This window comes from Streptococcus penaeicida, assembly GCF_002887775.1.
Classification (GTDB): Bacteria; Bacillota; Bacilli; order Lactobacillales; family Streptococcaceae; genus Streptococcus; species Streptococcus penaeicida.
On sequence record NZ_LOCM01000021.1, the window covers coordinates 1 to 54,092 of the forward strand.

At 37.8% G+C, this 54,092-nt stretch carries 45 protein-coding genes, 7 pseudogenes and 1 riboswitch; of the genes and pseudogenes, 42 read left to right on the forward strand and 10 right to left on the reverse strand.

What is annotated here, in order from left to right:
* Positions 1-312 precede the first annotated feature (312 nt).
* The 11 genes from murD to ileS all read left to right on the forward strand — a co-directional run bounded on the left by murD (position 313) and on the right by ileS (position 13,121).
* Positions 313-1,671 (forward strand): UDP-N-acetylmuramoyl-L-alanine--D-glutamate ligase, encoded by a 1,359-nt coding sequence (gene murD, locus AT575_RS05300; RefSeq protein WP_102777472.1) that lies wholly within the window; start codon positions 313-315, stop codon positions 1,669-1,671.
* Positions 1,671-2,750, forward strand: a complete 1,080-nt coding sequence (locus tag AT575_RS05305) for a UDP-N-acetylglucosamine--N-acetylmuramyl-(pentapeptide) pyrophosphoryl-undecaprenol N-acetylglucosamine transferase (RefSeq protein ID WP_102777473.1) — start codon at positions 1,671-1,673, stop codon at positions 2,748-2,750. Before murD ends, AT575_RS05305 begins: the two co-directional genes overlap by 1 nt.
* Positions 2,751-3,911 carry a cell division protein FtsQ/DivIB gene (locus AT575_RS05310; protein ID WP_102777474.1) on the forward strand — a complete coding sequence of 387 codons (1,161 nt, stop codon included), beginning with the start codon at positions 2,751-2,753 and terminating at the stop codon, positions 3,909-3,911.
* 233 nt (positions 3,912-4,144) lie between these two features.
* Complete coding sequence (ftsA, locus tag AT575_RS05315) at positions 4,145-5,512, forward strand: cell division protein FtsA (RefSeq protein WP_102777475.1); 1,368 nt, start codon at positions 4,145-4,147, stop codon at positions 5,510-5,512.
* Between the two features lie 52 nt (positions 5,513-5,564).
* Positions 5,565-6,890, forward strand: coding sequence for a cell division protein FtsZ (gene ftsZ / locus AT575_RS05320; RefSeq protein ID WP_102777476.1), 1,326 nt, complete (start codon positions 5,565-5,567; stop codon positions 6,888-6,890).
* Between the two features lie 8 nt (positions 6,891-6,898).
* Complete coding sequence (locus tag AT575_RS05325; protein ID WP_102777477.1) at positions 6,899-7,570, forward strand: YggS family pyridoxal phosphate-dependent enzyme; 672 nt, start codon at positions 6,899-6,901, stop codon at positions 7,568-7,570.
* A 12-nt stretch (positions 7,571-7,582) separates the two neighbouring features.
* Positions 7,583-8,236, forward strand: a complete 654-nt coding sequence (locus tag AT575_RS05330; RefSeq protein ID WP_102777478.1) for a cell division protein SepF — start codon at positions 7,583-7,585, stop codon at positions 8,234-8,236.
* 2 nt (positions 8,237-8,238) lie between these two features.
* A complete protein-coding gene (locus tag AT575_RS05335; RefSeq protein WP_071792697.1) occupies positions 8,239-8,496 on the forward strand; it encodes a YggT family protein in 258 nt (85 codons plus the stop codon).
* A complete protein-coding gene (locus AT575_RS05340) occupies positions 8,493-9,281 on the forward strand; it encodes a YlmH family RNA-binding protein (protein ID WP_102777479.1) in 789 nt (262 codons plus the stop codon). The genes AT575_RS05335 and AT575_RS05340 overlap by 4 nt, the downstream gene beginning before the upstream one ends.
* A 9-nt stretch (positions 9,282-9,290) precedes the next feature.
* Positions 9,291-10,058 carry a DivIVA domain-containing protein gene (locus AT575_RS05345; RefSeq protein WP_102777480.1) on the forward strand — a complete coding sequence of 256 codons (768 nt, stop codon included), beginning with the start codon at positions 9,291-9,293 and terminating at the stop codon, positions 10,056-10,058.
* Between the two features lie 261 nt (positions 10,059-10,319).
* Positions 10,320-13,121: an isoleucine--tRNA ligase gene (gene ileS / locus AT575_RS05350; RefSeq protein ID WP_102777481.1), complete on the forward strand. Its 2,802-nt coding sequence runs from the start codon at positions 10,320-10,322 to the stop codon at positions 13,119-13,121.
* A 72-nt stretch (positions 13,122-13,193) separates the two neighbouring features.
* On the opposite strand, the gene AT575_RS05355 is transcribed toward ileS, so the two are convergent.
* The 4 genes from AT575_RS05355 to AT575_RS05370 are packed head-to-tail and all read right to left on the reverse strand — an operon-like array spanning position 13,194 to position 18,269.
* The gene (locus AT575_RS05355; protein ID WP_102777482.1) at positions 13,194-13,871 is read right to left on the reverse strand and encodes a helix-turn-helix transcriptional regulator; all 678 of its coding nucleotides are present in this window, start codon (positions 13,869-13,871) and stop codon (positions 13,194-13,196) included.
* A gap of 25 nt (positions 13,872-13,896) precedes the next feature.
* Entirely contained in the window at positions 13,897-15,333 is a 1,437-nt protein-coding gene (locus AT575_RS05360) for an aminoacyl-histidine dipeptidase (RefSeq protein ID WP_102777483.1), read from the reverse strand.
* A gap of 28 nt (positions 15,334-15,361) precedes the next feature.
* Positions 15,362-16,573, reverse strand: a complete 1,212-nt coding sequence (locus tag AT575_RS05365) for a M20 metallopeptidase family protein (RefSeq protein ID WP_245871475.1) — start codon at positions 16,571-16,573, stop codon at positions 15,362-15,364.
* A complete protein-coding gene (locus AT575_RS05370) occupies positions 16,563-18,269 on the reverse strand; it encodes a M3 family oligoendopeptidase (protein ID WP_102777485.1) in 1,707 nt (568 codons plus the stop codon). The genes AT575_RS05365 and AT575_RS05370 overlap by 11 nt, the downstream gene beginning before the upstream one ends.
* A gap of 294 nt (positions 18,270-18,563) precedes the next feature.
* Here AT575_RS05370 and AT575_RS05375 point away from each other — a divergent pair.
* Positions 18,564-20,017 (forward strand): annotated as a pseudogene (locus AT575_RS05375) (YfcC family protein).
* A gap of 134 nt (positions 20,018-20,151) precedes the next feature.
* On the opposite strand, the gene AT575_RS05380 reads toward AT575_RS05375, so the two are convergent.
* From AT575_RS05380 to AT575_RS05390, 3 genes are all read right to left on the reverse strand, one after another.
* Positions 20,152-20,454: a DUF1827 family protein gene (locus AT575_RS05380; RefSeq protein ID WP_102777486.1), complete on the reverse strand. Its 303-nt coding sequence runs from the start codon at positions 20,452-20,454 to the stop codon at positions 20,152-20,154.
* A gap of 36 nt (positions 20,455-20,490) precedes the next feature.
* Complete coding sequence (locus tag AT575_RS05385; protein ID WP_102777487.1) at positions 20,491-20,937, reverse strand: NUDIX hydrolase; 447 nt, start codon at positions 20,935-20,937, stop codon at positions 20,491-20,493.
* Between the two features lie 122 nt (positions 20,938-21,059).
* Entirely contained in the window at positions 21,060-23,348 is a 2,289-nt protein-coding gene (locus AT575_RS05390; protein WP_102777488.1) for an ATP-dependent Clp protease ATP-binding subunit, read from the reverse strand.
* Positions 23,349-23,628: 280 nt separating this feature from the next.
* Here AT575_RS05390 and AT575_RS05395 point away from each other — a divergent pair, with 280 nt between their 5' ends.
* The 18 genes and pseudogenes from AT575_RS05395 to AT575_RS10555 all read left to right on the forward strand — a co-directional run bounded on the left by AT575_RS05395 (position 23,629) and on the right by AT575_RS10555 (position 38,228).
* Positions 23,629-23,859, forward strand: coding sequence for a DUF1797 family protein (locus AT575_RS05395; RefSeq protein ID WP_071792713.1), 231 nt, complete (start codon positions 23,629-23,631; stop codon positions 23,857-23,859).
* Between the two features lie 156 nt (positions 23,860-24,015).
* Positions 24,016-24,699, forward strand: coding sequence for an amino acid ABC transporter permease (locus AT575_RS05400; RefSeq protein ID WP_102777489.1), 684 nt, complete (start codon positions 24,016-24,018; stop codon positions 24,697-24,699).
* Positions 24,699-25,432, forward strand: a pseudogene (locus tag AT575_RS05405) (amino acid ABC transporter ATP-binding protein). The gene AT575_RS05400 and the pseudogene AT575_RS05405 overlap by 1 nt, the downstream one beginning before the upstream one ends.
* A gap of 113 nt (positions 25,433-25,545) precedes the next feature.
* Entirely contained in the window at positions 25,546-26,400 is an 855-nt protein-coding gene (locus AT575_RS05410) for a bifunctional methylenetetrahydrofolate dehydrogenase/methenyltetrahydrofolate cyclohydrolase (RefSeq protein WP_102777490.1), read from the forward strand.
* On the forward strand, positions 26,397-27,239 hold the full coding sequence (locus tag AT575_RS05415; RefSeq protein ID WP_102777491.1) for an NAD(P)H-hydrate dehydratase: 843 nt from the start codon (positions 26,397-26,399) through the stop codon (positions 27,237-27,239). The genes AT575_RS05410 and AT575_RS05415 overlap by 4 nt, the downstream gene beginning before the upstream one ends.
* A gap of 119 nt (positions 27,240-27,358) precedes the next feature.
* Positions 27,359-28,697, forward strand: a pseudogene (gene xseA, locus AT575_RS05420) (exodeoxyribonuclease VII large subunit).
* A complete protein-coding gene (locus AT575_RS05425) occupies positions 28,675-28,890 on the forward strand; it encodes an exodeoxyribonuclease VII small subunit (RefSeq protein WP_102777492.1) in 216 nt (71 codons plus the stop codon). The pseudogene xseA and the gene AT575_RS05425 overlap by 23 nt, the downstream one beginning before the upstream one ends.
* Entirely contained in the window at positions 28,890-29,759 is an 870-nt protein-coding gene (locus AT575_RS05430) for a polyprenyl synthetase family protein (protein WP_102777493.1), read from the forward strand. Before AT575_RS05425 ends, AT575_RS05430 begins: the two co-directional genes overlap by 1 nt.
* The gene (locus tag AT575_RS05435; protein WP_102777494.1) at positions 29,752-30,579 is read left to right on the forward strand and encodes a TlyA family RNA methyltransferase; all 828 of its coding nucleotides are present in this window, start codon (positions 29,752-29,754) and stop codon (positions 30,577-30,579) included. Before AT575_RS05430 ends, AT575_RS05435 begins: the two co-directional genes overlap by 8 nt.
* Positions 30,566-31,036 (forward strand): arginine repressor, encoded by a 471-nt coding sequence (locus AT575_RS05440; protein ID WP_102777495.1) that lies wholly within the window; start codon positions 30,566-30,568, stop codon positions 31,034-31,036. Before AT575_RS05435 ends, AT575_RS05440 begins: the two co-directional genes overlap by 14 nt.
* An 18-nt stretch (positions 31,037-31,054) precedes the next feature.
* Positions 31,055-32,716: a DNA repair protein RecN gene (gene recN, locus AT575_RS05445; protein WP_102777496.1), complete on the forward strand. Its 1,662-nt coding sequence runs from the start codon at positions 31,055-31,057 to the stop codon at positions 32,714-32,716.
* A 130-nt stretch (positions 32,717-32,846) separates the two neighbouring features.
* Positions 32,847-33,686, forward strand: a complete 840-nt coding sequence (locus tag AT575_RS05450) for a DegV family protein (RefSeq protein ID WP_102777497.1) — start codon at positions 32,847-32,849, stop codon at positions 33,684-33,686.
* Positions 33,679-34,520 (forward strand): annotated as a pseudogene (locus AT575_RS05455) (SGNH/GDSL hydrolase family protein). Before AT575_RS05450 ends, AT575_RS05455 begins: the two are co-directional and overlap by 8 nt.
* Entirely contained in the window at positions 34,498-35,085 is a 588-nt protein-coding gene (locus AT575_RS05460) for a YpmS family protein (protein ID WP_102777498.1), read from the forward strand. Before AT575_RS05455 ends, AT575_RS05460 begins: the two are co-directional and overlap by 23 nt.
* Positions 35,086-35,182: 97 nt before the next feature.
* Complete coding sequence (locus AT575_RS05465) at positions 35,183-35,458, forward strand: HU family DNA-binding protein (RefSeq protein ID WP_071792735.1); 276 nt, start codon at positions 35,183-35,185, stop codon at positions 35,456-35,458.
* Between the two features lie 280 nt (positions 35,459-35,738).
* Positions 35,739-37,592, forward strand: coding sequence for a heavy metal translocating P-type ATPase (locus AT575_RS05470; protein WP_102777499.1), 1,854 nt, complete (start codon positions 35,739-35,741; stop codon positions 37,590-37,592).
* Positions 37,593-37,664: 72 nt separating this feature from the next.
* Positions 37,665-37,904 carry a hypothetical protein gene (locus AT575_RS05475; protein ID WP_102777500.1) on the forward strand — a complete coding sequence of 80 codons (240 nt, stop codon included), beginning with the start codon at positions 37,665-37,667 and terminating at the stop codon, positions 37,902-37,904.
* A gap of 63 nt (positions 37,905-37,967) precedes the next feature.
* Positions 37,968-38,228 (forward strand): hypothetical protein, encoded by a 261-nt coding sequence (locus tag AT575_RS10555; protein WP_129587066.1) that lies wholly within the window; start codon positions 37,968-37,970, stop codon positions 38,226-38,228.
* 383 nt (positions 38,229-38,611) lie between these two features.
* Here the strand turns inward: AT575_RS10555 and AT575_RS05480 are convergent, their stop codons facing one another.
* Both AT575_RS05480 and AT575_RS05485 read right to left on the reverse strand, forming a co-directional pair.
* On the reverse strand, positions 38,612-38,923 hold the full coding sequence (locus AT575_RS05480; protein WP_102777501.1) for a hypothetical protein: 312 nt from the start codon (positions 38,921-38,923) through the stop codon (positions 38,612-38,614).
* A 132-nt stretch (positions 38,924-39,055) separates the two neighbouring features.
* Positions 39,056-39,991 (reverse strand): dihydroorotate oxidase, encoded by a 936-nt coding sequence (locus tag AT575_RS05485; protein ID WP_102777502.1) that lies wholly within the window; start codon positions 39,989-39,991, stop codon positions 39,056-39,058.
* 236 nt (positions 39,992-40,227) lie between these two features.
* Between AT575_RS05485 and AT575_RS05490 the strand changes: the two genes are divergently transcribed.
* From AT575_RS05490 to AT575_RS05520, 7 genes and pseudogenes are all read left to right on the forward strand, one after another.
* Positions 40,228-40,923: a phosphoglycerate mutase gene (locus AT575_RS05490; protein WP_102777503.1), complete on the forward strand. Its 696-nt coding sequence runs from the start codon at positions 40,228-40,230 to the stop codon at positions 40,921-40,923.
* Positions 40,924-41,147: 224 nt separating this feature from the next.
* Entirely contained in the window at positions 41,148-41,666 is a 519-nt protein-coding gene (locus AT575_RS05495; protein ID WP_102777504.1) for a transcription repressor NadR, read from the forward strand.
* Between the two features lie 70 nt (positions 41,667-41,736).
* On the forward strand, positions 41,737-42,279 hold the full coding sequence (locus tag AT575_RS05500) for a hypothetical protein (RefSeq protein WP_102777505.1): 543 nt from the start codon (positions 41,737-41,739) through the stop codon (positions 42,277-42,279).
* A 93-nt stretch (positions 42,280-42,372) separates the two neighbouring features.
* Positions 42,373-43,143, forward strand: a complete 771-nt coding sequence (locus AT575_RS05505; RefSeq protein WP_102777506.1) for a formate/nitrite transporter family protein — start codon at positions 42,373-42,375, stop codon at positions 43,141-43,143.
* 26 nt (positions 43,144-43,169) lie between these two features.
* Positions 43,170-45,308, forward strand: coding sequence for a penicillin-binding protein PBP2B (gene pbp2b / locus AT575_RS05510; protein ID WP_102777507.1), 2,139 nt, complete (start codon positions 43,170-43,172; stop codon positions 45,306-45,308).
* A gap of 10 nt (positions 45,309-45,318) precedes the next feature.
* Positions 45,319-45,914, forward strand: a pseudogene (gene recR, locus AT575_RS05515) (recombination mediator RecR).
* 582 nt (positions 45,915-46,496) lie between these two features.
* Positions 46,497-47,542: pseudogene (locus AT575_RS05520) on the forward strand (D-alanine--D-alanine ligase).
* Positions 47,543-47,583: 41 nt separating this feature from the next.
* Here the strand turns inward: AT575_RS05520 and AT575_RS05525 are convergent.
* Positions 47,584-48,141, reverse strand: coding sequence for a folate family ECF transporter S component (locus AT575_RS05525; RefSeq protein ID WP_065361242.1), 558 nt, complete (start codon positions 48,139-48,141; stop codon positions 47,584-47,586).
* 40 nt (positions 48,142-48,181) lie between these two features.
* A riboswitch (THF riboswitch) is annotated at positions 48,182-48,272 on the reverse strand.
* 132 nt (positions 48,273-48,404) lie between these two features.
* Here AT575_RS05525 and AT575_RS05530 point away from each other — a divergent pair.
* The 5 genes and pseudogenes from AT575_RS05530 to AT575_RS05550 all read left to right on the forward strand — a co-directional run bounded on the left by AT575_RS05530 (position 48,405) and on the right by AT575_RS05550 (position 53,962).
* Complete coding sequence (locus tag AT575_RS05530) at positions 48,405-49,766, forward strand: UDP-N-acetylmuramoyl-tripeptide--D-alanyl-D-alanine ligase (RefSeq protein WP_102777508.1); 1,362 nt, start codon at positions 48,405-48,407, stop codon at positions 49,764-49,766.
* A 97-nt stretch (positions 49,767-49,863) separates the two neighbouring features.
* Positions 49,864-50,555 (forward strand): annotated as a pseudogene (locus AT575_RS05535) (TMEM164-related integral membrane acyltransferase).
* A gap of 168 nt (positions 50,556-50,723) precedes the next feature.
* Positions 50,724-52,238 (forward strand): peptide chain release factor 3, encoded by a 1,515-nt coding sequence (locus AT575_RS05540; protein ID WP_102777509.1) that lies wholly within the window; start codon positions 50,724-50,726, stop codon positions 52,236-52,238.
* Positions 52,239-52,427: 189 nt separating this feature from the next.
* Positions 52,428-53,072: a DUF6287 domain-containing protein gene (locus tag AT575_RS05545; protein ID WP_102777510.1), complete on the forward strand. Its 645-nt coding sequence runs from the start codon at positions 52,428-52,430 to the stop codon at positions 53,070-53,072.
* Between the two features lie 53 nt (positions 53,073-53,125).
* Positions 53,126-53,962 (forward strand): hypothetical protein, encoded by an 837-nt coding sequence (locus tag AT575_RS05550; RefSeq protein WP_102777511.1) that lies wholly within the window; start codon positions 53,126-53,128, stop codon positions 53,960-53,962.
* Positions 53,963-54,092: the final 130 nt, after the last annotated feature.

Below are 54,092 nucleotides of genomic sequence, written 5' to 3' on the forward strand. Positions count from 1 at the left end.
TCCAAGAATGTTTGTGATAAAATCAAATTGTTCCATATGATACCTTTCTAATGATGGTTTAGTCGCTTTTCATTATAGATCATATGGGACTTTTTTGGTGTGAAAAATTTCAATAACGAAAAAGACCTATAATCTCTTTTGAGGATTTACCCACTACAGAAATTATAGAGCCGCTTTTGAAAGGCTGGTCTTTTGACATTTCTGGCTTTTCATCTGGAAAATTGCTTTTGCTTGTATCTGGTCTTAACCTTGAAAAAGCTAGAAAATAAAGGTAAAATAAGATGGTATTAGAATGGATGGCGTGTGTACAAAATGAAAAAAATTACAAATTTTGAAAATAAAAAAGTCTTAATTCTCGGTTTAGCTCGTTCTGGGGAAGCGGCAGCCCGGCTACTAGCTCAATTAGGCGCACTAGTTACTGTTAATGACGGTAAAGTATTTGAAGAAAATCCTGCCGCGCAGGCCTTACTGGAAGATGGTATTAAGGTTATTTGTGGTAGTCATCCTTTGGAACTCTTGGACGAAGATTTTGAAGTGATGGTGAAAAACCCAGGTATCCCATACACCAATCCAATGGTGGAAAAAGCATTGGCAAAAGGAATTCCAGTTTTAACAGAAGTCGAATTGGCTTATTTGGTCTCAGAAGTACCAATTGTAGCTATTACTGGTTCAAATGGTAAAACGACAACTACAACCATGATTGCTGATTTATTAAATCATGCCGGCCAATCAGCTTTACTATCTGGAAATATTGGTTTTCCTGCGTCTGAAGTTGTTCAAAAAGCTAGCGAAAATGACCGGTTAATTATGGAGTTGTCTTCCTTCCAATTGATGGGTGTGGACCAATTCCATCCTCATATTGCCATTATTACAAACTTGATGCCGACTCATGTTGATTATCATGGTAGTTTTGAAGCTTATGTGGAGGCTAAGTGGAATCTTCAAAATCGGATGACGCAGGAAGACTGTTTGATTTTGAATGCTAACCAAGTGATTTCTCATGAATTAGCAGCAAGAACCAAGGCCAAAGTTCTCTTCATCTCGACTGAGAAAGAAGTGGATGGAGCTTATTTAGCTGATGGTAAACTCTTTTATCAAGGTGACTATATTATGGATGCGGATGCCATTGGTGTACCTGGTCTCCACAATGTTGAAAATGCTTTGGCGACAATCATTGTAGCTAAATTATCAGGTGTTGAAAATGCTGTCATTGCTGAAAGTTTAGCGCACTTTGGTGGGGTTAAACACCGCTTGCAAAATGCTGGAAATATTAATGGTGTGACCTTCTATAATGATAGTAAATCTACCAATATTTTAGCTTGCCAAAAAGCCCTATCAGGATTTGATAATGAAAAAGTAATCTTAATTGCTGGCGGTTTAGATCGTGGTAATACTTTTGATGACCTAGTTCCTGACCTTAAAGGGTTGAAAAAAATGATTCTTTTGGGAGAATCTGCCCCTAAAATGAAAGAAGCAGCTGAGATGGCTCAAGTGCCTTCAATAGATGCTAAAGATATAGCTGACGCGACCAGAATTGCTTTTTCAGAGGCATGTCAAGGTGATATCATTCTTTTAAGTCCAGCCAATGCAAGTTGGGATATGTATCCTAACTTTGAAATTCGTGGGGACGAATTCTTGAAAACAATCTCAGAACTTAAAGGAGATGCCTAATGGCTAAAAAGATTATTTTCACTGGTGGTGGAACAGTCGGTCATGTAACCTTAAATCTGATCTTAATGCCACAATTTATCAAAGAGGGTTGGCAAGTCCATTACATCGGTGATAAACATGGTATTGAATACCAAGAAATTCAAAAGTCAGGACTAGATGTAACCTTTCATGGTATCAAAACGGGTAAATTAAGACGTTATTTTTCTTGGCAAAACCTTTTAGATGTTTTTAAAGTTGGCATTGGTTTATTGCAATCAATGGTCATTATTGCACGTATTAGACCTAAAGCCCTCTTTTCAAAAGGTGGATTTGTTTCAGTACCACCAGTTATTGCAGCAAGCCTATTACGTCTACCAGTTTTTGTTCATGAATCCGATTTATCTATGGGTCTAGCTAATAAAATTGCTTCTAAATTTGCGACAACCATGTATACAACTTTTGAACCGGAAACGCACCTCAAAAAAGCTAAACACATAGGTGCAGTTACTAAAGTGAGCAGTGACTCTTTAACGTCTTCAAATCCTCAAGTGCAAGAGATTGTTGAACAATTCAATCCGGATTTAAAAACACTTTTGTTTATCGGTGGATCAGCAGGGGCTAAGGTTTTCAACAATTTTATTAGTCAAACACCTGGATTGACAGAAAAATTTAATGTTATAAATATCAGCGGTGACCCTAGCTTAAACAGTTTGGAAAAAAATCTTTTCCGTATTGATTATGTGACAGAACTCTACCAACCTTTGATGAATTTAGCAGATGTGGTTATCACTAGAGGTGGGTCTAATACCATTTTTGAACTTTTGGCTATGCAAAAATTGCATGTCATTGTACCGCTAGGTAAAGAAGCTAGTCGTGGTGATCAATTGGAAAATGCAAAGTATTTTGTTGACCATGGCTATTCTCAAGAACTTATGGAAAATGAATTAACTTTAGATAGCCTTAGTCAAAAAGTTTCCAACTTATTGGTAAACCAAGATGAATATAAGTCAGCTATGGCTAGTGCACGTGAATTAACGTCACCAGATATTTTCTATAAACAATTAAGAGCTGATATGAGCTCGAAAATTAAGGAAAATTAAATGGCAAAAAAGAAAAAAAATAGCCCTGACAAAGAGCCAGTTGTTTTAACAGAATGGCAAAAGAGAAACATTGAGTTTCTGGAAAAGAAAAAAATTCAGGCTGAAGAAGAAAAAAAGCTTAAAGAAAAGTTGATGATTGAGAAAAAGGCTCAACTTCAACTGGATGAACCGACTGAAGAAGTAGAAGAGAAAAAAATTTCTAAAATACTCATTAAAAAAGAAAAGCAGCCTAAGGAGAAAAGAGAAAAAACAAAAAGACAAAAAGCTCTGATAAAAGCTCTCCCAGTCTTGTTGGTCAGTCTCTTAATTATGGGGACATCAATCTTTTTCTTGACACCCTATAGTAAAATGAAAACCTTTGATTCAAAAGGAAATAGTCACAGTAGTTTGGTGGAATTGGTTAATCAGAGTAAGATTAAACCTTCTGAGTACTTTTTATCGGTCCTGTTTTCTAGACAAAAACATATCGATGCCATTAAAGCTAGCAACCCTTGGGTTAAAGACTTATCCATTCAATATGAATTACCAAATCATTTTATATTTAATGTTAAAGAGTATCGCATTATTGCTTATGCTGAAGAAAAGAATGGCTTTCAACCTATTTTGGAGAATGGGCGTCGGGTAACAATTGTTAATAAGAATCAGTTACCAAAAAACTTTTTAATTATTAATTTAAAAAATGAAAATGATATTCAATACTTAGTTAAAGTCTTAGCGAAATTGCCAAGAAAATTGGTGAAGGATGTTAAATCAGTATCGCTTGCAAATTCAAAGTCAACACCAGATCTCTTATCAATTGAAATGCAAGACGGCAATACTATTCGGGTTCCCCAGTCTCAATTGATGGAGAAGATGCCATACTATCTTAAGTTGAAAAAGAATTTAAAGGACAAAGCTATTGTCGATATGGAAGTTGGTATTTATTCAACAACAAGTGATATTGAAGCTGCGGAGGCCAAAGTTAAAGAGGAGCAAGTAAATAAAGCAGCTAAAAAGAAGGAGACAACAAATTCTTCTAGTAACATTCCGTCAACCGATCTAGCGCAATCAAGTGAGGCTCAGTCAGACCCAAATCAACAATCGGGTCAAGTCGATCCAAACCAGCAGCAAAGTCAAACAGAAAGCTCAAGTCAGGCAGAAGATCAAGTTCCTGCTCAATAATAAAAAATATTTTCAAAAATATTATAAAAATTGCTTTCAAAAATAGATTTTTTTGATAAAAACGGATTGCTTTTTGCTCATAATTAAATTGACAAAAAAGATTAAGTTTATATAACAAAATGCGTAAAATGGTAACATTTTACGTTTTTTTATGGTATAATATCCACTGAATAATTCTGTTTTTAGCAGTATTTAGAATAGTAAAAGTTTGGAAAGATAGTGAGGTCAAGTGAATGGCTAGAAATGGCTTTTTTACTGGTTTAGATATAGGAACTAGCTCAATTAAAGTTTTAGTAGCGGAGTTTATTTCAGGTGAAATGAACGTCATTGGAGTTAGTAACGTCCCTAGTACCGGCGTAAGAGATGGCATAATAATTGATATTGAAGCAGCAGCTGCTGCAATAAAAACCGCAGTGGAGCAAGCTGAAGAAAAAGCAGGTATGACTATTGATAAAATCAATGTTGGCTTACCAGCAAATCTTCTTCAAATTGAACCAACTCAAGGAATGATTCCAGTTCCTAGCGAGTCTAAAGAAATTAAGGACGAGGATGTTGATAGTGTTGTTAAGTCAGCGCTAACCAAAAGCATCACACCTGAACGTGAAGTCATTTCTTTAGTTCCAGAAGAGTTTATTGTAGATGGTTTCCAAGGCATTCGTGATCCTCGTGGCATGATGGGGATTCGTTTAGAAATGCGCGGTTTGATTTACACTGGACCAAGTACAATCTTACATAACCTTCGTAAAACAGTTGAACGTGCGGGGATTACCGTAGAAAATATCATCATCACTCCATTAGCGATGGCTCGTTCAGTTCTTAATGAAGGTGAACGTGAATTTGGTGCAACAGTTATTGACATGGGTGGCGGTCAAACAACAGTAGCTTCTATGCGTGCTCAAGAATTGCAATACACTAACATTTATACTGAAGGTGGCGATTACATCACCAAAGATATTTCAAAAGTCTTGAAAACATCGATGTCAATTGCGGAAGCTTTGAAATTTAACTTTGGTCAAGCCAACGTTAATGAAGCTAGCCCAACAGAAACTGTAAATGTTGATGTGGTTGGTAGTGATGAGCCAGTTGAAGTTTCAGAACGTTATTTATCTGAAATTATTTCAGCCCGTATTCGTCACATTTTAGATCGCGTTAAACAAGATTTAGATCGTGGTCGCCTATTAGACTTACCTGGTGGTATTGTTCTTATTGGTGGTGGCTCAATTGTTCCTGGAGTTGTTGAGATTGCTCAAGAAATCTTTGGGACAACTGTCAAACTCCATGTTCCAAATCAAGTTGGTATTCGCAATCCAATGTTTGCTAATGTGATTAGCTTGGTAGAGTATGTTGGTAAAATGTCAGAAGTTGACGTTCTCGCTCAAGGTGCTGTTAACGGTGAAGAAATGCTTCGTCGCAAACCAATTGATTTTGGTGGTCACGATTCATATGTTCCTCAGTACAATGAACCTAGAAATCAGCAAGCTGCTAATTATAACAGCAATCAACAAGCAAATCCTGTCGATTATACAAAACAAGCGCCAGCTGAATCAAAACCTGGTATAGGGGAACGTGTTCGTGGTATCTTCGGAAGTATGTTTGACTAAAATTTTTTAAAAATAAAACTAGACAAAAGATAGTAAAAAAGTGAGGAATAAAATGGCATTTTCATTCGATACAGGATCAATTCAAGGTGCAATCATTAAAGTAATCGGTGTCGGCGGTGGTGGCGGTAATGCTATCAATCGTATGATTGAAGAAGGTGTTGCTGGTGTTGAATTCATCGCAGCTAATACTGATATTCAAGCTTTAAGTTCATCTAAAGCGGAAACAGTCATTCAATTAGGCCCTAAATTAACTCGTGGTCTCGGTGCTGGAGGTCAACCTGAAGTTGGTCGTAAAGCTGCTGAAGAAAGTGAAGAAACGTTAACTGAAGCTATTACTGGTGCTGATATGGTCTTTATCACTGCTGGTATGGGTGGTGGTTCTGGTACTGGAGCTGCTCCAGTTATCGCTCGCATCGCTAAAAGCTTAGGTGCTTTGACAGTTGCAGTAGTTACTCGTCCATTTGGTTTCGAAGGAAACAAACGTGGTAACTTTGCGATTGATGGTATTCAAGAATTACGTGAGCAAGTTGATACACTTTTAATCATTTCAAATAATAACCTTCTTGAAATTGTTGATAAGAAAACACCATTGTTAGAAGCACTAAGTGAAGCTGATAATGTCTTGAGACAAGGTGTTCAAGGGATTACTGACCTTATCACTAACCCAGGTTTAATCAATCTTGACTTTGCTGATGTGAAAACAGTTATGGCAAATAAAGGTAATGCATTGATGGGTATTGGTATTGGTTCAGGTGAAGAACGTATCATCGAAGCTGCTCGTAAAGCAATTTACTCACCATTGTTAGAAACAACAATTGATGGTGCTGAAGATGTCATCGTTAACGTTACTGGTGGTCTCGATATGACACTTACTGAAGCTGAAGAAGCTTCTGAAATTGTCGGTCAAGCTGCAGGTAATGGCGTTAATATCTGGTTGGGTACTTCAATTGATGACTCAATGAAAGATGAAATTCGTGTAACTGTTGTTGCGACTGGTGTTCGTCAAGATAAAGCTGAACAAGTTGCTGGTTTCCGTAGCCAACCTCGTACTTTCAATAATGGTTCTGCTCAACAAGCTGGTGCTCAATACGCAAGTGAACAGACACACCAAGCAGTTCAACCAAATTTTGAGCGTCAATCAAACTTTGACTTTGACATGGCAGAAACACGCGAAATGCCAAGAGCTCAAGTGAAATCACAAAAAGTAAGCTCTAACCAAAATCAAGGCTCTGCCTTTGGTAATTGGGACTTACGACGTGACAACATTGAACGTCCAACTGAGAGTGAATTAGACAAACAATTAAATATGTCAACTTTCTCAGCAAATGAATCAGATGATGACGAATTAGAAACACCACCATTCTTTAAAAATCGTTAAGAAACACAATGACTATTAAAAAGAATAAAGATGTAATCTTTGAAGAACTCCATAAAAGCTTAGAAGCTGCAGGTCGTTTTGGAAATTCTGTTACTGTGATTGGTGTTACCAAGTACGCAGATTTAGAAGCGACTAAGGAATTGATAGATGCTGGAATTTGTCATCTCGGTGAAAATCGAGTAGATAAATTCTTAGCTAAATATCATGCCTTACAAGATAAGGACATAACTTGGCATTTTATTGGTAGTGTCCAAAGACGAAAAGTTAAAGATTTTATTAATCAGATTGATTACTTTCATGCACTAGATTCGATTAATTTAGCAAAAGAAATTCAAAAAAGAGCTGAAAAGCCCATTAAATGTTTCCTTCAGCTAAATGTATCAGGTGAAGAAAGTAAACATGGCTTTTCACCAGATGAATTGGATGACATTATTCCACAGTTGGAAGAATTAGATATGTTACAACTAGTTGGCATAATGACAATGGCTCCATTAGGCGCAGATCCAGAAATACTTCACAACATCTTTAAAGAAACAAATCAGATAAGACAAAAACTGCAATCGCAAAACAGAAAGAATATGCCTTTTACTGAGTTAAGCATGGGAATGAGCAATGATTATCCAATCGCTGTTCAAAACGGTGCAACTTTTGTTCGTATTGGAACTTCTTTCTTTAAATAATGGAGATAAAAGATGGCATTTAAAGACGCAATTAATAAGATGGTATCTTATTTTGATACTGATGACGTCAGCGAAGTGGAAGATGATGCTCCAGTTCAAAGAACAGAGGAAGCTGTAGCACCAAAACCACAACAACAAGCGACACGTCCAAACCCACAAACTCAAGCAAGTCCACGTGCTAGCCAGCAAACTGCTAATCGTCCTGTTCAACCGGCACGTTCTTACAAGTCTGAACAACAAGTAGCACCAAGCTATCAAGCACAGCAAAGAACAAATGCACCAGAAACAATGGAACGTCGTAGTACCCAATATGGTTCACAAGCTGCCAGAAAACCTGAAAGACAAGTTGAAACAGCAGCGGTAACTGGTCAAACAACAATTGCCCTTAAATTTCCTAAGAAGTATGAGGATGCACAAGAGATTGTTGACTTGCTCATTGAAAACGAATGTGTCTTGATGGATTTCCAATATATGCTTGATGCACAAGCTAGACGTTGTTTGGATTTTATTGACGGAGCAAGTAAAGTCTTGTACGGCTCTTTACAAAAGGTCGGTTCTTCAATGTATTTGTTGACCCCTTCGAATGTATCTGTTAATATTGAAGAAATGAATATTCCTAATAGTAATCAAGACTTTGGTTATGATTTTGATATGAAGAGACGCTAAATATGATATTTCTATTAGTTATCGTCCTTAATCTCATTAAAGTATATTCATACCTTCTACTAGGTTATGCACTACTTTCTTGGTTTCCAGGTGCATATGATACTTGGTTGGGAAGATTGATTTGTCAATTGGTAGAACCTGTCATTCAACCTTTTAGAAAATTGCCTTTGCAATTTGCAGGGATTGACTTTACAGTTTTTGCAGTCATGATAGCACTCAACTTTTTAAGTAATTTTTTGATTAAATTAGTAATTGGATGACAAGTAAAGATATCAAACAACATTTTCACCCTAGTGAATCACCATTTATTGAAAAGATAAATGATATTATTAGTCGGGTTGAAAATAATTATACTTACTATCTTACTGATTTTCTAGATCCAAGACAGATTGAAATAGTCAAAATATTGGTTGCTAGCAGTCAATTACAGGCCTTTTCGTCAAGTGATTATTTCCATACGGAATATGGTCGTATGATTATTGCACCAGATTATTATCAATTAGATGAATCAGATTTTGACTTAGCACTGGTTGAAATTGTTTATAATCCTAAATTCAATAAGATAAAACATTCGCAAATTCTTGGTGCTCTAATTCATGAATTAGGGATTAAAAGAAGCTTGCTTGGCGATATCCTTGTTGAGGAAGGTTATGCTCAGGTCTTAACCACAAAAGCTATGGTATCTTATCTTTTAAATCATATTAATAAGATTGCTAGAGCTAGTGTTAACCTAAAAGAAATACCAATAAGTCAGCTTATTAAGCCTACAGTAGATGAAATTCTATTGGATGTTACACTTTCTAGCCTTAGGCTTGATCGAGTGATTGCGACTGTCTTCAAGTTATCTCGAAGTCAGGCAATTAAATTAATTGAATCTGAAAAAGTAAAAGTTAATTATCGCATCATCGATAAGACTTCTGAAACACTTAATCTTGATGATTTGGTCAGTGTCAGGGGTTTTGGACGATTCAAGTTTATTTCAGATAATGGTCTTACCAAAAATGGAAAGTATAAATTGACGCTTAGCAAAACAATGCAAAAATAAGGAGAAATAATGGCACTTACAGCACTTGAAATTAAAGATAAAACATTTAAAACCAAATTACGTGGTTACAGCGAAGAAGAAGTAAATGAATTTTTAGATATTGTTGTTGATGATTATGAAGCTCTCGTTAAGAAGAATCGTGAGCAGGAAGCTAAAATCAAAACACTTGAAGAAAAATTATCTTATTTCGACGAAATGAAAGAATCATTGAGTCAATCTGTTATTCTTGCTCAAGAAACTGCAGAAAAAGTTAAAGCTTCAGCAAATGCGGAAGCAAGTAACTTGGTAAGTAAAGCTAACTATGATGCTCAACACTTGTTAGATGAATCTAAAGCAAAAGCTAACCAAATGTTACGTGATGCAACTGACGAAGCAAAACGTGTAGCAGTGGAAACTGAAGAATTAAAACGTCAAACACGTGTCTTCCACCAACGTTTAATTTCATCAATTGAATCACAATTGACTTTATCAAATTCTCCTGAATGGGATGAATTATTGCAACCAACAGCTGTTTATCTTCAAAATTCAGATGCTGCTTTTAAAGAAGTGGTAAAAGAAGTTCTTAATGAAGATGTGCCAGAAACTAATGACTCTGCTTCATTTGATGCGACACGTCAATTCACTCCAGAAGAAATGGCTGAATTGCAACGTCGTGTAGATGAAAGCAATAAAGAATTAGAATCTACAGAATTTGCATTGAATGGTAATGAGGAATCATCTGATTCAGGCATTAACCTTAACGAAACACAAACTTTTAAATTAAATATTGAAGATTAAGAAAAACACGACTGATTAATCCACAAATACAGCAAGCAGAAGATGATGAGAGTTCTGCATTCCCTAGATTAATCCGTTATCATTTTCAATCATTTCAACTGAAATCTTAGTAAGTTGAAAGGTCTAGCTCACCTTACGAGCCACGAGGGAATAGTGCAAGCACTATTCTGAATTAAGGTGGTACCACGAGCTTTCGTCCTTTTATAGACGAGGGCTTTTTATATTATCGCAGTGACGAGTTATGAGAAGGAGTCTCACATTATGAAATTAAAAGAAACATTAAATCTTGGCAAGACGGCTTTCCCAATGCGGGCAGGTCTTCCAACAAAAGAGCCACAATGGCAACAATCTTGGGAAGAAGCAGATATCTATAAAAAAAGACAAGCCTTAAACGAAGGTAAACCAGCTTTCCATTTACATGATGGCCCACCATATGCTAATGGGAATATCCACGTTGGTCATGCATTAAATAAAATTTCAAAAGATATCATCGTTCGTGCCAAATCAATGTCTGGTTACCAAGCACCATTTATTCCTGGTTGGGATACACACGGACTACCAATCGAACAGGTTTTAGCCAAAAAAGGTATCAAACGTAAAGAAATGGATTTAGCGGAATACTTGGAAATGTGTCGGAAGTATGCACTTTCTCAAGTTGATAAACAACGTGAAGATTTCAAACGTTTAGGTGTCTCAGCAGATTGGGAAAACCCATACGTCACTTTAATGCCTGAATACGAAGCTAATCAAATCCGTGTCTTTGGGGCTATGGCTGACAAGGGCTATATCTATCGTGGGGCTAAGCCAGTTTACTGGTCTTGGTCATCAGAATCAGCCCTTGCTGAAGCTGAGATTGAATACCATGATATTGATTCAACTTCTCTTTACTATGCGAATAAAGTGAAACACGGTAAAGGCATTCTTGATACAGATACCTATATCGTCGTCTGGACAACTACACCGTTTACAGTAACGGCTTCGCGTGGTTTGACAGTTGGTCCGGAAATGGATTACGTTGTTGTGAGACCTGCAGGTAAGAGTCAGAAGTACCTTGTTGCCGAAGGATTGCTAGATAGTCTAGCAGCTAAATTTGGTTGGCCAGAATTTGAGACAGTTGCAACCTATAAAGGTAAAGACCTTGAATTCATTGAAACTGAACATCCATGGGATACAGAAGTAACAGAATATGTTATCTTAGGTGATCATGTTACTCTTGATTCAGGTACAGGTATTGTCCATACAGCACCAGGTTTTGGTGAAGATGATTACAATGTCGGCATGCAATATAAACTTGAAGTAGCTGTTACCGTTGATGAACGTGGTATTATGATGGAAAATGCTGGACCAGATTTCCAAGGCAAGTTCTATGATAAAGTAATCCCAATTGTTCAAGAAAAACTTGGTGACTTGCTACTAGCCAGCGAAGTCATCAACCACTCATACCCATTTGACTGGCGTACTAAGAAACCAATTATCTGGCGTGCCGTTCCACAGTGGTTTGCCTCTGTTTCTCAATTCCGCCAAGAAATCTTAGATGAAATTGAAAAGACTACATTCCATCCTTCATGGGGTAAAACACGTCTCTACAATATGATTCGTGACCGTGGCGACTGGGTTATCTCACGTCAAAGGGCTTGGGGTGTTCCCTTACCAATCTTTTACGCAGAAGATGGCACAGCTATCATGACAAAAGAAGTGACTGACCATGTTGCTGATTTGTTCGAAAAAGAAGGTTCAATTATCTGGTGGAAAAAAGAAGCTAAAGACCTTTTACCAGAAGGATTTACTCATCCAGGTTCTCCAAATGGTGAATTCACAAAAGAAACTGATATCATGGATGTTTGGTTTGATTCAGGGTCATCATGGAATAGTGTTATGAATGCTCGTCCACACTTGAACTACCCTGCTGACCTTTATTTAGAAGGGTCTGACCAGTACCGTGGATGGTTTAATTCATCCTTAATCACATCAGTAGCTGTAAATGGTCAGGCACCTTATAAATCAGTATTATCTCAAGGATTTGTTCTTGATGGTAAAGGTGAAAAAATGTCTAAATCAAAAGGTAATACTATTTTACCAAGTGATGTGACAAAACAATATGGTGCTGAAATCTTACGTCTCTGGGTGACTTCAGTAGATACTGATAACGACGTTCGTGTTTCTATGGATATTTTAGGTCAAGTTTCTGAAACTTACCGTAAGATCCGTAATACTCTACGTTTCTTATTAGCAAACACCTCTGATTTCAATCCAAATTCAGATGCCATTGCTTATGAAAATCTACCAGCTGCTGACAAATACATGACCATCAAGTTCAACAAATTAGTAGAAACCTTCGACGAGTCATATAATAACTATGACTTTATGGCTATCTACAAAGCTGTTGTTAACTTTGTAACCGTTGATTTATCAGCCTTCTATTTAGATTATGCCAAGGATGTTGTCTATATCGAAGCTGCAAATAGCCCACAACGTCGTGCTATGCAAACCGTCTTCTATGATATCTTGGTTAAGATTACAAAACTTTTAACACCAATCTTGCCACATACAGCAGAAGAAATCTGGTCATATCTTGAATTTGAGGAAGAAGAATTTGTGCAATTGACTGAATTACCAGTTGCTGAGACTTTCAATGGTGAAAATGAGATTCTGGAAGCATGGGATGCCTTCATGACACTCCGAAACCAAGCTCAAAAAGCCCTGGAAGAAGCTCGTAATGCCAAAATTATTGGTAAGTCATTAGAAGCCCACTTGACAATCTATGCTAGTCCAGAAGTGAAAACACTCCTAAATGCATTGGATAGTGATATTGCTGTCTTGATGATCGTATCCCAATTAACAATTGCTGACTTAGAAGCTGCGCCTGCAGATGCTATGACCTTTGAGGGTCTAGCTTTCACAGTAGAACGAGCAGAAGGCGAAGTTTGTGAACGGTCACGTCGTATTGACCCAACAACAAGAATGCGTTCATATAATGCCTTTGTCTGCGATGCTAGTGCCAAAGTCATTGAAGAAAACTTCCCAGAAGCTGTTGCTGAGGGATTTGAAAGTAAAGAAAAATAAGCTCTTTGCTAAGTGTTAATCACTTATGAGAGACGACAAAACACCTTCACAAGATGATGTGAAGGTGTTTTTTTATGATGTTTCGCTTTCCGATTTAACGGCTTGTAAGTACTTGTAAATGGAAATTTCCGACATTTGAAAATCAAGGGCCACTTTAACAATACTTTCTTTAAAGTCAAAGAAGCCTTTTTGATAAAGTTGACGAACCACTTCAATTTTTTGTTTGCGTTTCAGTTCATGTCCGTGACGGTACTTACCATCTGTAATTTGGAAAATGATTTTCTCAATCATTTGCTCAGGTGACAAGTAGAAGTTTTCAACGATATCTTGACGAGAATCATTTGAGAATTGTAGATTGAGGACCTGATTGATTTTACTTAATCCCGTTTCAAATAGTTCTTTCATTTCCAGATTATCAGACTGATCGGTATTGGTGCAAACCATACCAATTAAGTTTTGATGATCATCTTTGATAAAGAATGATGACGAGTAGCAAAGCTTGTCGCTGAGCGTTTTTGTTTGATAATTGACAATAAAATCTTTTTCCAAATAGGTTTTGTTTTTATAAACATCTAGGACAAAATCGGTTGCAGGAGAGCCAATTTGGCGACCAGAAAAATTGTTTTTGATATAGACAACAGAATGTTCAAAACCTTTGGTCAAATCATGTAGAACAATTTCCGTTTTTGACCCCATGATGGCTCCGATAAAGTCAACAATAACAACATATTTTTCAATTTTTGGGTGCATAGTTCTCCTTACCTCTGGCATTTTTTTAACTCATACTTTCAAGTAAATTTAGGGTAAACTGCCAAATTCTTTCAGCTGAGGCAATATCTAATTTTTCATCTGCAGTATGAACGTCATATAAATTAGGACCATAACTAATCATATCACATTTTGGTAAAATTTTCTTCAACATTCCACATTCTAATCCAGCATGAATAGCATCATATGTTGCTTCTTCATTAAAGGTTTCTTGATGAACTTTTAAGCAGAGGTCCCTAAGTGGGCTATTTGGTTCGAAATGCCATCCAGAATAGAAGTCAGATTGCTCGAAACCACATCCAACAAATTGAGCAATGTAAGCCAATTTAGCAGAAAGATTAGTTAGATTTGATTCTACTGAAGAGCGTAGGGATGTGATTAATTGGAAATTATCTTCATTTTCAAGCATGATCGCATTGTTTAAAGAGGTTTGGACTAAGCCTTTGACGTCTGGTGACATGGTTTGGACACCATCAGGGAGTACCATGAAGAAAGCAATCAACTTTTCTGTCAGTGCTTTTGAATAGGCTTGTAATTCCTCTTCTTGTTCATCTGCAGAAAAGAACACGTTTAAGTCTGGATCAACACTTTCAAATTCAACTTTCAAATCTTTAAGCATTAGGTCAAAACTAGTTTGAGCTTTGTTTAAATCACTGACAATGACAGTAGCAGAAGCATTGTTAGGAATAACATTATCTTTGCTACCACCTTCTAAATGGACTATATGAAGATTTGTTTCAGCGGCCATTGCATTCAAAATTCTGAAAAGAACAATATTAGCATTAGCACGTTCTTTTATAATTTCTTGCCCAGAATGTCCACCTCTTAAGCCAGAGACTTCTAAATCCACTTTATAGCCTTTGACATTTTCTTTTTCTAATTGGAATGTAAAGGTATCGGTTTCACCACCAGCACAAGAGGTTAGGAAAATACCTTCTTCCTCAGAATCGATATTTAACAAGCGAGTGCCGGAAAGGAGGTTTGGATTCACGGCGCCCGCTCCACTCATATTAGTTTCTTCGTTTGTTGTGATGAGGCACTCTAATTTCGGGTGTCTGTAGTTGCCATCCAAAATAGCTAAGATTATGGCAACAGCTATGCCATTATCAGCCCCTAAAGTAGTCCCTTTAGCTTTTAAGAAACCATCTTCAACAAACATTTGGATAGGGTCTTTTTCAAAGTCATGGACGCTTTCTTTGGTTTTGACACAAACCATGTCCATATGGCCTTGGATAATAACTGGTTCTGCATTTTCATATCCTGCTGCAGCTGATTTTTTTATAATAATATTTAAGAGTTGGTCTTGGTGAACCTCTAAACCACGGTCTTTGGCAAAGTCCATTAAAAATTGTGAAACTTTTTCTTCATGGCCAGATTCTCGTGGGATTTGGTTTAATTCGTAGAACCAATGAAAGACATTTTTAGGTTCAATTGATAAAGTCATTTTATTTTCTCCTTTTTCTTTTTATTTCTTATGCTAGATAATCGAGAGCCAGTTTTACGAAGGCTTGAACACCTAAATGCAGTTTGCTTTCATCGATATCAAACTGTGGGTGGTGATGGCCATGGAATTTGCCGTCGATTTCTCTTGGGTTTGATAAGTAGAGGAAGGCTCCGGGAACTTTTTCTAAGTAAGAAGCAAAATCTTCTGAACTCATCAAAGGATACTCCAAATCAACTAAGGTCGAAGCTGGAAAAAGTTCAGCTAAACGACTTTTAGCAAAAGCTGTTGCCTTTTCATCATTAACCAAAGCTGGGTATTTATAATCATAGTCAACTTTGCAATCAACTGACATAGCTAAGCCGATTCCTTGGGCAATTTCTTCCATCCGTTTATGAACTTGGTGACGAACCTGATTATCAAAGGTTCTAACGGTACCTTCTAATTCAAAAGTATTGGGAATAATATTTTGATTAAAGCCACTTTGGACACGTGTGATGGAAAGAACACAAGGTTTCAGGGTGTTGATATTACGGCTTTTTATGGATTGTAAAGCTGTAATCAATTGACCACCAGCTACAATGGGATCTCTTGAATCTTCTGGATAGGCACCATGATTTCCTTTTCCAGTAATGGTAATCATAAAGCGATCCATAGAAGCCATCATTGGGCCTGGGCAGAATCCATTCTGTCCACTGGCCATTTTAGGATCAAGTTGTCCAATGTGGAAACCGAAGATACAGTCTACGTCTTCCAAAGCGCCTTCCTCAACCATTAATTTAGCACCACCGGGATATTCTTCCCCAGGTTGAAAAATGCATTTCACAGTCCCTGAGAAGGCCTGACGATTGGCCATTAGAATTTTAACCGCTGTTAAGAGCATAGCCGTATGACCATCATGTCCACAAGCGTGCATATTGTCATTTTTTGAGGAAAAAGGCAAGCCTGTTTCTTCTTTGATAGGCAGGGCATCCATATCCGCTCTGAGTGCGATTGTTTTGTCATTAGAAGCCTCTTTTAAACCTCTAATAGTGGCTACTATCCCATTACCTTGGATAAAATCAGCTTGATAAGGGACCCCCATCAAATCCAGTTGCCCCTTAACATAGGCAACTGTTTGAGGTAATTCAAGGGCTAATTCCGGAATCAAGTGAAGATCGCGACGAAGGGAAATAGTGTAATCCTTAAGATTAAGTGCTAATTCTTCAATGGTTTTTGGTGATAGACTCATATTATTGTACAAAGCTTTCTTCAGGAATGTTTTCTGAGTAGGTATCAATTTCAGACATGATATTTTCTAAGCAACCTTCTTTAAATGGAGAGTCTAGTTTAGCTGCTTTAACAATTTCTAAGAATGGAAGTGATCCACCAATACGGCAGATTTCTATGTAGTCATTGAAGGCTGATTTGTCTTCTTTGATAACCATTTTTAACCAGAATTGGTAAGCACAGATTTGGGCAAGAGTGTAATCGATGTAATAGAATGGTGAAACGAAAATATGTCTTTGGTTAAACCAGTAGCCACCTTCTTCATAGAATTGGATGCCATCATAGTCTTTCCATGGTAAGTACATTTTTTCAAGTTTACGCCAAGTTTGTCTTCTTTCTTCCGGTGTCATTTCTGGGTGTTCATACACTTCATGTTGGAAGTGGTCCACTAATGCACCGTATGGTAAGAATTTTACGCTATCTGCAAGGTGAGTATATTTGTGTTTTGTAGCATCTTTCCCAAAGAATTTTTCCATAGTAGGATAAGCCATGAATTCCATACTTGTTGAGTGAATTTCACAACTTTCGTAAGTTGGCCAAATTGATTCGTTATTTGTAATCCAACGAGAAGTGTAGATTTGGAATGCATGTCCAAATTCATGGGTCATCACTTCGACGTCCCATGCGGTTCCATTAAAGTTTGAGAAGACAAATGGTGATTGGAAATCTGGTAAGTATTGGCAATACCCACCACCTTGTTTACCAGGTTTGGTATCTAAGTCGAAGAGTTTTTTATCAACCATGAAGTCTATGAACGTAGCAGTTTCAGGTGATAAATCATGGTAGAAGTCAACAGCACTTGCTAATGTATCATCGTAAGTTCCTTGTGGTTTAGCATTGCCATCAATAAAGTTTAATGGGAGATCATAGCATTTGAAGCTATCAAGACCTAAGCGTTCTTGTTGGCGTTTGAAGATTTTTTGTCCAATTGGCACGGCGTATTTGACAATATCTTTGCGGTATTGTTCAACAGCTTGACGGTCAAAGTCAAGACGATTCATACGAAGGTAGCCAACTTCAACGAAGTCATTGAATCCTAGAGCTTTTGCGATTTGGTTACGCGTTTTAACAAGATCATCAAAGATACGATCAAGTTCAGGTTGTAAGGTTAATAGGAATTCTCCTGTAAAATGGCTAACATCTTTACGAATGTCACGATCAGGTGATTTTTCAAAAGCACTTAGTGAAACTAAATTATGACGTTCGCCTTTATAGTCTACTTCGGCACCAGCCATTAAACTGTTGTATTCAGATATCAGTTTATTTTCTTTTTGAAGCAGTGGGATAATTTCTGGTGTGAAGATTTTGAGTCCTTGTTCAGCTTTTAAAAAGAAAGTAATTGGCATTTTTTCTTCTAATTCTTTACGGAATGGAGATTTTAGGACTGCCCGATAGTAATTTGTAATCCATTCACTAATAATAGGAGATGTTTCATTCCAAAAATCAAATTCAGTTCTATAATACTCATCACGAGTGTCAATAGAATGGCGAATTCCAGCTAAATATTCTTGAGTAAGAATCGTATTTTGAATTTTCTGGAATTCCAAAATGCTAGCATAGGCTTGATCAGCAGATTCAGCTTCAGCAATTTCTTGAATGAGAGACTGAAGTTGCGTCTTGATGCTGTCAATATCTGGACGTTGATACTTAAATTCTGCAAAAGTTGTCATAATGCATCTCCTATAAAAAAAATTATATTTTTATCACTTAAAGTGTAACAGAGAAAATCCTAATTGTCTAGAGAAAAATTGATTTTATAATAACAACAATAAAATTTTTATAAAAAAAAATTATTTTTCATATTGCTTTAAAAAATATAAAATGTTATAATTTCTAATGTAAAGCGATTACATTAATGTATTTTTTCACTATTTCATTTAAGATTGGAGATTCTTATGACTCAAGAAGCTAAAGCAAAGAAAAAAAGAGGTTTTCCTTCTGCTTTTACAGTATTATTTATCATTATGTTGTTAGCAGCCGTTCTAACTTATGTTGTTCCTGCTGGTTCATTTGAACGTTTACTGTACACTCCTGAAACTCAAACCTTCACATTAACCGATGTAGATGGGGGTACTAAAGAAGTACCAGCAACACAAAAAACATTAGATAAATACCATATCACAGTGCCATTAGAAAACTTTAAAAATGGTTCTGTAAAAAAACCTGTTGCTATTCCAGACTCTTACAAAAAAATTAAACAACGTCCTCAAGGGTTATTAGCTGTATTGAGTGCTCCTGTAACTGGTTTAACTGGAAGTATTGATATCATTGGTTTTGTTCTTATCTTAGGTGGTAACATTGCTATTCTAAATGAAACTGGTGCTTTTGCTGCAGGAATTTCTTCATTATCTCGTAAAACAAAAGGTCATGAATTCTTTCTCATTGTTCTTGTTTCACTTTTAGTAACAGCTGGTGGAACAACATTTGGTATGGCAGAGGAATGTATCGCTTCTATCCAATTCTTATGCCAATCTTCCTAGCTGCTGGTTATGATGCTATTGTCGGTATTTCAGCACTCTTCCTAAGCTCAGCTATCGGAACAATGTTCTCTACAACAAACCCATTCTCAGTTGTTATCGCATCAAATGCAGCAGGCATTTCATTCTCAACTGGTCTTGGATTTAGACTTGTCTCATTATTTATCGCTGAACTCATTACATTATTGTACATTCATCGTTATGCTAAAAAAGTAAAGGCTGATCCAAGCAAATCAATTGTTGCGGACATGATGCCTGAGATTAAAGACCATTTCTTAAAAGACTACAACCCAGAATTGGAAATTCCATTTGACTGGCGTCGCATCTTAATGTTAACTATCTTTGCTGCAGGTTTCCCAGTTCTTATTTGGGGAGTTTCAGTTGGTGGATGGTGGTTCGAACAATTGACTACACTCTTCCTTGGAATTGGTTTAATCAATATGTTTTTATCAAACCTAGGTGAGAAAAAAGCAATCTCAGTCTTTATTGAAGGAGCAGCAAGCTTAGTCGGTGTTGGTCTTATTATCGCTGTAGCTCGCGGAACTAATATCATCATGGATGGCGGAGCAATCTCTGATACCATCTTGAACGCAGCATCAGGTTTAATCTCAAATGTTAACGGCGTTATGTTCTCATCTGTACAAATGATTTTGTTCTCATTCTTGGGAATTTTTATCCCATCTTCATCTGGTCTTGCAACACTTTCAATGCCAATCGTTGCACCACTTGCTGACGTGGTAAATGTTGGTCGTGAAGTAGTCGTTTCTGCTTATAACCAAGGTCAAGGATGGATGGCATTCATCGCACCAACTGGACTTATCATGGTAACTCTTGAATTAGTTGGTGTTACATATGACCGTTGGTTCAAATTTGTTTGGCCATTGATGGTAATTATTGGTGTCTTTGCCCTAGTAATGCTCGGTTTAATGGTAGTCCTTTAAGACAACATATAAAGCTAAAGGATACAAATTTTCAAAAATAAAGGGTCCCTATCTAAAGTAGGGATTTTTTTGTGATTTTTGATAAGCGATTCTAGATACTAGAAAAGCCACTCTTGTAAAGAGTGGCACTTTTTTTATTCTTTAATTTGGAATGACATTTCAATGAGATTATTGGTGTGAAGCGTTTTGGATTGACCTGGAACAATGTGTTCAGGATTAATTTTCCGCTTCAGAAAAAATTGACGGATAGCATCTAACTCTTCGTCTTTTATGGCACGGTATTTATTGGAAATCAATAGTTCATAGTGGGTTGCTGCTTTTGTAAAAATAACATCTGTATTCCCTGCAGAGTAGACCTCGACAAGTTGGGCATCTGTATTTCGTAGCTGATTCTGAACAAGTTCAGGATGGCTACTAGTTGTATTGATTAGTCTCATACTATCCTCCAAATTAAGATGAATTTATATTAACGATTAATGATGATGCTTTTGCCACTCAGTCACACCCCATTTGTGGCTACCTCTTTTAAGTTTATCAATGGCTTCTTCGACAGGGAACCAAGCTAATTGATTAAAGTCTTCCAAGGGTTTGTCCTCAATCTTGTATGAGGTTACTTCATAGAGGTATGCTGGGTTATAATAATAAGTGTCACGATGACGAGAGTAGAAGTACTCATCGGCTTGACCGTAGTAATAACCGATTTTTGCAGAAAAGCCAAGTTCTTCCATTAACTCCCGTTCTAAGGCAGCCATATGATCTTCACCTTCCTCGATTTCACCACCTGGTAGAAACCAAGCACCATTTGGAGCTTGGATCAAAATGATTTGGTTAGCTTCTTTATTTGGAATGATGGCATAGACGCCAAATCGAGACTGATAGTCTTGGTCATTCTTTATTTCGCCGAAAACTGGAACTGTCATAAGCCCCCTCCTTTAATCTATTATACTAAAAATTTGCTGAATAATCTTATAAAAATTTGTATTTTTTAGAAAAAAATCACATATAAGAATAAGAAAAGAGTGCTAATAGCACTCTTTGTAAACTATTCAATGACTTCCGTCACATTTTGTTTTTTCTCGGTTTTTTTAGCTGACTTGATGACAATTTTACCATTTGAGGACATCATGGCTTTTAAGTCTTTTTCTGTTGGGTTATCTAGATAGAAATCGGTGATAGCATCTTCGATGTGTTCCTGAATGGTACGTCTTAATGGACGAGCACCCATTTTTGGATCATAACCAAGATCAACCAATTTTTCTTTGACTTTTGCAGTGACATCAAGGTGGATATTATTATTAGCTAAGCGCTTATTGACATCATCCAACATTAAATCAACAATTTGAAGCAAGTTGTCTTTGCTTAAAGCTTGGAATTCGATAATGCCATCAAAACGGTTCATAAATTCGGGACTAAAGAAGTTGCTTAGTTCTCCTAGGACAGAATTAGTACGACCTTCCCTGGCAGCTCCGAAACCAACTGAAGCTTCAATTTTACCAGTTCCAGCATTTGAAGTCATGATAATAATGGTATCCTTGAAGCTTACAGTGCGACCTTGGCCGTCAGTTAAGCGACCATCATCCAGAACTTGTAAGAACATGTGCATGACATCAGGATGGGCTTTTTCCACCTCGTCTAAAAGTATTAGAGAGTAAGGATTTCGTCTTACTTTTTCGGTTAGCTGACCAGCTTCTTCATAACCAACATAGCCTGGAGGGGCACCAACTAATTTAGCAACAGCATGTTTCTCCATGTATTCGGACATATCAAAGCGAATCATGTTATCAGCTGAACCAAAGAGTTCAAGAGCTAATTGTTTAGATAATTCTGTCTTACCAACCCCAGTAGGACCAACAAAAAGGAAAGAACCAATTGGCCGGTTTGGGCTACCTAAACCAACACGATTTCTTCGGATTGCTTTAGCAATCTTATCAACAGCATCATCCTGACCAATAACATGGGCTTTTAAATCAGCAGCCAGATTCACCAATTGTGATTGTTCTTTTTCTTTTAAATCACCAACTGGAATGTTGGTTTTTTGCTCAACGATGGCTTCAATGGTTTTTTCAGTGATGATAGGAATATCTTGCTCATCCACTTTTTGCTTTTGCATTTCCTTATATTTGGCGATTTGGTCGCGAAAATAAGCTGCGCGTTCAAAATCTTCATCACGAGTGGCTTGCGCTTTTAAATTTTCAGCTTCTACAAGGCGTTGATCAATTTCTTTAGGGTCAACAAAGTTTAGGGTCAAGTTCATTTTTGAACCCGCTTCATCAAGTAAGTCAATCGCTTTGTCCGGTAAGAATCGATCTTGGATATAACGATTGGACAAGTTTGCGGCTGCCTCGATAGCATCCTGACTATATTTAACATGGTGATAGTCTTGGTATTTACCTTGGATCCCTTTTAGAATTGTGATGGTTTCTTCGACAGAAGGCTCATCCACCTTAACTGGCTGCATACGGCGTTCTAGTGCGGCATCTTTTTCAATAATACGGTACTCGTTAAGAGTAGTAGCACCAACCAATTGTAATTCACCACGTGCTAAGGCTGGTTTTAAGATATTGCCAGCATCCATGTTGCCATCACCAGCGCTACCGGCACCAACAATTTCATGGATTTCATCAATAAAGAGAATAACATCTTGACGATTGCGAATCTCTTCCATCAATTTTTGCATCCGCTCCTCAAATTGACCGCGGATACCAGTACCTTGGACCAAACTAACCACATCCAAACGGATAACTTGTTTATGTTGCAATTTATGAGGAACATCTCCGTCCACAATTTTTTGAGCAAGCCCTTCAACAACTGCTGTTTTACCAACACCTGGTTCTCCAATAAGAACGGGATTGTTCTTGGTGCGACGATTTAAAATTTCAATAACACGAACGATTTCGTCATCTCGACCGATAACAGGATCGATGTCGCCACGACGAGCGATTTCAGTAACATTAATACCAAATTCTTCTAGAAGTCCTGGTTCTCTTTGAGCAGGACGTGGATTTGAACCAGGTCTTGCGGCTTGTCCATTTTGGTGGTTATTTCCACCATTACCCCCACCTTGGCCTCCTGCCTGCGTTGGAGGCGTATTTGGTAATTGACCGAAGGCTCTAAAGTTATTAAGATCTCCGAAGAAATCATCAAAGAAGGGAGTTAGGGAATCTCTTTGTTCTTGAGATTTAGAATGCATGCCTCCTAAGATAGGGTTGTTTGCATCAGTTTTCATAATTTGATAGCAATTTTGACAAAGATCAATCTGTCTTTGTTTGCCATTCACATTTGTATATAAGTGAATAGACGCTTCATTTAATTTACAATTTTGACAAAGCATAAGTTACCTCCTAGGGCAAATAATAAAAAGGGAACCATTTAGTCAATAATGGTCAAACTTTATAGTCATATTATAGCACCCTTGATATGGAAATCAAGTAAAAAGTTCAAAAATTAGCACTTGCTAGTTAAGAGTGATAAATACAGTCTATCTAACCTCCTTCCAGTCACTTTACATGAAAATGAGTGTGAAAAAACAAATAAAAATGGTCCTTTTTGTGTTGGTTTACTTATTTTTATGTTAAAATATAGGGGATAATAAAACGAATAGGAGAAAAGAAATGGAATCACATTTAGTGAGAATCATTAATCGTCTTGAATTAATGGTCAATGATGGTGGAAATTTAAAAAGAAATTTTGAACGTGAAGGTGTAGTTGTTGCTGAAGTTTCATTTTCAAACGATCCTGACAATGGTCCTGTCTTCACATTACGTGATGTTGAAGCGCGTGAATCATATTCATTTGATAGCATTGATTTAATTGCTATGGAAATCTACGACTTATTATATTAATAATCCGTCCTTAAACTATTTTTAAAAAAGCTTACGTTCAGTGAGTTTTTTTGTTTTGCTTAAGAGTGAAAAAATGAAAATTGTTATTGTATTTTTATTCAGTTGATGTTATAATTATTTCTATTATTTTGTTTTAGAAATGATTAGGGGACATATATGGATTTTTCTTTTTTACCTAAATATTGGGCATATTTTAATGATGGTGTGCTTATCACCATCCTCATTTCAGTATGTGTCGTTTTTTTTGGAACCATTATTGGAGTTCTGTTGACCTTTATGAAACGTAGTAATAATAGAGTTTTTAAATGGTTAGCGAATTTTTATATTTGGATTTTCAGGGGTACTCCCATGGTTGTACAGATTATGATTGCCTTTGCCTGGATGCACTTTAATCAAATGCCAACCATTTCATTTGGTGTTTTGGATTTGGATTATTCCCGCTTGCTACCTGGTATTATTATAATATCGCTTAACAGCGGAGCATATGTCTCGGAAATTGTTCGAGCGGGGATTGAGGCTGTGCCCAAAGGGCAACTTGAAGCTTCTTACTCCTTGGGTATTGTCCCAAAAAATGCTATGCGCTATGTTATTTTGCCACAGGCTTTTAAAAACATTTTGCCGGCTCTTGGCAACGAATTTATCACTATTATCAAGGATAGTGCCTTGCTACAAACAATTGGGGTGATGGAGTTGTGGAATGGTGCTCAATCTGTTGTGGCTTCAACTTACTCACCTGTAACACCCTTGCTTTTTGCGGCTTTCTACTATTTGATGTTAACCACACTTTTGTCCTATTTATTGGGCTTATTAGAGAAGAAATTGGGACAAGGAGCAATGTAATGACAAAATCACTGATTGACATTAAAGGTTTATCCAAATCATTCGGCCAAAATCAGGTCTTAAAAGGGATTGATTTAAGTATTGCAGAAGGTGAAGTAGTGGTTATTATTGGCCCTTCTGGATCTGGAAAATCGACCTTGTTAAGATCACTGAACCTCTTAGAAGTACCGAGTCAAGGGACTATTCTTTTTGAAGGACTTGATATTACGGATAAAAAAAACAATATTTTTAAAATGCGGGAAAAAATGGGCATGGTTTTCCAACAATTTAATTTATTTCCCAATATGACAGTTCTAGACAATATCACCTTGTCACCTGTTAAAACAAAAGGCTTAAGCAAAGGGCAAGCTCAAGAGAAAGCTTATCAGCTCTTGGATAAGGTTGGCTTAAGAGATAAGGCAAAGGCTTATCCTGCAAGTCTTTCTGGTGGTCAGCAACAGAGGATTGCTATTGCAAGGGGCTTAGCATGGAGCCAGATGTCATGCTTTTTGATGAGCCAACTTCAGCTCTTGATCCGGAAATGGTAGGTGAAGTTCTGGCAGTTATGCAAGATTTGGCCAAATCAGGAATGACCATGGTGATTGTAACGCATGAAATGGGCTTTGCTAAGGAAGTAGCTGACCGGGTTATTTTTATGGACCAGGGACAAATTCTTGAAGAGGGGCATCCTAAGGCTATTTTTGAAAATCCTCAAGAGGTCAGAACTCAAGATTTTTTGAGTAAAATACTTTAAAAGGCTGTAAAGATTTTAGAAAATTAGACTAGAAGATAAGATTCAAATTAATGAGGACTTTGCTTCCTCGTTTTTTTGGTATAATAGACAAAAAGTAGTTAAGGGAGTAATAAATGGTAACAGTTATTGATGGTAAAGCTTTAGCACAAAAGATGCAGAGCCAATTAGCTGAAAAAGTGCAAAAATTGAAAGCAGAACACGGGATTGTTCCAGGCTTAGTTGTCATTTTGGTAGGTGATAATCCCGCAAGTCAAGTTTATGTGCGTAATAAAGAACGATCCGCTCTAGCTGCAGGCTTTAAAAGTGAGACGGTTCGTTTGTCAGAATCCATTTGCCAAGAAGAACTAATCACCATTATTGAGCAATACAATCAGGATCAATCTATCCATGGCATCTTGGTACAACTTCCCTTACCAAGCCATATCAATGATAAGAAAATCATCCTAGCCATTGATCCTAAAAAAGATGTCGATGGTTTCCACCCAATGAATACTGGCCACCTCTGGTCAGGACGCCCGCTGATGGTACCGTGTACACCAGCTGGAATTATGGAAATGTTTAGTGAGTATGGTATTGATTTAGAAGGCAAACATGCCGTCATCATTGGCCGATCAAACATTGTTGGGAAGCCAATGGCGCAATTGCTTTTGGATAAAAATGCAACGGTGACCCTTACGCATTCTCGCACCCGTCATCTGCCTCAAGTCACAAGCCAAGCAGACATCTTAATTGTTGCCATCGGTCAAGGTCACTTCGTGACAGCTGACTTCGTCAAAGAAGGAGCAGTGGTCATCGATGTCGGCATGAATCGCGATGACAATGGCAAACTGATTGGTGATGTGGAATATGACCAAGTGGCAGCTAAAGCTAGCTATATCACCCCAGTACCAGGAGGAGTTGGCCCGATGACCATTACCATGCTCTTAGAACAAACTTATCAAGCAGCCCTAAGAAGTGTTAGCAAATGATTCTGGAAGAAAGTATCCTGATCCAGGTCATTCAAAAACGCCCTCGTAAAAGTCATAAAGGCGATTACGGTCGTTTGCTACTGATTGGTGGTTTTTACCCTTATGCAGGTGCTATTATTATGGCCGCACAAGCAGCAGTAGCCAGTGGGGCTGGCCTGGTCACAGTGGCAAGCGAAAAAGAGACCATTAGTCCTCTCCACGCTCGCCTGCCAGAAGCTATGGCCTTAGACGTCGCAGACCAAAGTTTATTCTTACAGACCTTGAAAGCTGCCGATAGTGTCTTGTTAGGTCCTGGTCTTTCGGAGAATAGCAAAGCTGAGAGCCTATTTGATTTAGTCATGGAGCATCTGTCAGAAGAGCAAGTCCTCATTCTGGATGGCTCCGCAATTAACCTCATGGCCAAAAGAAAACCCAAGCTAAAAGTCGGTCAGAATCTAATCCTGACGCCCCATGAAAAAGAGTGGGAACGCCTATCAGGTTTGGCTATTAATGAGCAGACCGAAGCGACCAGCCAAGAGGCTTTGAAGCAGTTTCCACAGGCAACTATTTTAGTAGCTAAAAGTCATCAAACCAAATTAATTCAAGGGAAATCCATTTATCACCTTTCAGTTGGTGGTCCCTACCAAGCGACAGGCGGTATGGGAGACACTTTGGCTGGCATGATTGCTGGTTTTAGTGGCCAATTTCCGCAGGCCAGTCTTTTTGAAAAGGTTCAAGCTGCGACCTATTTACATGCTTATATTGCTGAACAAGAGGCAAAAGAAGCCTACGTGGTTTTGCCAAGTCGCATTAGTCAAGTCATCCCCAAATGGATGCAGACATTTGCTAAAAAATCCTAAATCTTATGGAGCCTAGGGCTCCTTTTTTTGTATCTAAGCCAAGCTTTTTAAGGGGAAAAATGGTATAATGGCTCTTGTATATACTGGTCTTTCTGACCAAAAATAAGGAAAGGAATCTGATGTCTGATTATTTAAGCGTTAGTCAACTAACCAAATATCTCAAATTAAAATTTGATCGGGATCTATTTAGAGCGGGTTTATTTAACAGGTCAGGTTTCGAATTTTCGAAAAAGACCTAGTCATCAATATTTTTCCTTAAAAGATGAAGGTTCTGTTATCCAAGCAACACTGTGGGCAGGAACCTACAAAAAATTAGGATTTGACTTGGAAGAAGGCATGAAAGTCAATGTCGTGGGTCGTGTTCAAATCTATCAGCCTTCTGGCTCTTACTCTATCATTATTGAAAAAATTGAGCCAGATGGCATTGGTGCTTTGGCGATTCAGTTTGAGCAATTAAAAGCAAAATTAACCCAAGCCGGATTTTTCAATGACAGTCATAAACAGGCATTGCCCCAATTTGTCAGTAAAATCGGTGTCATCACTAGTCCTAGTGGGGCCGTCATCAAAGATATCATCACAACAGTATCAAGACGTTTTCCTGGAGTTGAAATCCTTCTCTACCCTACTAAGGTCCAAGGGGCAGGCGCAGCTCAAGAAGTTGTTGCCAATATTCAAAGGGCCAATCAAAGAGACGACTTGGATTTGTTGATTGTCGGACGGGGCGGAGGTTCTATCGAGGACCTTTGGGCCTTTAACGAAGAAATCGTGGTCGAGGCAATCTTTGAGTCACGCCTCCCGATTATCTCTAGCGTTGGGCATGAGACAGATGTGACCTTGGCTGATTTTGTGGCCGATCGCCGAGCAGCCACACCAACAGCGGCAGCTGAACTAGCGACACCGGTCACTAAAAGCGATATTATCTCTTGGATCAGTGATCAGCAAAACAGGGCTTATCAGGCTAATCTCAGGCTGATTAAACAAAAATCAGACAACCTAAGAAAACTGTCACAATCAGTTATCTTTAGACAGCCAGACCGCCTATATGATGGCTACCTGCAAAAAATTGATCGCCTGCAGTCGCAACTACAGTACAGTATAAAGCAAACCATTGGGCAAGCACAGCAAGCAGAAATCCAAGCCCGACATGGTCTCCAATCACTTGATATGGTCACAAAAATCAACCGGTACCAAGAGAAAGTTACCTACATTGAGCAGTGGCTGAAAGTGGATATGCAAAAACGCTTTGATCAGCGCTTGGCGCGTTTTGAGAAAGCTCAAGATACCTTATTATCCTTAGATACCCAAAGAATTATCGCCCGAGGCTATAGTATCTTACGCAAAGAAAATAAAGTCCTTACCTCCATTAAGCAAACGCAAGCTGGCGATTTATTAGCCGTGGAATTGAAAGATGGACAATTAGAAGTAGAGGTTAAAAATGTCAAAGAAGCAAACATTTGAAGAAAGTTTACAAGAATTAGAAGCTATCGTCAGCAAACTTGAAAATGGTGATGTGCCCTTAGAAGAAGCCTTGACTGAATTTCAAAAAGGGATGATTTTATCAAAAGGCTTGCAAAAAACCTTACAAGAAGCTGAAAAAACCTTGGTTAAGGTCATGCAAAATGATGGTACAGAAGTTGAGATGGAAAACTAATGGATAAGTTAGCTAAGATTAACCAAACCATTGCTTCTTTTTACCGAAGCAAAGCTGCTGTTTCGACTGAGATGATTGAAGCTATCCTTTACTCAGTAGATGCTGGTGGCAAACGGATCAGACCCCTTTTCTTATTAGATGTCTTAGAAGCTTTTTCCATCCCTTTAGAGGAAAGTCATTTTGCGGTAGCAGCTGCTTTAGAAATGATTCATACAGGTAGTCTCATTCATGATGATTTACCTGCTATGGATAATGATGATTACCGTCGTGGTCGCCTCACCAACCATAAAAAATTTGATGAAGCCACAGCTATTTTAGCTGGCGACAGCCTTTTTTTGGATCCATTTGCTTTAGTGGCTGGAACTGATCTTCCTGCTCAAGTTAGAGTTGACTTGATTCAATGTCTCTCTGATTCTTCAGGGACTTTCGGCATGGTTGGCGGTCAAATGCTAGATATGAAAGCGGAAGGTCAAAAGTTGTCTTTAGACCAACTGCAAGCCATTCACCGCCATAAGACCGGCTGTTTACTGGCCTTCCCATTTTGGGCAGGAGCAAGAATTGCGGATGCCCAAGAAGAGGTTCAAGAAAAATTTCTTCAAGTTGGTCATTTGGTTGGTCATGCCTTTCAAGTTCGTGATGATATTCTGGATGTGACTGCTGATTTTGACCTTTTAGGGAAGACGCCGGAAAAAGATTTAGCGGCTGATAAAATGACTTATCCAAGTTTGCTTGGGCTTAATAAATCCTACCAGATTTTGAATCAGGATATTGATCAGAGTTTGGCGATTTTAGCTGAATTAGAAATGGCTCAAATCGTTAAAGCAGATGCCGTCAAGGATTTGATAGAAAGGTTGCGTCTTCATGCCTAAAGAAAGAGTTGATGTTTTGGCTTTTAAACAAGGCCTATTTGAGACTCGGGAACAAGCTAAACGTGGCGTTATGGCCGGCTTAGTTGTTGCTGTCTTAAATGGTCAACGCTATGATAAGCCAGGTGAAAAAATTGATGAGGACACTGAACTCAAACTTAAAGGTGACAAACTTAAATATGTGAGTCGTGGCGGTCTCAAATTAGAAAAAGCACTAGATGTCTTTGCCATTTCGGTTAAGGATCAGGTGACTATTGATATTGGTGCCTCAACTGGTGGTTTTACAGACGTCATGCTTCAGTCCGGTGCCAAATTAGTCTATGCTGTGGATGTGGGTACCAATCAATTGGTCTGGAAATTAAGACAAGATGACCGTGTGCGTAGTATGGAACAATATAATTTTCGTTATGCCCAATTAGAAGACTTCACAGAAGGCCAACCTCATTTTGCAAGTATCGATGTCTCTTTTATCTCTTTGAGTCTGATTTTGCCAGCTTTACATGCTATCTTAGCTGAACAAGGTCAAGTGGTTGCCTTAATTAAACCCCAATTTGAAGCTGGCCGTGAATTGGTTGGTAAAAATGGTATTGTCAAGGACAAGGCTGTCCATCAAAAAGTTATTGAGGATGTTATGGCCTTTGCCGAAAATTTCGGATTTATCATTAAAGGACTTGATTTTTCGCCAATCCAAGGTGGTCATGGTAACATTGAGTTCTTATTACATTTGCAAAAATCGGACACTTCTTTGCAATCTGAGGCAGTCGATATCCTAGCACTTGTTGACAAAGCACATAAGGAATTTAAGAAAAATGAAGAAAAATGAACGCTTGAATTTAATTAAGAAAATTGTTTTATCTCATGATATTGAAACTCAGCATGAATTGTTGGCGCTCTTAAGAGAACATGGGCTTGAGTTAACTCAAGCAACCATTTCACGTGATATGAATGAAATTGGGATTGTTAAAATCCCTTCAGGTTCTGGTCCCTACATCTACGGTTTATCGCAAGATTCTGGGAAAAAGATTAGCCAACGTCCCTTGTCTATACGTTCAACCATATTGTCTATTTCTGAAAAAAATCCAAGTTTAAAACAACACCTCTATTTAAAGGTGGTGCCAGGAAATGCTATGGTTATTAAACGCTACCTTTGTCAAGATTTTGCGGACCGACTTTTTGGTGTTATCGCCGACGATGATAGTATCTTGATTCTAACAAAGAGTGAAGCTGATGAGGATATCATTCGCGATGAAGTTTCAGAATGGATGAATCAAAAATCATAAAAAGAAAGGGTCAGCCATATGCTTTTAGAAATTTCCATCAAGAATTTTGCAATTATTGAAGAGATTTCCCTTAATTTTGAAAATGGCATGACTGTTTTGACAGGTGAAACGGGTGCCGGGAAATCCATCATTATCGACGCCATGAATATGATGTTGGGGGCTCGTGCTAGTCTGGATGTTATTCGCCATGGTGCTCAAAAGGCTGAAATTGAAGGTTTTTTCTCTATCGATCAAAAAGAAGAACTGGTTTCTGCCTTAGAAGCCAATGGCATTGCGGTGGAAGATGAACTTATTATACGCCGTGACCTCTTCGCAAATGGGCGGAGCGTCAGCCGGATTAACGGCCAAATGGTTAACTTATCAACTTTAAAGGAAGTTGGTCAATTCTTAGTGGACATCCACGGCCAACACGATCAGGAAGAATTAATGCGTCCAGCTCACCATTTAGCAATCTTGGATGCCTTTGGCGATTCCCATTTTCAAAAAACCAAAGAGTCTTATCAAAATACTTTTGACCGTTATAAAAACCTGCGCAAGGCAGTTCTTGAGAAGCAGAAGAATGCTCGTGAGCATAAGGAACGGATTGACATGCTAGCCTTTCAAATTGCCGAGATTGAGGCAGTTGATTTGCAGGCTGGTGAGGATGTCCGTCTGCATGCTGAACGTGACCGTTTGATGAATCATAAATTGATTGCTGATACTTTAACCAATGCAGCTGTCATGCTAGATAATGACGAACTATCAAGTCTAGCTAATATTCGCTCTAGTATGAATGATTTGTTGGCGCTTGAAAATTACGATCCTGACTATAAACAGATGGCCAGTAACATTTCGGAAGCCTATTATATTCTTGAAGATGTTAATAAGCAGCTAACAGATACAATTGATAATTTGGATTTTGATGCAGGTAGACTTTTGGAAGTTGAGAGCCGCTTGGATATTATTAATAGTTTAACTCGCAAATATGGGGGAACAGTCGACAATCTCTTGGACTATTATGCCAATATTGATAAGGAATACCAACTCCTAACTGGCAGTGAAAGCTCCAGCCAAGATTTAGAGGTCGAACTGAAAAAAGAAGAAAAGGCCTTGGTCGCTCAAGCAGCTGATTTGAGTCAGCAAAGGCACCAATTGGCTAGTCTTTTAGAAGCTGATATCAAAAAACAATTGCAAGACCTCTACATGGAAAAAGCTGACTTTAAAGTTCAGATGACGCCTTCCAAGTTTAATCGAAATGGTAATGAAGCTGTTGAATTTTATATCTCGACAAACCCAGGTGAAGGCTTTAAACCATTGGTGAAAGTTGCTTCTGGGGGAGAATTGTCACGCCTGATGTTGGCAATTAAAGCTTCCATCTCAAGTAAGGCAGATAAAACAAGCATTGTATTTGACGAGGTCGACACAGGGGTTTCAGGCAGAGTAGCCCATGCCATTGCGCAAAAAATTTATAAGATTGGTCAAAACAGCCAAGTTCTAGCGATATCCCATTTGCCGCAAGTCATTGCCATTGCCGACTACCAATTTTACATTTCTAAGGAAAGTAAAAATGATAGTACGGTCTCTAAAGCAAGACTTTTGGATAAAGCGGAAAGAATCGAAGAAATCGCTAAAATGATAGCAGGAACTGATATTACAGAAACGGCTCGTCAACAGGCCCGTGATTTGCTGGAAAATCATTAAGAAGAAATAAGTCAGAAAAAGATGATAATATCATCTTTTTCTTCTGTCTTTTAGTGTGAGAACTTTTGATTTATTGCCGAAACAGTGCTAAAATATAAGGATAATAGTTTCGTTTTAGATAGGAAAAAACATGGGAAAGATTAAAATTGTTACGGATTCATCAATAACCATTGAAAAAGAATTAATCGAACAATACGATATTACTGTCGTACCACTATCTGTTATGATTGATGGTAAATTATATTCAGACAATGATCTTAAAGAAGAAGGTCATTTCCTCTCACTTATGAAAGCTAGCAATCAACTCCCAAAAACCAGTCAGCCCCCAGTAGGTTTATTTGCCGACTACTATGAAAAATTAGTAGCTGACGGCGCTACTGATATTGTTGCTATTCACTTAAATCCGATTTTGTCTGGAACCATCGAAGCTTCTCGTCAGGGGGCTGAAATAGCTGGGGCACCTGTTCATGTTCTTGATTCATCATTTACTGACCAAGCTCTCAAATTTCAGGTTATTGCAGCAGCAAAATTGGCTCAAGAAGGGGCTTCTCTTGATGAAATACTTGCAAAAGTTGCTGAAGTCAAAGAAAAAACAAGCCTCTACATTGGCGTGTCTACACTTGAAAACCTTGTAAAAGGTGGCAGAATTGGTCGTGTCACAGGAGCAATCAGCAGCTTATTAAATATCCGTTTATTAATGGAATTAATTCCTGATCAGCTAAAACCAATTGCCAAAGGAAGAGGGAATAAAACCTTTTTCAAATGGTTGGAAGCACATATGACGGAATTGGCAGCAAAACCAATTGCTCAACTGGCCATTTCCTATGCAGGTGACCGCCAATTAGCAGATCAGCTTCTCGAAAGAATAAAACCTTTTTACTCAGGACCTGTTTCTGTCTTGGAAACTGGTTCTATTATCCAAACACATACAGGAGAAGGCGCTTTTGCCGTCATGATACAATATGAATAATAAAGAATTGCTAAAAATCTTAGCTTTCTTTTCCTTGTCACTTTTGTTATCCTTATTATTTTTTAACCAAGTTATTCCCAAATCACAGTCTCAATTAAGAGCTAGTGATTTTTTAAATCAGGAAAAGAAAGAACTTTCTTATATTGCAATCGGCGACTCCTTAACAGAGGCGTCGGTGATTCAACTGGTCAGGGTGGCTTTATTCCTTTACTAAAAAAAGATATTGAAGCGCATTACCCAGTCACAATTCAAATACAAAATTATGGAGTATCTGGCAACACCAGTCTGCAAATTTTAAAACGAATGCGTCAGGACAGAAGCCTGCAAGCCGATTTAAAACAAGCAGATTTGATGACCCTAACAGTTGGTGGGAACGATGTTATGGCTGTCATACGTAAAGACTTGACCAATTTAGACATGTCTTCATTTGATCAGCCTATGCTTGATTATCAGGAAAGATTGGGAAAAATTATCGCAATAGCAAAGAAGAGCAATAAAGATATCCATATTTATGTTCTTGGTATTTATAATCCTTTTTACCTCAATTTTCCAGAAATGACTCAGATGCAAGAAATTGTCGATAATTGGAATCAGAAGACAAAAGAAACCTTGTCACAATATAAAAATGTCCACTTTGTTCCCATTAATGACCAATTGTACAAGGGAATTGATGGCAAAGAAGGTATTGTCCAGTCAGAAGGGGATAAAAAACGGATATTAAATGATGTCTTATATTCTGGCGACCATTTTCATCCCAATAATATTGGCTATCAAATCATGTCAGACACAGTAATGGAGAGTATTAAAAAACATGAACAAAAATTTACAAATTAATTGGTGGAAGTGGGCCTGCTTGCTGATTTTAGCCATGAACATCGCCTTTGTTGTCGTCATTGGTAGCCGCCTAATTCAAATTCGCGAACCTGAAACAGAACATATCAAGGTCAGTAAACAGAAAAATATCAGAGTTGGAACCGTTACGACCAATCGGCAACAACTGAATAAAACGGTAGCTTCATATTTAAAAGACTATCAGAATAAGGACATGTCCTACGATATTTATGCTTCTAGCACATCAATTGTCTTTGAGGGAAAATACAAGCTACTAGGGTACGAAGTCCCTCTTTACGTCTACTTCCAGCCCATTGCTTTAGCTAATGGAAATGTTCAGTTACAAGTGTCATCGATTTCAGCAGGAACCTTACCATTACCAGAAGCAGAAGTCCTTCAATATCTTAAATCAAGCTATGATTTGCCAGCTTTTGTTAAGGTCAAACCGAAGGAATCATCACTAGTTGTTAACCTCAGTAAAATCAAGAATGATGCTGACATTTATCTTATGGCTAAAAAGATTGACTTGGTAAATGATAAAATTAGCTTTGATATTTACAAGAAATAGGCAAAATAACGTTAAATACTTGACCTATAAGCATTTTTTAGATATTATTGTACTTGTTAAAGCATATTGCTTATTAATTAATTGGAGGATTTGTTAAATGGCTAACAAACAAGATTTAATCGCAAAAGTTGCAGAAGCAACTGAACTTACTAAAAAAGATTCAGCAGCAGCTGTAGACGCAGTTTTTTCAGCAATTGAAGGATTCCTTTCAGAAGGTGAAAAAGTTCAATTAATCGGATTTGGTAACTTTGAAGTTCGCGAACGCGCAGCTCGTAAAGGTCGTAACCCACAAACTGGTGCAGAAATCAAAATCGCTGCATCTAAAGTACCAGCTTTCAAAGCAGGTAAAGCTCTTAAAGACGCAGTAAAATAATCGCATATACAAAAAGCCTATTGTAGCAAGCTTTCAAGCCTACTCAATAGGCTTTTTTTTTGATGAGTTTTTACTTTTGGGGCATTTTTGGGGTAAAAGAGGGGCAAACGGCTAGAATCCACTCAAACATGCTAAATAGATGCCTTGATTAGAACTTAAATTACTTTCCTGGTTAAGCTTAATTAGAATTATTCTAAAGTACTTGACTTTTTTATTTAGAATTATTATAATTAAGATAAATTAAATAGTTAGAATATTTCTAGCTTGGAGGGAAAATTTTATGACTTGGATCAAAGAGCATATTCATTTATTGGAAACGATAACATGCTTACTATTAATTTTAATTGGTTTACCACTATTTGGTTCAAATCCTAGTCTGGCATCATACTTTTTTATCGCTGCCTTCCTTATTGGGGGTTATGAATCTGCTAAAGCAGGACTAGAGGATTTATTTGTTAATAAGCATCTTTCTGTTGACGTCTTAATGATTCTTGCAGCTATTGGGGCTGGTATCATTGGTTATTGGTTAGAAGGGGCCTTGTTAATCTTCATATTCTCCCTTTCCAATACATTGGAAGAAATGGCGATGGAAAAAAGTAAAAATGCCATTTCTGCCTTAATGAACCTAACACCGGATACTGCCCGCAAAATTTTGGCTGACGGTTCTATTGAAGAAGTTGGCACTAAAGATTTAAAAATTGGGGATAAATTACAGGTCCGTAAAGGGGAGTCTGTTCCTATTGACGGGGAGTTGCTCAGTGATTTTGGGCAATTTGATGAATCCATGGTGACGGGTGAGCCAATTACAGTTGATAAAGGAGCTAAAGACAATTTGATTGGCGGTACCATTAATGAGGGCCAAACCATCGAGATGTTGGTAACAGTTGAAAATGAGGACACCCTCTTTGCTAAGATCGTCAACCTGGTTGAATCTGCTCAAACCCAAAAAAGTAAAACAGCGACCTTCATTGAAGGTCTGGAAGATAACTATGTGAAAATGGTTCTGCTTTTAGTGCCTATCTTCATCCTCTTTTGTCACTTTGTCCTTGGTTGGACTTGGTTGTCTGCATTTTACAGGGGAATGATCCTACTGACAGTTGCTTCACCATGTGCTTTAGTTGCTTCGTCTACACCAGCAAGTTTAGCTGCTATCAGCCGCGCTGCCAGAAAAGGTTTGGTCATTAAAGGCGGAGATATCATCGATAATATGGGTGATATTAAAGCCGTCGTTATGGATAAAACCGGTACTTTAACGCAAGGTAAGCCATCTGTTGTTGATACCCATTATGTGGGTGACAAGGCGGAAATTGATGCCTTGGTGAAAACAGCAGAAGAAGCATCTACTCATCCGATTTCAAAAGCCTTGCTAGAATATACTGGTGACATCAATCGCCTTGCTATTGAAGATGCTGAAGAAATTTCCGGTAAAGGTTTTATCTTCTGTTATCAAGGACATGAATGGCGTATTGGGAAAAAATCCTTTATTTTAGAAGTGGTTAATCATATTGACCATTTAGAAGCTGAAATTGATACCTTTGAAGGTCAAGGGAAAACCCTAATCTTTGTTAGTCGTGATAAGGAATTAATGGCTTACTATGCATTGCTTGACGATATCAAGAAAGAATCCTTAGAAGCTGTTAAAATGATGCATGATCTTGGTATTAAAACAGTTATGTTGACTGGAGACCAAGAAAAAACAGCTAAATATGTAGCTGAAAAATTAGGGATTGATGATGTCGTAGCTAACTGTATGCCTCAAGATAAGGTTGCTCGTTTAGCTGAAATTAAAGAAAAATATGGTTTTGTAGCCATGGTTGGTGATGGGATCAATGATGCGCCAGCTCTAGCTCAAGCTGATGTTTCCTATGCCATCGGTGCGGGATCTGATATTGCTATGGAAAGTGCTGATTCTGTTATTATGGATGATTTAACCAGAATTCCATTCTCTATTAAACTTTCTCGGAAGATGAAAGGGATTGTTAAACAAAACATTATCTTTGCCCTATCAGTCATTAGTTTATTAATCCTAGCCAATGTCTTCCAAATTGTTAATTTACCTTTAGGTGTTGTCGGTCATGAAGGTTCAACGATTTTAGTTATTCTAAACGGTCTCCGTCTCTTATCCTTTAAATAAAATGAGATAAACTTGATTCTAAACATGAAAGCGTTTATACTATTATTAAAGTCATAATAGAAAGTAGAAACAATGTTAGAATTAGAATTAGGATTGGAAGCAGTATTAGTAGGGTTAGCAATCTTTTCACTTGGTAAAATTTTCTTATTCATAAAGTTATCTGACAAGTTTTTACCTAAAGTTGCTAAAAAAGCTAGTAAGAAAACCTATTATTTAAAAAAGGGCGATCAAAAAATCAGCCCAGCTCAAAAATTTAAAAAGAGACTATTTCAGATGAAATGGTCTTTTTTTAGATTAATTTATTTGATTTGATTTTCGATACTTTTCGGTAGTGGTTCGGACGGGTTTGACAGTCAGGGGAGTGACTGTCAAAGGATGTGTGAAACTATATGGCAGTTAAGACGAGTTTATCCTTTTTTTACTTCTTCACATTCTCTAGCCAATACTGGTAATTGGATTCCAGTCCATTTTTGGTTGTTCCGTCAGGGGCTGTTTGCCGTATCCAGTCTAGGAAGCATGAGCTTGGCCATTGGGGACAACAACGACATCTGTTTCCTTCATGTTGGTCATTTGGGAAATATGGGTGTCGGCTGCTTCTGTGTTTTCGATAAAACTGATGTAGAAGCCATCTCTTAGTTTGGTATCTGATTGCCAGGCGCTTGGGAAGACATCTGTTTGGTAGGCTTCTGAATTTGAAGTTGAGGGACTAGGGTTTTCTGATTGTGATGCATGTGTTTTAGCTGTTATCCATGTCAGAGTTGCTAAGTTTAGTTTTTGGGTATTAGTGATACCAACTTGGCTCAGGTCATTGTCATGAATATTATATTGGTCATCGCTAGCAATGATGTAGGCTTTTCCACCGTTATCAGGGATTTGATAAACCTTACTTTCTGCCAGCGGACTTAAAGAAGACCACTGACTGCTTAGAACTTTACCATCTTCAAAAATAGTGAAGCCTTGTCTATTGCCTCCGGCACTAGCGACAATCGATGAGGCTAATAAAGTGGGCTGTTCGTTAACTAAATAATAGAGGCTTCAGCGAAATCCGCTTTACCAATAATGAGTTCATCAACACCATCATGATTGATATCGTAAAAGGCGTGTGAAGGCGAGTAGTATTGATTAGGATAGCTGGCTAGAATATCAGCATATAAGTCTTCATTTTTTTGTTGGTTTTTAACTTGTGATGAGTTATTTTTCTGATTTGAGCTAGCATTTGTCTTTGCGATTTTGTCAGTTTTTTTAGAGCTGCTTGTCGTGTTTTTAGCAGGTGATGCACAAGATATTAAAAGCAAACTTAGTGGTAAGAGGTAAAAGATTTTTCGATTCATTGCCCAAGTCTCCATTCTTACTTTTATTATAACACTCAAAAAGGATTAACACTTTGAAAGATTAGAGCATTTTAGTTTTAGTCTTAAAAAAATCAGACCCTATTCAGGATCTGATATGATTGTCTCTTGTTCTTAGTTTAAATACTGTAATTTCCCGCGGAAGTCTTCAAGGCTTTCGTAGCCTTTTTCGGTCATGATAGTTTTTAATTCTTCAGTGATGCGCGTGAAGATTTCTGGTCCTTCTTCTTGTAAAGCTGTGCCGATTTGGACCATGCTTGCTCCACAGAGGATATGCTCAAAGGCATCTTGTCCTGACTTAACACCACCTGTTCCAATAATTTGGATGGAAGGGTTGAGGCGTTGGTAGAAAGCGTGGACATTAGCAAGTGCTGTCGGCTTGATGTAATCACCCCCGATTCCACCAAATCCATTTTTGGGTTTGATGATCACACTCTCGTCATCAATGACGAGTCCATTACCGATTGAGTTAACAGAGTTGACGAAGGCAAGGGGGAATTTGTTAAAGACAGCAGCTGCTTGATCAAAATGAACGATATCAAAATAAGGGGGTAACTTAACGCCTAATGGTTTTGTGTAATAAGCAAAGATCTCTGTTAAAAGATTTTCGGTCGTTTCAAAGTCATAGGCGATTTGTGGTTTTCCGGGAACGTTTGGACAAGATAGGTTGAGTTCGACAAGTCCTTGATAAGCTGAAGTTTGAAGGGTTTTTAGGATGGTATGGGTATCTTCTGGTGAGAGGCCAACAACTGAAATAAAATGATTTTTTGAATTTGGCTCTTTTTCTAAGTCAAGAACAAAATCCAAGTAGTAATCGTAGCCCATATTTGGTAGTCCCATGGAATTAATGGAACCAAGACTTGTTGGAGCATAGCGAGGCTCAGGGTTACCCTGACGGGCTTCCAAGGTTCCGGTTTTAGTGACAAAAGAACCAGCAGCAGAAGCTTCAATTTCAAGTAATTCTTCTTTGGTCATGCAATAAACACCGGCAGCATTCATTAGGCAGTTGTCAAAGTTAAAACCAGCAATTTGCGTAGCAGTAGATACCATGATTTCCTCCAGAATTTAGACAAATTTTTTCTATTTTATCACTTGGACATATGCTTGGCAAGAAAAATCTGAAAAAATAATGAAAGATTTATTTATTCCCGAACAATGAAACGCTTTCAATCCCTTTGCATTCTCTTTTCAATTTTATCTGTTATAGACTAGCTTTTTTCCTCTAATTTTTGTAAAATAGTAACTGTAAAAAGGTGTAAAACCTTAAATAAAAGGAGAATTAACTAATGGTTAAATTGGTTTTCGCTCGCCACGGCGAGTCAGAATGGAATAAAGCTAACCTTTTCACTGGTTGGGCTGATGTTGATCTTTCAGAAAAAGGAACTCAACAAGCTATTGATGCAGGTAAATTGATTAAAGAAGCTGGTATTGAATTTGATCTTGCTTTCACATCAGTTCTTAAACGTGCTATCAAAACAACTAACCTTGCTCTTGAATATTCAGACCAATTGTGGGTACCAACTGAAAAATCATGGCGTTTAAACGAACGTCACTATGGTGGTTTGACTGGTAAAAACAAAGCTGAAGCTGCAGAACAATTCGGTGATGAGCAAGTTCACATCTGGCGTCGTTCATACGATGTATTGCCTCCAGACATGGCTAAAGATGACGAGCATTCAGCACATACTGACCGTCGTTACGCACATTTGGATAACTCAGTAATTCCAGATGCTGAAAACTTAAAAGTAACCTTAGAACGTGCTTTACCTTTCTGGGAAGATAAAATTGCGCCAGCATTAGTTGACGGCAAAAATGTTTTCATCGGAGCACATGGTAACTCAATCCGCGCTCTTGTGAAACACATCAAACGCTTAAACGATGACGAAATTATGGACGTTGAAATCCCTAACTTCCCACCACTTGTTTTCGAATTTGACGAAAAATTAAATCTTACTGCTGAATACTACTTAGGTGGTGAATAAGCTATTAGCTCTCATTTGAGGGCTTTTTTTGTGACTTTTGGCTTGGTTTTAAATCTTACTTTGTTTCTAATTTAGGGAATCCCAAAGGTTCCCAGCTGACTTGACAGTAGAACAAGAGAGTCAACCAAACAGCGTTTTTTAGTGCTCCGCGATTTCTTAAAGCATAGTCCAGAAAAGGAAAATGTGGTAAGATAGAATGCAAGAAAGCAGTGAAAGGGAATGAGATGAAAGCAGAGCAAAGAAGACAAGAAGTTTTGGCTATCCTAGAGGAGCAGCAAGAGCCAATTTCAGCTAGTCAATTAGCCAAGAAAATGCAGGTCAGTCGTCAAGTCATTGTGGGCGACGTGGCTTTATTGAGGGCGTCACAGAATGATATTATTTCGACGCCAAAGGGCTACTTAATGCGCAAATCTCTTTATTCAAATGCCTTTACGGCACGCTTAGTTTGTCAACATACTGAGGCGCAAACCTTTGAAGAGCTGTCCATTATTGTAACTAATGGGGGAATCGTTTCGACAGTCGAAGTAGAACATCCTATCTATGGCATGTTAACGGCACCTCTCAATATCAGAAGTCAGGAAGACATTGTCGATTTTATCAAAAAAGTTGAGAAGTCACAGGCGGAATTATTATCTTCATTGACTAATGGCCTTCACAGTCACTTGGTTTCCTGTAAAGACCAGGCTGGTTTTGAAAAGATAAAAAAAGACTTATTAGAAGCGGGAATTCTCTATCAAAACTAAAACATTACAGGTGTCTTGACACCTGTAATGTTTTTGGTTATAATGTCATTTATATAAAAAGGAGATTATAATGACAAAAAAACCAACTCAAACTATTGCCTATGCTTCAATTTTGGTTGCATTTGGCATCTTAATTCCAATGATTATGCCCGTTAAAATTATTATAGGCCCAGCTTCTTTTACTCTGGCTAGTCATCTACCTCTATTTTTAGCCACTTTTATTTCACTTCCAGTAGCCATTTTTGTAGCTTTAGGAACAACTTTAGGTTTCTTTTTAGCAGGATTTCCAATTGTGATAGTGATGCGTGCTTTTTCTCACTTAGCCTTCGCAGGTATTGCTGCTGTACTTATCAAAAAGAGACCTGAAATCCTACAAAACCCAGTACAGTTAGTACCGTTTGCACTGATTATCAATCTCATTCATGCTTTGGCTGAATTTTTAGTAGTCTTACTGCTGACGCGAACAGCCCATACAGAAATGTCTTACATTTGGTCCATTCTTGGACTTGTTGGTTTAGGAACCTTAATCCATGGTATGGTCGACTTCTTCTTAGCTTCATGGTTATGGGTGACCTTAACCAAAAAGTTAGGCTTAAAAATTGCCACCAATTAATAGGATGCAAGCCCTCGAAAGGGCTTGCATTTTTTTAATAAATTGGTATACTTATACAGTATTGTGAAATCTATAACAAAAATTGAGGTAAATATGAAAAGTCCAGAAGAAATATTGAAGGCGACGATTGCAATAGGTCATCATAAAATTGAGAAGTCATTTTTAGCTAAAGCTATCTTAGGTTTTATTGGTGGTGCCATGATCAGTCTCGGATACCTGCTTTATGTCCGGATTGCTGCTAGTGGTTTAGAAACTTTCGGTGCTTTCTCAAGTATTCTCGGGGCTTGCGCTTTTCCAATCGGCTTAATCATTATTCTGATGGCGGGTGGTGAATTAATTACTGGTAATATGATGGCTGTCTCAGCGACTTTCTTTGCCAAAAAAATATCATTGAAAGACTTACTGTCAAATTGGTTAACCATTACCATCTTTAATATCATTGGCGCCTTCTTTGTAGCCTTTGTTTTTGGTCATTTCTTAGGTCTGACGTCAACAGGTATTTTTAAAGAAGAAGTGATACATGTCGCTCAGGCTAAAATTGCGGCTAGTCCAGTCCAAGCTTTTGTTTCCGGTATCGGCTGTAACTGGTTTGTTGGCTTAGCTTTATGGCTCAATTATGGAGCTAGTGATGCCAGTGGTAAAGTTTTAGGCATCTGGTTCCCAGTTATGACTTTCGTAGCTTTGGGCTTCCAGCATAGTGTAGCTAATGCCTTTGTTATCCCAGCTGCCATTTTTGAAGGTGGAGCCAACTGGTTACAATTCATACAAAATTTCACCTTTGTTTATGCTGGAAATATTATTGGTGGAGCCGTTTTTGTGAGTCTCTTTTACTACCTCGCTTTTCATCATCCTGAGCATGATTAAGAAACCTAAAATTTTAAGATCGAGAAATGATTCTCGGTCTTATTTTTGTAAAATATGATAAAATAGTAGGCGACGTTTCAAAAGGAGGTAGTGTCATCAAAAAAGAAGTTTCATCATCGATTATTGTTAAAAAGAAGGCAAGTATACCTCGACGTATCAATTTATTATTTTTAATTATTGTTATATTATTTGTTGCTTTAGTCTTGCGACTATCACAAATGCAGATCGAAGATAAAGCATTTTACGATGCTAAATTAAAGGCTTCGACTATTTACCGTGTTAAAACATCAAAACCTAGAGGGATGATTTTTGATCAAAAAGGTAAACTGTTGGTCGACAATGATGTCAAAGATGCGATTGCTTTTACCAGAAGTCCTGCGGTTTCCGCATCAGATTTAAAGCAATTAGCTCATGATTTACAAACTTATGTTCCTTTTACAGATACAAAGGTAACTGAAAGAGCTAAGATTGATTATTATTTGGCAGATCCAGATGTTTACGCCAAAGTGGTTGAAAAACTACCTAAAGCCAAAAAAGCCGATCATTTTGGAAATAGTTTCACAGAAGGACGTATTTATCAAAATGCAGTGGCTGCGGTTAAGAAGATGGAATTAAATTATTCTCCAGAGGAAGAAAAAATTATTTCCATTTTTGATCAAATGAATGCGGCAGCTAATTTCTATACTGTTAATTTACGTACTGGTGACTTGACAGAAGAAGAAATGGCTATGCTGGTAGCCGATAAAGCCAAGCTTCCAGGAATCTCTCTAACAAAAGATTGGAATCGGGTTGCTAAGGATGCTAGTCTGTCTTCAATCATTGGTAAGGTTTCTAGTCCCGAGGCTGGTCTTCCCCAAGAAGATGCGGCGGATTATTTGAAAAAGGGTTATGCTCTCAACGACCGTGTCGGAACTTCTTATTTAGAGAAACAATATGAAGCCGAATTGCAGGGGCAGAGGGAAATTCGGGAGATAAAAACCAATCGCAATGGTAAAATTGTTTCAAATAAGGTGACGCATAAGGGTGAAAAGGGGAAAAATCTTAAACTAACCATTTCAACTGATTTTCAAGATGGGGTTGATAAGATTGTCAAAAAATATTTTAGCGCAGAAGTTAGCAATGGTAATGGACGTTACTCTGAGGGAGCCTATGCTGTAGCTATGAATCCTAAGACGGGTGCTGTTTTAGCCATGTCTGGTTTGGAACGCGACCCTGAATCTGGTAAAATGGAAAAGAACGCTCTAGGTACCATTACCAATGTCTTTACGCCAGGTTCCGTTGTTAAGGGTGCGACTCTGGCAGCCGGCTGGCAGTCGGGTGTTATTGCTGGCGACCAGATTCTGACAGACCAACCTATCCAGTTTGGTAATTCTAAGCCCATTAATTCTTGGTTTACGGCCGGTCAACAAAATATTTCAGCTATTCAAGCCTTGGAATATTCGTCAAATACTTATATGGTCCAAATTGCCCTCAAAATGATGGGTCAAGATTACCATGTCGGTATGGCCTTGACGACTGATGGCATGAAGAAGGCTATGGAGGCTTTACGTGCCACCTATGCTAGCTTTGGCCTGGGTGCTCCAACGGGTATTGATTTACCGGGTGAGTCAACAGGTTATCTTGCCAAAGACTATACAGTATCTAATGTGGTTACCGAAGCTTTCGGGCAGTTCGATAACTATACTGCTATGCAACTAGCCCAATATGTGTCAACCATTGCTAATGGCGGCAAACGCCTTGCACCTCATTTGGTTGAAGGTGTCTATAAAAATGATGGCAGTAAGGGTTTAGGTCAATTAGAGAGCAACTTATCTGCAAAAGAATTGAATCAAGTCGCTCTGACACCAGAACAGTTGGCCATTATTCAACAAGGTTTTTATCAAGTGGTTAATAGTGGCAGTGCCTATGCGACAGGTAAAGATCTGGCCGGAACGGCGGTTACAATTAGTGGAAAAACCGGAACAGCCGAGACCTATTACAAAGATAAGGACGGCAATGTCCAAGCAACCTTTAACTTAAATGTGGTTGCTTATGGACCAAGTACCGAACCGCAGATTGCTGTAGCAGTTCTTTACCCTCATTCAAGTGATGCCTTAGCAAAAGCCCATCAACATATGGCAAGAGATATTATTAATTTGTACCTGTCCAAAGAAGCAGGTCAATAAAGGAGAAGACGTGTTATACCCTACACCGATTGCAAAATTAATTGAATCCTATTCGAAATTACCCGGTATTGGTGTAAAAACAGCTACACGTTTAGCTTTTTACACGATTGGATGAATGACGATGACGTTAATGATTTTGCCAAAAATCTATTAGCGGCAAAGCGAGAATTAAGTTATTGTTCGATTTGTGGTAATCTCACAGATGAAGACCCTTGTTCAATTTGTCAGGATCCAAACCGCGATAAAAGTAAGATTTTGGTTGTCGAAGATGCTAAAGATGTTTCAGCCATGGAAAAAATTCAAGAATATCACGGTTTTTATCATGTCTTACACGGCTTAATTTCTCCTATGAATGGTATTGGACCAGATGATATTAATTTAAAAACATTAATTACCCGTCTTATGGATAGTGAAGTCAATGAAGTCATTATTGCGACCAACGCTACTGCCGATGGTGAAGCGACATCAATGTATATTTCCAGAGTCCTAAAACCAGCAGGTATTAAAGTAACTCGCCTGGCAAGAGGACTAGCAGTAGGTTCAGATATCGAATATGCTGACGAAGTAACTCTTTTAAGAGCCATCGAAAATCGAACGGAATTGTAAGAAAAGTCTTTTTACTAAAAATCATTAGAATTATTTCCATAGGAAAAATTGACGCCTTTAACACTCAAGGAAGTGACTGTTAAAGAAAAACTAGCAGTTTTATACTAGAATAATAGTTTTGATCTTAGTATTATATTATCCTAGTGTAAATTGGAGAAATATTCCAAGGTAAGTAATTGTTACTATCGGGTTTGATTTCTTTTCAAGAATTATCTAATTTTACTTTTGAGGTATTGCAATAAGATACTTTTCTATCGTAGTGTAGTGACAAATTTTTTTAATTAAAAGTCACTCAGAAATCTTGAGACATGAGGCTCAAGATTTAGGCATGGAATCACAAGGTTAGTCGCTGCCGTCTGAACTACAATAGAAAAGTATCAAAAGAATAATGACAGTATTTTCACTCTGTGCTCATTCAAGAAGTTGGAATGTCTTATTGCCCAGAAAACTTAGTTTAAATCTAAGAAAATGGGGGGAGAAGATAAGCAGACCAACTTCTTTTATTATTTCATATTTGATTTTGAAATGCTTTACAATTTTTGTTATAATTAATAGAAATTTAATTCAGATAGGAAAATAGAAATGTCTAAGCAAACATTAGTAGTCTTATATGGTGGTCGTTCAGCAGAACGTGAAGTCTCAGTTCTATCAGCAGAAAGTGTTATGCGTGCTGTTAATTATGATCGCTTTTTCGTAAAAACCTACTTTATCTCACAAGCTGGTGACTTTTATAAAACACAGGAATTCAATCAAACACCTGCTCAAGATGAAAAATTGATGACGAACCAAACCATTGATGAAAAAGTCAAAATTAAGGCTAGTGATATTTATGAAGAAAAAGCTGTTGTCTTCCCTGTATTGCATGGTCCTATGGGTGAAGATGGCTCTATTCAAGGATTCTTAGAAGTTCTGAAAATGCCTTATGTTGGTACTAATATCCTTTCTTCAAGTGTTGCTATGGATAAAATTACAACTAAACGTGTTCTTGAATCTGCAGGTGTTCCACAAGTAGCCTATACCGTTTATGTTGAAGGTAATTCACTTGAAGCTTGTTTAAAAGAAACGATGGAAAAATTAACTTTTCCGATTTTTGTTAAACCAGCCAATATGGGTTCTTCAGTTGGTATTTCTAAAGCTGATTCTGAGAATGATTTAAAGGCGGCTATTGAACTGGCCTTGAAATATGATAGTCGTATTCTCATTGAACAAGGCGTGGATGCGCGTGAAATTGAAGTCGGTCTATTAGGTAATGTTCATGTTAAATCAACACTTCCAGGAGAAGTTGTTAAGGATGTGGCCTTCTATGATTATCAAGCCAAATACATCGATAATAAAATTACCATGGCTATTCCAGCTGAAATTGAGGATGACATTGTTGACCAAATGCGTCACTATGCTGAAAGTGCTTTTAAAGCTCTGGGAGGTTGTAGCTTGTCACGCTGTGACTTCTTCATGACCAAGGATGGCAAAATTTACCTCAATGAGTTAAACACAATGCCTGGCTTTACCCAATGGTCAATGTACCATTATTATGGGAAAACATGGGGCTGGCTTATTCTGATCTCATTGAAGAGTTAGTTGCATTGGCAGTTGAAATGTTTGAAAAACGCGAAAGTCATTTAATTTAAAAAAAGAAGAACAAAGTGGGGATGACACTTTGTTCTTTTTCTTAGGCTTGATTTAATTTTTTGATTTCAGGTATTCTTTGAAGGGCTGGCACTAATAACATGGTGATAACGACCCGAAGAGGGATTTCAAAGACTTTAAACCATCTTCCTGCTGCATATTGAGCCCAAAATGGGACATGGAAGTAGATTTGAATCAAAAGAGGTGTAAAGATGAAGGTTCCAAACAACATGATGATAATTGTTGCTAGGCTAACATAAAGCCAGTCTTTTTTATTGGCTGTTGACAGTGGTTTCCGGTAGAAGAAAAAACCATACAAGAGCCCCTGAACAGCCTCCATTAGGGTCCACCAAATGATGAAATTACCTGACCCACTGGCTAGGTTATCAGCCACATCAACTAGGGCTAGGGAAATAAAAGCCCAAATTGGACCAGCAATCATGCCAATCATGGTATTACCGATAAAGGCAAAACTAATAACCAATTGTTGCGGAATAACTGGTATTGAAAATTTGCTAATGACTAGGGTTAGGGCAATTAGCATAGCGATAGAGACAAGACGTTGAACGGACATTTTTGGTCCATTAAAAATAGGTGACATATAAGGCTCCTTTATATAAAATGGGAGCTGTTAACTAAGTAACAGCGGATGCAATGATTTACCGCGCTAAAAGCTTCGTTATGTGACGACATCCCATTCACATACACTTGACGCAAATCATCTACTCTGTTAGAAAGTCATCAAAAACTTTCTAGGAAAGATTATAGCATAAGTTGATTCAATTGAAAATCTCCTAACTTTCCATGTGAAATATGGTATAATAGGAGTAACATTTTTTTGTCACTGAAAAAGAAGGAATAAATATGAAACTATCATTACACGAAGTTGCCAAAGTTGTGGAGGCTCAGAATTCTATTTCCGAATTCGAAGACGTTCCCCTGTATCAAATTGAATTTGATAGCCGTAAAATTGAAAAAGGCGACCTTTTTCTTCCTTTAAAAGGAGCCATGGATGGTCATGATTTTATTGATAAGGCCTTTGAAAATGGTGCGGCCGCAACTTTTTCTGAGAAAGTTATTGAAGGTAGACCGTATATCTTGGTCAAAGATTGCTTAAAGGCATTTCAACAACTGGCTCATTATTACATTGAAAAAATGCGTCTAGATGTTATCGCAGTTACAGGATCTAATGGTAAAACCTCTACCAAGGACATGATTGAAGCCGTTCTTGCAACGACTTATAAAACATATAAAACACAAGGTAATTACAATAACGAAATTGGTTTGCCTTACACCATTTTCCATATGCCAGATGATACTGAAAAAATTGTTCTGGAGATGGGGCAAGACCATATGGGTGATATCAAACTGCTTTCAGAAATTGCGGAGCCTCACATTGCAGTAGTGACGCTTATTGGTGAAGCCCACTTAGAATTTTTTGGCAGTCGTGAAAAAATTGCTGAAGGAAAAATGCAGATCACTGAAGGCATGGATTCTCATGGTATCTTATTAGCTCCTGGTGATCCAATTGTTGATCCTTATTTACCTGAAAATCAAATGGTTATTCGTTTTGGTGACCAACAAGAAATCTATGTTAAAGACATTCAAGAAAGCAAAAACAGCCTTACCTTTACAACAAATGTTTTAGACAAGGCTGTTACCTTACCACTATCTGGTAAATACAATGCAACCAATGCCATGTTGGCAGCTTATGTCGGTAAACTTTTAGCAGTTGCTGATGAAGATATTGTCGAAGCTCTTGAAAATGTTCAACTCACAAAAAACCGTACAGAGTGGAAAGTAGCAGCAAACGGAGCAGATATCTTATCTGATGTTTATAACGCAAATCCAACTGCTATGCGCTTAATCTTAGAAACTTTTGCCCAAATTGATGCCAATAAAGATGGAAAAAAAATTGCCGTCTTAGCTGATATGAAAGAGTTAGGACCAACTTCAGTAGACTTACATAAACAGTTGATAACAGCTCTAAATCCAGATCAGATCCAAGACTTAATTTTCTATGGTGACGATATTGAAGGGTTAGCACAATTAGCTAGTCAAATGTATCCCATCGGTAAAGTTTATTTCTTTAAGAAAACAGATGAGATTGATCAATTTGATCAAATGAAGCAACACCTTAAAGAAATCCTAGGAAGCCATGATCAAATTCTTCTAAAAGGTAGTAATTCAATGAATTTGGCTCAGCTGGTCAAAGATTTAACCTAAAGTTCAAAAGTCGTAAACTCCTTGTGATTATTAGTTTACCCACCATCTTGTCCTTAAAACAAGATTAGTATAATGAAAAAATCAAGAAAGGAGCTTTATGACTTTTTTTGCATTGCAACCAAGTGGAATCCCTCAAGTACCCCTTAGTTTTTATCTGCTTACACTTGCTTTGATTCCTATATTACTTTATTTAACCATCCGTTATTATCAAAATGCCAGCTTTCGCCAGTTCTTTTTAGTGCTTCAATTGACACAACTTGTGACTCTGTACGGTTGGTATATCCTCAAAGGTTTCCCCCTCAACGAAGCTTTGCCATTATATCATTGTCGAATGGGTATGTTGGCCGTTTTTCTTCTGCCAAATAAAACTAAAGCAAAACAACTGTTCATGCTTTTAGGAGTTGGCGGTCCAATCCTAGCCTTATTATCGCCGGATCTCTACCCCTATCCAATGACCCATGCCACAAATATTGCCTTTTATTTAGCTCACTATGCCCTAATGGTCAATGCATTAATTTATCTGTTGATTCATTATCAGCCCCAAATGAGCTCTGTGAAATTCAACCTAACTTTCTTAGCCTCTCTCAACCTAAGTTTGATCTTGGTCAACCTTCTGACAAAAGGCAATTATGGTTTTGTTATGAATTCCCCCTAATCCATAGTCATAATCTGATTTTTAATTTTACAGCAGTCACTCTAGTCTTGACGCTTTTAGCTAAGCTAGTAGAATTAGCTTACCAGCGCTATTTCATGCCAGACGAAATACTGTTTCCGATTGGTAAAGGGTAGTCATTGCTAAAGCCTTTAAATTCCGATATAATAAAAGAGTTGTCGAAATTACAACTCTTTTTTGATAGTAAGAGATGAAGGACTAGACCCATGTAGAAAAAGATATCAGTCGCATGAACGACGCCAAATGATAAAAAAAATTGAAGCCTAAGTATGTAAGGAAGAGCTATGTCAATACAAGAAGAAATTAAAAAAAGACGCACCTTTGCCATCATCAGTCACCCGGATGCTGGTAAAACAACAATTACTGAGCAATTGCTCTATTTTGGTGGTGAAATTCGTGAAGCTGGTACCGTAAAAGGCAAGAAAACAGGAACCTTTGCCAAATCAGACTGGATGGACATTGAAAAACAAAGGGGAATCTCTGTTACATCATCTGTGATGCAGTTTGATTATGCAGGCAAACGGGTTAACATTCTTGATACACCAGGGCATGAGGACTTCTCAGAAGATACCTACCGTACCCTAATGGCAGTCGATGCTGCTGTCATGGTTGTAGACTCAGCCAAAGGTATTGAAGCACAAACTAAAAAACTTTTTGAAGTCGTTAAACACCGCGGTATTCCGGTATTTACTTTCATTAATAAATTAGACCGTGATGGTCGTGAACCCTTAGAACTGTTAGAAGAACTAGAAGAAGTTCTAGGAATTGCCTCTTACCCAATGAACTGGCCGATTGGTATGGGAAGAGCTTTTGAAGGCCTTTATGATCTTCATAACCAAAGACTAGAACTTTATAAGGGTGACCAACGCTTTGCCGCATTTGACGAAGGAGCTAAACTCTTTGCCAATAATCCCTTTTATGAACAAGTCCTTGATGATATCGAGTTACTCCAAGAAGCGGGAAATGAATTCTCACCGCAAGCCATTCTTGCTGGTGAATTAACACCTGTCTTTTTCGGCTCAGCCCTTACTAATTTTGGTGTTCAAACTTTCCTAGATACCTTCTTAGAATTTGCTCCAGAGCCGCATGGCCATAAAACAACAGAAGAAAAAGTTATTGATCCTTTAGATAAAGATTTTTCTGGTTTTGTCTTTAAAATCCAAGCTAATATGGATCCTCGTCACCGTGACCGAATCGCCTTTGTTCGGATTGTTTCGGGCGAATTTGTTAAAGGGATGGGTGTTAACTTAAGTCGTACGGGTAAAGGTGTTAAACTTTCCAATGTGACGCAGTTTATGGCAGAGTCTCGTGAGAATGTGCAAAATGCCGTTGCTGGTGATATTATCGGGGTTTATGATACAGGTACTTACCAAGTTGGTGATACCTTAACCGTTGGTAAAAATAAGTTTGAATTTGAGCCTCTTCCAACCTTTACTCCAGAAATCTTTATGAAGGTTTCTGCTAAAAATGTCATGAAACAAAAATCATTCCATAAAGGGATGGAACAATTGGTTCAAGAAGGCGCAATCCAACTTTATAAAAATTACCAAACTGGTGAGTATATGTTAGGTGCTGTCGGACAACTGCAGTTTGAAGTCTTCAAACACCGCATGGAAGGCGAATACAATGCTGAAGTCGTGATGACACCTATGGGCAAGAAAACAGTTCGTTGGATTAAAGAAGAAGACCTAGATCAACGCATGTCTTCAAGTCGTAATATTCTGGCTAAGGACCGCTTTGATCAACCTGTATTCTTATTTGAAAATGATTTCGCCCTTCGTTGGTTTGCAGACAAATAACCAGATGTTCAATTAGAAGAAAAAATGTAAATATATTAAAAGCTAAACAGTCAGGTTTAGCTTTTTTTGTGCATTTAAGTTACTTACAAGTAACTTTTGTTACAAAAATATTACGAAAGTGTTGCAAATTAATTTTTAAGTGCTATAATGAAAATGAAATAAAAATAAAAAGACATTTGGAGTCCTATTATGAAAAAGAGATTAGCTATTGCACTTTCAGTACTTGGAATAATGTTAAGCCTATTTTTCGCTTTTAAAATGCTGTCCTCGAATTCTCAAGAGACGGAGGCTAAAAAAGAATTTGGCCAAACCCAAGTTAAAAAAGCAAAATCCATAAAAGTAAAAGCAAGTGAAAGTGAAGATAAGACAAAGTCTTCTAAATCTGAAACAACTAATACTAGTCAACAAAACACAAGTCAAACCGATCAGCCTCAGAGTCAGGAAAGCAGTAGCCAATCTACAAGCCCTTCTAATGAAGCAGGAAATGAAAAAGTTAGTTCAGCACAAACCTTACTAACAAGTTTACAAAAACAGGACTATTCCCCAATTGCAGGAACCTGGAAAAATGATTTAGGGGAAGTCTTAATTATTGCTGCTGACGGCAGTTTCACACGTGACTATAAACAGACGGATGATACAGTAACTAGAGCTCAAGACAAAATTGGTAATGGCTATATCCATGAAAATTGTTACCTTGCTAGTATAACGGGGGCAGGCTTATTGGTTACACCAGCTGGAGTGAAAAACGCCCATATAGGTACTGTCTATAATCAAGATTCCATCACAATGGGGCAATCCATAGAAGCTGATAAACATCCATTTTTTAAACAGTAATGGAGAGAAGACCTATTTGAAAATAAAAAAATAGGATAATAAGGAGCGAAAAAATGAAAAAGAAAATTATGATTAGTGCAGTAGTTCTTACATTGGCGTGTTCAAGTATTCTTTGTCTTGGTCAAGATCAAGAGAGTGCTCAAGAACAATTCAACAACAAAGCTATTCCAGTTAGTCATCAAAAAGCCGCAAGTAAAGCAGTTGTAAAGGATAGTCAAAAAGTTGACGGTAAAAAAGCTACAATTTCCAGTCTTCAAAATAATATTAGTCTCCCACAAGAAGAGCATGGAGTGACTGCTCAAGGCTCAGAAAATCAAACTCTAAATAGCGATACAGTTAGTCAAGCAAATGCTGTTTCAGAAAAATCTTCAAAAGCAAGTTCCCAAGTTATTTCTGAAGCTAGTCTTTCAGATGGAAGTGTCACTAAGGCACAAACAAATGCAAGTGCCGAAACTAACACAACTAGTCAAAGCCAAGAAGTGGTAGCTAATACTGTAGTTACCCCAACCCTTTTACCAATACCTGCTGCTTTGGTTGGGACTTGGACTGTTCAGCCAGATACAGATTGGTTAGTAACAATTACGATTTCAGCAGATGGAACCGTTACACGGGTAGACAAGTCGTCAGGATATGTCCGTTATGCTCAAGCTCAAACTGCCTATTTTAATGGTGTTTATGATCGTGGTAATGGTTACTATGAGTTAGTCGGTAATAATGGCTATAACCAAGCTATTATGATTCCTGGTGGTATTGGTGGGGCTAATATTAAATATACCTTTGGTTTCCAACTGCAAGGAACAAGTCTTCTTCCAGTTTTGTGGCAAACAGGTATCAATTCAGAATTTGACTACTCTTATCCTTTAGGTGGCTCTAGTTTGGTTAAACAATAAGAAGAGGCTGGGACAAAAGTCTTCATAACTAATAAAAACAGAGACTCACGTTTGATGTGATTCTCTGTTTTTAATTTCTTATCATTCTCTTATTGTATTTCAGTAGATTATTGGCCATGAGGACCAAACC

What these genes read in the sequence shown, in the direction of transcription:
- murD (WP_102777472.1), top strand. Translation starts at nt 313, where the DNA reads ATGAAAAAAATTACAAATTTTGAAAATAAAAAAGTCTTAATTCTCGGT.
- AT575_RS05305 (WP_102777473.1), top strand. Translation starts at nt 1,671, where the DNA reads ATGGCTAAAAAGATTATTTTCACTGGTGGTGGAACAGTCGGTCATGTA.
- AT575_RS05310 (WP_102777474.1), top strand. Translation starts at nt 2,751, where the DNA reads ATGGCAAAAAAGAAAAAAAATAGCCCTGACAAAGAGCCAGTTGTTTTA.
- ftsA (WP_102777475.1), top strand. Translation starts at nt 4,145, where the DNA reads ATGGCTAGAAATGGCTTTTTTACTGGTTTAGATATAGGAACTAGCTCA.
- ftsZ (WP_102777476.1), top strand. Translation starts at nt 5,565, where the DNA reads ATGGCATTTTCATTCGATACAGGATCAATTCAAGGTGCAATCATTAAA.
- AT575_RS05325 (WP_102777477.1), top strand. Translation starts at nt 6,899, where the DNA reads ATGACTATTAAAAAGAATAAAGATGTAATCTTTGAAGAACTCCATAAA.
- AT575_RS05330 (WP_102777478.1), top strand. Translation starts at nt 7,583, where the DNA reads ATGGCATTTAAAGACGCAATTAATAAGATGGTATCTTATTTTGATACT.
- AT575_RS05335 (WP_071792697.1), top strand. Translation starts at nt 8,239, where the DNA reads ATGATATTTCTATTAGTTATCGTCCTTAATCTCATTAAAGTATATTCA.
- AT575_RS05340 (WP_102777479.1), top strand. Translation starts at nt 8,493, where the DNA reads ATGACAAGTAAAGATATCAAACAACATTTTCACCCTAGTGAATCACCA.
- AT575_RS05345 (WP_102777480.1), top strand. Translation starts at nt 9,291, where the DNA reads ATGGCACTTACAGCACTTGAAATTAAAGATAAAACATTTAAAACCAAA.
- ileS (WP_102777481.1), top strand. Translation starts at nt 10,320, where the DNA reads ATGAAATTAAAAGAAACATTAAATCTTGGCAAGACGGCTTTCCCAATG.
- AT575_RS05355 (WP_102777482.1), bottom strand. Translation starts at nt 13,871, where the DNA reads ATGCACCCAAAAATTGAAAAATATGTTGTTATTGTTGACTTTATCGGA.
- AT575_RS05360 (WP_102777483.1), bottom strand. Translation starts at nt 15,333, where the DNA reads ATGACTTTATCAATTGAACCTAAAAATGTCTTTCATTGGTTCTACGAA.
- AT575_RS05370 (WP_102777485.1), bottom strand. Translation starts at nt 18,269, where the DNA reads ATGACAACTTTTGCAGAATTTAAGTATCAACGTCCAGATATTGACAGC.
- AT575_RS05380 (WP_102777486.1), bottom strand. Translation starts at nt 20,454, where the DNA reads ATGAGACTAATCAATACAACTAGTAGCCATCCTGAACTTGTTCAGAAT.
- AT575_RS05385 (WP_102777487.1), bottom strand. Translation starts at nt 20,937, where the DNA reads ATGACAGTTCCAGTTTTCGGCGAAATAAAGAATGACCAAGACTATCAG.
- AT575_RS05390 (WP_102777488.1), bottom strand. Translation starts at nt 23,348, where the DNA reads ATGCTTTGTCAAAATTGTAAATTAAATGAAGCGTCTATTCACTTATAT.
- AT575_RS05395 (WP_071792713.1), top strand. Translation starts at nt 23,629, where the DNA reads ATGGAATCACATTTAGTGAGAATCATTAATCGTCTTGAATTAATGGTC.
- AT575_RS05400 (WP_102777489.1), top strand. Translation starts at nt 24,016, where the DNA reads ATGGATTTTTCTTTTTTACCTAAATATTGGGCATATTTTAATGATGGT.
- AT575_RS05410 (WP_102777490.1), top strand. Translation starts at nt 25,546, where the DNA reads ATGGTAACAGTTATTGATGGTAAAGCTTTAGCACAAAAGATGCAGAGC.
- AT575_RS05415 (WP_102777491.1), top strand. Translation starts at nt 26,397, where the DNA reads ATGATTCTGGAAGAAAGTATCCTGATCCAGGTCATTCAAAAACGCCCT.
- AT575_RS05425 (WP_102777492.1), top strand. Translation starts at nt 28,675, where the DNA reads ATGTCAAAGAAGCAAACATTTGAAGAAAGTTTACAAGAATTAGAAGCT.
- AT575_RS05430 (WP_102777493.1), top strand. Translation starts at nt 28,890, where the DNA reads ATGGATAAGTTAGCTAAGATTAACCAAACCATTGCTTCTTTTTACCGA.
- AT575_RS05435 (WP_102777494.1), top strand. Translation starts at nt 29,752, where the DNA reads ATGCCTAAAGAAAGAGTTGATGTTTTGGCTTTTAAACAAGGCCTATTT.
- AT575_RS05440 (WP_102777495.1), top strand. Translation starts at nt 30,566, where the DNA reads ATGAAGAAAAATGAACGCTTGAATTTAATTAAGAAAATTGTTTTATCT.
- recN (WP_102777496.1), top strand. Translation starts at nt 31,055, where the DNA reads ATGCTTTTAGAAATTTCCATCAAGAATTTTGCAATTATTGAAGAGATT.
- AT575_RS05450 (WP_102777497.1), top strand. Translation starts at nt 32,847, where the DNA reads ATGGGAAAGATTAAAATTGTTACGGATTCATCAATAACCATTGAAAAA.
- AT575_RS05460 (WP_102777498.1), top strand. Translation starts at nt 34,498, where the DNA reads ATGAACAAAAATTTACAAATTAATTGGTGGAAGTGGGCCTGCTTGCTG.
- AT575_RS05465 (WP_071792735.1), top strand. Translation starts at nt 35,183, where the DNA reads ATGGCTAACAAACAAGATTTAATCGCAAAAGTTGCAGAAGCAACTGAA.
- AT575_RS05470 (WP_102777499.1), top strand. Translation starts at nt 35,739, where the DNA reads ATGACTTGGATCAAAGAGCATATTCATTTATTGGAAACGATAACATGC.
- AT575_RS05475 (WP_102777500.1), top strand. Translation starts at nt 37,665, where the DNA reads ATGTTAGAATTAGAATTAGGATTGGAAGCAGTATTAGTAGGGTTAGCA.
- AT575_RS10555 (WP_129587066.1), top strand. Translation starts at nt 37,968, where the DNA reads ATGTGTGAAACTATATGGCAGTTAAGACGAGTTTATCCTTTTTTTACT.
- AT575_RS05480 (WP_102777501.1), bottom strand. Translation starts at nt 38,923, where the DNA reads ATGAATCGAAAAATCTTTTACCTCTTACCACTAAGTTTGCTTTTAATA.
- AT575_RS05485 (WP_102777502.1), bottom strand. Translation starts at nt 39,991, where the DNA reads ATGGTATCTACTGCTACGCAAATTGCTGGTTTTAACTTTGACAACTGC.
- AT575_RS05490 (WP_102777503.1), top strand. Translation starts at nt 40,228, where the DNA reads ATGGTTAAATTGGTTTTCGCTCGCCACGGCGAGTCAGAATGGAATAAA.
- AT575_RS05495 (WP_102777504.1), top strand. Translation starts at nt 41,148, where the DNA reads ATGAAAGCAGAGCAAAGAAGACAAGAAGTTTTGGCTATCCTAGAGGAG.
- AT575_RS05500 (WP_102777505.1), top strand. Translation starts at nt 41,737, where the DNA reads ATGACAAAAAAACCAACTCAAACTATTGCCTATGCTTCAATTTTGGTT.
- AT575_RS05505 (WP_102777506.1), top strand. Translation starts at nt 42,373, where the DNA reads ATGAAAAGTCCAGAAGAAATATTGAAGGCGACGATTGCAATAGGTCAT.
- pbp2b (WP_102777507.1), top strand. Translation starts at nt 43,170, where the DNA reads ATGATTCTCGGTCTTATTTTTGTAAAATATGATAAAATAGTAGGCGAC.
- AT575_RS05525 (WP_065361242.1), bottom strand. Translation starts at nt 48,141, where the DNA reads ATGTCACCTATTTTTAATGGACCAAAAATGTCCGTTCAACGTCTTGTC.
- AT575_RS05530 (WP_102777508.1), top strand. Translation starts at nt 48,405, where the DNA reads ATGAAACTATCATTACACGAAGTTGCCAAAGTTGTGGAGGCTCAGAAT.
- AT575_RS05540 (WP_102777509.1), top strand. Translation starts at nt 50,724, where the DNA reads ATGTCAATACAAGAAGAAATTAAAAAAAGACGCACCTTTGCCATCATC.
- AT575_RS05545 (WP_102777510.1), top strand. Translation starts at nt 52,428, where the DNA reads ATGAAAAAGAGATTAGCTATTGCACTTTCAGTACTTGGAATAATGTTA.
- AT575_RS05550 (WP_102777511.1), top strand. Translation starts at nt 53,126, where the DNA reads ATGAAAAAGAAAATTATGATTAGTGCAGTAGTTCTTACATTGGCGTGT.